This window comes from Serratia proteamaculans (assembly GCF_013337185.1).
GTDB classification, from domain to species: domain Bacteria; phylum Pseudomonadota; class Gammaproteobacteria; order Enterobacterales; family Enterobacteriaceae; genus Serratia; species Serratia proteamaculans_D.
In genome coordinates, this window is sequence record NZ_SWDE01000002.1 from 286427 (window position 1) to 344097 (window position 57671).

Genomic DNA, 57671 nt, shown 5'->3' on the forward strand with positions numbered 1-57671 from the left:
GGCCCAATACTAATATCAATTCGTTCATTACCCCCACTTAAAATACCATTCAGCCGACAGTGGAACGCTAATGTTTCAGATGACCATACACAAGAGAAAACAATCAATATTCTGCTCCCCCAAGTCGCCATCCGCATCATAGCGATATATGCCCGTCCAAATACTCCATGGTTATTCCGTAACACCATATTCTCCGCCTCATACTTTCGGCTACTAAAACCTAATAAGCCACCGAAATAGTTATATTTACGATTTCCATCGTGTTCAATTACACCAAAGATCTCCATGCAACCATCACAGGTAATCCAGCGCAAAAGTGGCGACCGCGGTAAAGTCCCCGGTCACAATCTTGTGATCCTTTATCGCCTTTGGCTCACCCTGCACGTAGTTCATCAGCGTCAGCGTGGTGGTGTCTTTGGTTAACGCCATCAGCGGCGTGGCCTTGTTGATCGGCAACGGCGTGCCGTCCGCCAGCTCCATGCCGATGGCAATGCCGCCTGCGCCGCCGGTGTCCACCGCCAGCAACCCCGGCAAGGCCACAGACTCGGTACCCTTGAAGGTCAGCGATACCGTTTTACCCAGCGACAAGTCACAGTCCAGCAGCCGGATAGTGATCGGCTTGCTGTGGGTGCGGGTGTTGAGGTACAGGTACTTGTCGATCACCGTGCCAAAATCCAGCGAGATATCGGTGGTTTTCGGATCCAGCTCGCAGGGGTCGGCCACCAGGGTGCCGTCAAAACGCAGGTTATCGATGGTGGCCGCCTGCACGCCTGTCGCTATTAACAGCGTCAGCAACAGTGCCGGCACGCGCGCTCCCCACTGCAGGTGGGTTCTGTGTTGTCGTTGCATCATTCATACTCCGCCAGCAGGGTTGCGGTGGCCGTGAACGGCTTTTCAACCAGCGTCACGTTAGGGTCCTTGACCGGCACCACCTCCAGTTTCGGCGGCGTCTTGTAAGTGATCTTCATCCGGCTGTTGAGGGTAAAGGGCTTGCCATCCTGCAATACCCGGATCCCCAGCCCATTGGCGTTGGTATTGACCGCCGCCAGATCAAACCCGGTTGCCGTCCCTTTCACCGACAGCATCAGCGCCACGCCGGCCGCCGGATCGTCACAGGTCAGGCTGTAACTCACCTTTTGCAGATAACGGCTACCATCCACCTTGTTGATGCCCACGTTGCCAAAATGCACCGCAATATCCTGATCATTGCTGATATGGCAGGGCCGCTGTTTCAGTACCCCATGAAAGGTCACGTCGATCTGGTCACCGGTCTGCGTCGCCCCGGCCTGAAAGCTCAGCGCCATCGCCAGCATCACCACCAAGAGCCGTCTGTGTTTTTTCATCTCACTGCCCTCAGTTAAAACCGACAATTAAGGTCGCTGACCCGTTGAACGCCTGGCCATTCACAAAGCTGGCGTCCTTTTGCTTCACCAACACTGCAGCGAACTTTGGGGGTGCGGCGGGATCGATATCGAACCAGGTGTTCGGCTTTATCGCGGTACTGCCTTGCTGCAGGCTGATCCCCAGGCCCTTGGCATCGGTTTTCAACAGCGTGCCGTCAAAATCGGCGGCGGTGCCCGACAGCTTCATTTGAATGGCTTTGCCGCCCGGATCCCCCTTGCACACCAGGGTGTAAGGCAGGCTTTGCTTGTAGGCGCTGTCCTTGATGTCGTTGATAATCACATCACCAAATTCAACCGCGACCGGTGCAGAGTTAGTGAAGGTGCAACTGCCGTTGGCCACCACCGTGCCACTGATTTTCACATTCACCGTGGTATCGTCCATTTTGGCCAGCGCCGCACCGGACAGCAGCAGTGACAGCAGTACCAGCGCCAACTGCCGCCCCCTGAAGGTGTTTTGCATCATCCGCACCTCAGTCATAGTTCAGCCGAAAATCGACGCTGGCGCGAAACGCCCCCGGTGCCAGCGGCGCACGGGTACGCTCCGGCACCACGTAATAGGTCAACTGGTCGTTATACGGCGTCAGAAATTGCGGGGCGCCGCGTGACCCCAGCCGCACATCGCGCTTTTGGCTGTCCAGCAGCCGCAGGCCCAAGCCCGATGCGCCCCGCGCCTTCACCAGCGCCGGGTTGTCGTCATCCATGCGGGCAACAAAAGACACCGACACCACCGGCTGAATACCGTCCCAGGTCAGGTTGCCGTTGCGGTCATCGCGCTGGCGCCCACCGACCGGCAGGCAGTCGCGCAGTTGCAGCTGCACCGCCACCGGCCCCCCCCGATCCCCTGGTCGCTGCAGGGGCGCGGTCGGCACCACCCCCATCTCCACCTGCTGAAACAGCGACGCCATATCCAGCCGGCAGGCCCCGGCAGACAGCGCACCGCTGATATGCAGTTCACCATGCGCGCCCTCAACCCCCCAGTTATCCGGGGCGGCCTGCGCCGACATCGCCGTGCTCATCAGCGCCAGCGCGGCAACCCAGGCGGGCGGGATTCGATCACTCCTTTTCATACACTTCTCCTTATTGATTGCCGCGTTCCGTGCCGTACTTAGCCGGCCTTGCTGCTGCGCACGCTGCAGGTAGCGCCGTTACAGCCAAACACCAGTTTTGGGCGGCCGCCGTAGTCGTTGATGTAGGTCAGCACCGGGGCTGCCCCCAACGCCGCCGCCGAGCCGCCCAGCATCGCGTTGCCTTTGGGGGCGATCATCACCGGGTTAACCCCTGGCAGCTCCTTGCCCCCCAGGGCCGCCGAGGCACTGGCCAGGGTGATAAAGTACGGCGTCGGGTTATTGACCTGGTACCGATCCCCAACTCGCGTCAGCGTCAGCTTCTCCTGCCAGGCTTTGGCGTCACGGGTTACCAGCGCCGCCGGGCGATAAAACAGTTTGATGCGCGTCTGCAGTGCAATTTGCAGGGTGTTCGGCTTGCTGCTCTTCGGTGGAATTTCCCGCAGGTTGAAGTAAAACAGGCTTTCCCGGTCCTGTGGCAGCATTGCCACCTCCGGTGCCGCCTGGATTTTCACCTGGCTTTTCGCCCCCGGTTCAACCCGCTGCAGCGGCGGCAACACCATCAGCGGTGAGGTGACCTTGTTGCCTGTGGCATCCTCTATCCAGCCCTGTGCCAGATAGGGCAATTCCTTGTTCTGGTTGCTGACGCTCAGGCTGATCGATTTCTGGTCACCGTTAAAAATGACGCGGGTGCGGTCCAGCGCGATGGCGGCCAGCGCCTGCTGCATACCCAGCACGCCGGTCAACAAGGCGGCGGTCACCGCGACGGAAGTCTTTAGTTTCATCTGTATTACTCACTGTTATCGGCTTTCAAGGTTCGGGTTATGATTCAACCGGCGTCAGCGCAGGGGCATCGGTGGCTTTCGCCACCTCCGGGCCTGACACCGTATGGCAAGGCAGCAACAATGCCGAGGCCGGCAGTGGGCTGGGTAAATGAACCCGGCACTGCGTCTGCCCATTCCAGCGCACGTCCATCTTTTCGCCCGGATTCAGCCCGGTCAGCCACACGCTGCCTTCGTCATTGACGATGCCGGTCTGATAGTGGTGGTCATTGACCACAATGGCGCCAAACGGCGGCGCGCTGCCGTCGGCCAGTTTGATCACCGCCATGGCTTTCTGGCCCGCCACCACGCTGAACTTGCGGTAACCGATGGCCCCTTCGGTCAGGGTGCCCTGCACCACCGACTGGTTGGCGTCGACGTTATCCGGCAGCTTGTTAACGTTCACCGAGATGCTGTTGCGGTAATAGCTGTTGATATCGCTGACTACCGCCTTGCCAAACCGGTTGGTATCCGTAGTACCGCCGTACCCCTGCACCGGCACACCACTGACGCCGGCGGTGTCCACCATCATGCGGGTACCACCCAGCGTCGTGACCCGGTGCAAGGCTGCCCCTTTCGGCGTTACCGTCGCGCCACCCTGCATCGCCAGCCCCAGCGAGCTGTACTGGCTGCCCTGGTAACTGGCATTGGCGGTCACCTCGGCGATATCGCCGTCGTGGGTAAAGTAGCCGCTGGCGGTGCCGCGCCCACCGTTGCCCACACCGCCGGTCAGGCGGTAGGTGTTGTTATCGTCAATACGGTCGTAATAACCGACGGTGTTGGTGCTGCCGGCCCGGGTGGTTTGGTTGTTGTAGCTGACCGTTCCGGTTCTGCCCCAGGGCACGCTCACCCCCAGGTAAACCCCGTCGTCATGACTGTTGTTGAACACCGTGCGGTAGGCCGACAGGCTCAGGCTGATGTTCTTGAATGACCCAATATCGAAATAGCGCGACAGCGACAGGTTATAGTTGTTGTTGGCCGGCCGATCCCAATAGGTTTGGTGGCTGGCGGTCAGGAACGCGCTCAGCCCCAGGGTACGGAACTGCTTGTTCAACGAGACGGTATACATCTGCTTGCTGTTGCTGTAATTGCCGCCGTGGTAACGCGCATCCAGGTATTGCGCCATGCTCATGTAATTGCGTTCGGAGAAGCGATAGCCGGCGAAGGTCACCTGGCTGTCATACTCGTCAAAACGCTTGGAGTAGTTCAGCCGCCAGGAGGTGCCGGACGGCGTGCCTTTGCCCGGCAGCTCGGCACGCGACTGCGTGGCGTCCAGCGACAGCGCACCAAAGGCCAGCAGGTCACGTCCGACCCCGAGTGCCAGCGCCTTATAGCCGGCGGAAAGCAGCCCACCACCGAACAGTGACCAACCGTTGCTGACCCCCCAGGAGAACTCACCACCGCTAAACACCTGGCCTTCGCTGTTATGGCGGTAATCGGAGGGTTTGCCGGCCATCACCTTGTAGCGCACCAGGCCCGGACGCGTCAGGTAAGGCACGTCTGCAGTGTCCACCTGGAAGTTGCGCACGCTGCCGTCCTGCTCCTGAATGCGCACATCCAGTTTGCCCATGGTGGCGGAGTTTAAATCCTGAATGCGGAACGGCCCCGCCGGCACCTGGGTTTCATACAACACCCGCCCCTGTTGGCTGACGGTCACCTTGGCGTTGGTTTTCGCCACCCCGGTGACTTCCGGCGCATAGCCGCGCAGGTTGGGCGGCAACATGTTGTCGTCGGACACCAGGTTGGCCCCGGTATAGCGGAAGCTGTCAAACAGGTCAGATCTGAGGTAATCCTCACCCAGCGTCAGTTTGGCGCGCAGCGCTGCAATCGCGCGGTACAGGTAGTAACGGCTCCAGTCCCAGCGTTGCTGCGAACCGCTGTTCTGCCCGGTGGTATGGTCATACTGTGCCTGCCAGTCGGCACGAAAACGCCAGGCACCGAGGTTGGCACCGGTAGTGCCATTACCGCTCAGCGACTGATTGTTTTGCCCCTGAGTTTGCCGCGTGGTTTGCGCGTTGACGTTGTAGTCAAACAGCAGGCCGGCAATGCCCTGATCCCAGCGTGAAGGCGGATCCCAGTTCTCGTCGGTATATTCCAGATAGGCCTGTGGCAGATTCAGGTACAGCGACCCGGTTCCCAGGTCAGCCCGCGTCTGCATCCCCTTGAGGGAGTCGAGCGCCAGACACTGCCCCTGATGCCACCAGGCCAGGTTGCGCTGCACCGCGGCTTTTAGCCCCAGTTGATCTACCATCGCCGGCGTCAGACAAGGCACGCTGCCCTTGGTGTCGTCCGGAGGCGCCAGAAAGGTGATCGGCTGCTCCGGCAGCTCCTGTTTATTGACCCGCAGCACCAGAGTGTACTGGCCCGGCATGATGTAACCGGCGCGGGAAAATTCGCTCAAATCAATGGCGCTGCGGTCTTTGACGTCCAGCACGTCGGTGTTGAATTCAATGCTGTCGGCCGCCAGCGCCTGTTGCCCGGAGTGGGCCAGCATCAGGCCGACCCATACCGCCAGGGGGCGCAATATCCCTATAGTCCGTGGAGGAAAAAACAACACGGCATGTTCCTTCATCAGTAATAATCCATTTTAAACCGCACCGTGGTGCGATAGGCCCCCGCGCGCAAGATCTGATGCGTGCCCACCAACCGCAGGCGGTAATCCAGCCGCGTATCCCCCGGTGCCAATGCGCCGGGCGGCATCGGCACGCCGGACTGCGCCACGTTGCCGACGGCATCGGTGATTTGTATCCCCATTCCCCCAGCATGGCCGGATACGCCAAACAGCGCGCTGTCGGTGACATCACCGGCAAAGGTCACACGGAATTGCGTCCAGTCGGCGCGACCGGGGCGCATCTGTTGTAATGAGCAGTTGACCAGTTGAATGCTGAATGGGCTTTCCGGCCCCTGACCGTCACGCATCAGTTGGCCAATCGGCAGCATGGCCAAATCGATAGACTGGTCGCGGCTGTTGACGGCAATGGCGCAGGGCACGTCGACAATCGAGCCCTGCATATTGACCACCCCCTGCCCCTGATGGGCGATGGCCGCAGACGACACCGCAAGCCCGCAGGCCATCCACAGGCAAGGCATGAAACAGGAAGACCTAAAACTCAACATGAGGCGACCTCGCTTCAGTCGGGTAGCGACAGAAAGGGACGGGCGCAAAAGCGCCCGTACGAGGCTTATTGATAGGCCAATGTGAAGTTGGCGACCGATTTGAAGTCACCTGGGACAATCGGAGCGTAGACAGCAGAGTCTGTTTTGGTGGCGGCAGTAACAGTTTCACCCTGCAGGTAGGCGGCAAACGCCAGAGTATTATTGCCTTCACCCACTTTAGTGGCGGTGGTGGCTTCGCCGAGTTTAATGTCGGTGCCGCCCTGGGTCAGCACAATGGCCGCGCCGCTGGCGGTGCCAGTCAGGCCCAGATTGTTGGCATTGATTTTAGACGGAGTGCCGGTGAAGGTGGTGGTGACAGTCTTGTCGACCAGACCGGTGATATCACAGTCCTGCAGCTTGATGTTGAAGTTTTGTGGGCTGGATTTTCCGCCGTTTGCCAGCGCCTTGTTGGCCACGCTGCCCAGATTGACGGTCTGGTCAACGGAGTCCGGCGCAATGGAGCATGGCGCGTTGATGATGGAGCCGGTAAAGGTCACGGTACCGCTGCCCTGGTTGGCCGCATTGGCGGTGGAAACCACGGAGCCCATTGCCATGGTGGCCAGCACGGCCGCAATCAGATTTTTGTTCATGTTCATGCTTTGTAATCCCTTAAAAGACGTGATTTTCAATTCCGGCTCCCAACGAGGTCGGAACAAGGTTGGTGTTCATTCCCGGCAGACGGGCATCCCTCCGCCGCCACCAAATTCACCCCGATAAACAAACGGCTCAGCCTTCCAGGCAATGTTCCATTTTGTATCAAAGTGACACATTTAGTTTTATTGTCTTTATTTTCAATATCTAACAGGATTTAATTCTTATTGAATTAATTATTTAGACTGATAACTCTAATAATATGGCGAATAAACCAACATAAGCGTTATTCAACCGGCAAGGACGTGGTGGGAAATGCGTTGGGGATCCGACAGGAGTAAAAAGAGTGCAAAAATAATCGTTATTTATCAAATGGGTACGATGATTGATTTACGAGGCTTGACAAAAGAAGGGGGCATTCTTAATATGGCGACACTTTGATACAAAATGACACATTTTTATTAAGGTAACCTACTGATTAATAATAACTTCCTGTTATTCCGCTTTCACTCTTGCCCTTAAATTTCTCGCCGCATTTCGGCTCCAAATCTCATTGAATCGCTGCGAATTGCTGGCGGTGTAGATCACCGTATGATTGATATTACGGTGGCCCAGATAATCCTGTATCAGCCGCGTATCTGCCCCCAAATCGGCCAGTGCAAACCCGCAGGCATGGCGTAGCATGTGCGGATGAGCGGTTACATCCACCCCGGCCAATCGGCCAAGACGTTTGAGCAGGCTGTACACTGCCTGCCTGCAAAGCGGCCCGCCCTTTTGCGACAAGAACAGCCAGGGGGCTGCGCGGTCGTCCAGGGTAAATCGGTGCGCCAGCCAGGCATGCAGATAGGGCAACTCCTCCGGCGTTAAAGGGTGGGTAGTGGAAAACCCGTTTTTAAGTCGCCGGACATAGACGATACCGGCCTCCAGATTAATGTCTGACAGCGTCAGACGAACCAGTTCACTGACCCGAAACCCGTGAATAAAACACATTTTTAACAGGCAGGCATCGCGTTGCGGATGTCGCCCTCGTGCTGCGGCGCGCAAGATTTTTTCAATCTCATTGCGGGTTAAATATTTACGTTGCTTCACCATAGCCTCACTTTACTAAACAGATTTATCTTCTCCTATATTGATGCCGAGCAGACAGTCTGACCGTAGGTCGCCTTCCCCCGCTCGCCGGGAGCATCCCGCGCCCACGCTATTACCATAGCCTAAGCGCCATCGGAAAATGTAATGAAAACGAAATAAAAATCTGAGGGTTATGGCAGGAAACAGTTCAATTTCGCTGCAGGATCCTTGCCGCCACAGGGCGTCAGGCTCAACCTTGCAGCTTCTGATCTACGGCGAAATTTTTAACTTTTACTCATCAGGGCGTTGATGATCGCGCTGCTAATCTGTTACAACAGCGGCTCTTATTCCCCAGTAATTACCACTCTTATGATTGTCAGACCTCAGCAACACTGGTTCAGACGGCTTTTCGTTTGGCACGGTTCGGTGCTCTCCAAAATTCTGTTTCGCCTTAGCCTTAACGTGGCGATGTCGATTGTCGCGGTGCTGTGTTTTCAGTGGTACGAACACCTGGGCGTCAAACTTACCCTGGCCCCGTTCAGCCTGCTGGGCGTGGCGATCGCTATCTTTCTCGGCTTTCGCAACAGCGTCAGCTATGCGCGTTTCACCGAGGCGCGGTTACTGTGGGGCGGGTTGTTAATTGTCCAACGTTCGCTGCTGCGGCAGATTAAAAGCCTGCTGCCGCAACAAGAGCAGGCGGCGCGTGAATTTGCCGCCCTGTTGATGGCCTTTAGCTACTGTCTGAAACACCAACTGCGCGGCAGCGATATCACCGAGGATCTGCAGCGCCTGCTGCCCAATGCCGACCTGCAGGCCATTAAAAACAGCGTCTCCCCCTGCAACCGACTGTTGTTGATGATGGGCCAATGGATCGGTGAGAAGCGGCAATCGGCTCAGTTGTCAGACGTACTTTTTCATAGCATCGATCAAAATCTCAACCGGCTATCCGAGATCCTCGGTGGCTGCGAACGCATTGCCAATACGCCGATCCCCTTTGCCTACAGCCTGATCGTTCACCGTACCGTCTATCTGTTCTGCACCCTGCTGCCTTTTGCGCTGGTGCCGGACCTGCACTATATGACGCCGCTGGTTTCGGTATTTATTTCCTACACCTTTATCTCGCTGGATTCCCTGGCTGAAGAACTGGAAGATCCGTTCGGCACCGCGGCCAACGATCTGCCGCTCAATGCCATGTGCAATGCGATTGAGATCAACCTGCGCGAAATGAATGACGAGACGGATTTACCCGTCGCCACCCGGCCGGACAGCCGTTACCAACTCAGCTAATCGAATCTGATCCGATTTATTGCACCAATGCCAGCACGCGTTTTTCCTGACTGCGGCTGGCAGCAATGGACAGCAGGATCTCCTTCACCACCAGCGCCGGGGCCGACAGAGATTGCTGGCCGGAAATGCACAGCGAAAGCGGCACGTTCAAGGAAGGGACATTGATACGCGCCATCCATGCCTTGGCCGGACCAATCATCGCGCGCGCCACCGACTCTGGCAAAATGGTGGCCCCCAAGCCACTGGCAATGGCCGCACTCAAGGTGCCAGGCGATTCAATTTCACCAATCACGTTGGCCGTTAACTTGCGTATTGCCATGGCTTCATCCACCTGGCTGCGCACCACGTCCCCCTCACGCGGCAGGAATAAATTCAGCCGTGCAACGTCCAGCAGCTCAACGCTGTTGCCAGGGTTTGGCACCGCACGCGTCGCCACCAGATAGAGATCTTCGCGCATTAACGCCGTGGCCTGTAAACCCGCGGGCATTTTAGCGCCGTAGATCACCGCCATATCCAGGTTCTGGTTGGCGACCTGGCCGGCCAGTGTCGAGCCAATGTTCTCATTCAAACTGAGCAAAATACCCGGATGTTGATCGCGTACCGCCTGCAACAGCGGCAACGCCAATTGTGATGCCAGGCTGCCCGGCGCCAGCCCGACAGAAACCTGCCCGCTTATCGCCTGCCCGGCACTATTGACCGCGCTTTGCGCCTGTTCACACTGGCGCAAAATGGTCTGGGCATGAGCATAGAGAATATTACCGGCTTCGGTAGGCTGTACCCCGCGCTTGGTGCGGATCAGCAACTGCTGTTTCAGTTCCCCTTCCAGCGTCGCCAATTGTTGGCTGAGGGCCGGTTGGGCGATATGCAGCACTTCTGCCGCCTGGGTCAGGCTGCCGATGTCGACGATTTTCACGAAATACTTAAGACGTCTGAAATTCATATTGCCTCCGTCATGCCACTTGGCTGGGTTGAGATAAACCAGAGCAAGATCCGGGCCAGACAGACGGAATAAGAGAAAGCATTCGCTAATTGACCGAAAAATAAGAAAAAATGATATTGGAGTCGGCAATAACGTCCCGCTCACCGGCGGAGAACCCCCAAAACCTGCACCAGCATAAAGCATGATGGCGAGGGTAAGTGGCAGGTCGTGAACCACTGCGCAGCAGTGCAGCAATAAAAGCCATAAAAAGCAGCAGGTTGAATAATCTTGCAGCAAACGAAACATCAAGGCGTTTTCTGACTTTACAAGCCTGAGCCACCCCGTTATTATTCGCCCCGTTCACACGATTCCTCTGTAGTTCAGTCGGTAGAACGGCGGACTGTTAATCCGTATGTCACTGGTTCGAGTCCAGTCAGAGGAGCCAACTTCTTGTTTTCATGCCGCTTTGCGAATCCCTTCGTCATTCAAATTCAATAGTACGCCATGGTCATCTTTTTCAGATTGCCGCTGCAACTGCCCCCTATTATCCGGTTCCTTAATTTCTCAGTCGATACTGGAAAAACCACAGACCATTTCCCAATGACAACGATCTGTGGTGAGACTAAGTGACAAGCACGCGGTTCATTCATTCTCGCCAGAAACAGACCTAGCTGGATGCGGGCCTTTCACTGTGCGGCTGATTGTCAGGCCGTATCCTGAACCAGATGGCATACATTGCCGGCAGAAAGACCAGCGTGATGATGGTGCCACCAAAGGTTCCGCCAATCAGGGTATAGGCCAGCGTTCCCCAGAACACCGAATGCGTCAGCGGGATAAACGCCAGAATGGCGGCCATTGCGGTGAGCAACACCGGTCTGGCTCGCTGCACCGTCGCCTCCACAACCGCATGGAATGGTGCCAACCCTTCCTGTTCGTTGTGATGGATCTGCCCTATCAGGATCAAGGTGTTACGCATCAGGATCCCCGATAACGCAATTAATCCTACCAGCGCATTGATGCCAAACGGCTGGTTGAAGAGCAGCAGCGTGGGCACTACCCCAATCAGCCCCAGTGGCGCGGTAAGGAATACCATTACCATCGCCGACATCGATCGCACCTGCAGGATAATAATCAACAGCGTCATGGCAATCATGATAGGGAACAGCGGTGCCATCGCCTGGGTCGCTTTGCCGGATTCTTCAATAGAACCCGCCTGCTCGATGCGGTATCCGGCCGGAAGCGTATCAATGACCGGCTGCAACGCCTTGATGATTGCCGTGGAGACATCCGGCGGCTGCAGATTTTCGGCAATGTCTCCCCGCACGGTAATGGTCGGGGTGCGATCGCGACGACGCAGAACAGGATCTTCCATTTGCACTTCAACCTTGCCAATCTGAGATAGCGGAATGCGCTGGCCGGAAGACCCTACCAAGGTAAAGCCGGCTATTTTTGCCGGATCAAGCCGGATATCTCCCGCCGCGCGCCCCATGACCTGCACCGAACGGATATCTTCACGCACCGAGGTGATCGGAACGCCTGAAAGCAGGAACTGAAGCTGCTGCGCGACCGCATTCGATGTCAGCCCTACCGCCTGCAGGCGGTCCTGATTGAGCGTGAAATGCAGTGCCGGCACCCGCGGCCCCCAGTCGGTGTTGACGGTCCTCATCATCGGGCTGGCCTGCATCACCCTTTCTACCTTGTCTGCAATTTCGCGCAGTTTGCTGGCATCCGGCCCCATGACACGGTAAGCCACCGGATAAGGTGAGTACGGGCCAAACACCAGTTGAGTCACGCGCACGCGCGCTTCAGGTGCCAGGCCGCTGGCTGCCGCTTCACGCAGTCTGAACTTAAGCGCCTCACGCGCTTCCTGACTGTCCGTCAGCACGACAATTTTCGCAAACGACGGATCGGGCAGCTCTGGCGCCATGGCCAGATAAAAGCGCGGCGATCCCTGCCCGATATAGGACGTAATGATTTTTGCCTCTTTCTGCTTTTTCAGCCAGGCTTCGATTTTCGCCGTGGTCGCGCTGGTCTGCTCAATGGCGGTGCCGTAAGGCATCTGGACTTCAACCAATACCTCAGGCCGATCGGAAGTGGGGAAAAACTGTTTTTTCACCAGCCCCATGCCGAGAATAGCGACAACAAAAACGGCAATCACGGTAGCGGCCACTATCCATTTTCGCGCGATAACGCGGGTCAGTACCCGGCGAAAGCGGTTGTAATGGCGGGTGTCGTAAATCGCCGCATGCCCTCCCTCCACCGTTTTGATTTTCGGTAGCATTTTCACCCCCAGATAAGGCGTAAACACCACCGCCACGACCCAGGAAGCAATCAGGGCAATCCCCACAATCCAAAACATGTTGCTGGTGTACTCGCCGGCGGTGGACTGGGCGAAACCGTTGGGCATAAAACCGACAGCGGTGACCAGCGTGCCTGCCAGCATCGGAGCGGCCGTGTGGCTCCAGGCATAGGCTGAGGCTTTGATGCGGTCGTAGCCCTCTTCCATTTTCACCACCATCATTTCGATGGCAATGATGGCATCATCAACCAGCAACCCGAGCGCCAGGATCAACGACCCCAGGGTAATGCGGTCAAAGTTTTTGCCGGAAGCCTCCATCACCACAAAAACGATAGCCAGCGTCAAGGGCACGGCGGCGGCGACCACCACGCCCACGCGCCATCCCATGCTGACAAAGCACACCACCATCACCACCAGCAGCGCGACAAAGAACTTGATCATAAACTCGTCAACGGCAGAGCTGATGTTGACTGATTGATCGGTGACCTTGGTCAGGTTCATGCCGAGCGGCATGCCCTCATTGATTTTGGCCGTTTCCGCATCCAGCGCCTTCCCCAGATCCAGGCCGTTCCAGCCGTCACGCATCACGATACCCAGCAGCAGCGCCGGTTCACTCTGGTTGCGGATCAGAAAGGTGGCTGGGTCTTCATAGCCACGCTCAACGGTTGCCACGTCAGAAAGCTGCAGGGTTCTGCCCTGGACAACAATGGGCGTTTTGCGGATTTTCTCCAGTTTGTCAAAGGCACCGTCAAGGCGGATAAAGACCTGCGGCCCTTGGGTGTCAATCGAACCTGCGGGCGTCAACACGTTCTGGCTGTTGAGGGCGGAGAAAATATCCTGAGGAGAAATGCCCAGCGTGGCCAGCCGGTCATGCGAGAACGAGACAAAGATGCGTTCGGCCTGTTCGCCGATGATATTGACCTTCTTGACCCCCGGCACATGCAAAAGACGCTGGCGCAAAGATTCTGCATCGCGCACCAGCAATCGCTGTGGCTCCCCTTTCGCCTTCAGCGCAAAGAGGGCAAAGGTCACGTCGGAGAATTCATCATTGACCATCGGCCCTATCACACCTGCCGGCAGGTTTTTAGCCTCATCACCGAGTTTCTTGCGCGCCTGATAGAATTCCTCCTGCACCTGTGCAGGCGGTGTGCTGTCCTGCAGTGACAGCATGGTAAAAGCCAGACCGGGACGCGTGTAGGTCTCGCTACGGTCATACCACTTGAGCTCCTGCATACGCTTTTCAAGCGGTTCAGCCACCTGATCCTGCATTTCCTGCGCGGTGGCACCAGGCCAGGCAGAAATAATCGTCATCTGCTTAACAGTGAAGGGGGGATCTTCGGCCCGCCCCAATTCGAAAAACGACAGAATACCCGCGACCGTAATCAGGAGAATAAGGAACAGTGTGATCGAGCGCTCACGAACGGCAAGCGCAGAAAGATTGAATCGCCCCTCGCTCATGGCCGGCTCCCGGCGATGCGGGTATCGCTCTGTTCAGCCAGACGTACGGCCTCGCCGTCATGCAGCAGATGCGCCCCCAGAGCGACTATCTGTTCTCCCGGCTTAAGGGAACCTGTCACCCTTGCAACATCGTCGCCCAATCCCAGCACCTGAACAGGCCGCCATGACACTTTGGCTGACTTACCCGAAATCTCCCAGACACCCGGCCCTTTGCCAGGATCATAGATTGCAGCCAAAGGCACCTGCATCATCTGGCCCGGTAATTGATCGTCAGTGATATGAAGCGTAACGGTGGATCCCAGAGGCGCGCTCGCCAGTGCCCCTTCCAGCACATATCTCGCCTCGAAGGTGCGAGTTACCGGATCGGCCGCATCGGAAAGGAGCCGCAGTTTCGCAGGGAGCGACTGTTTACCGTTACCGTACAACGTTGCCTCGGCCTCGCTTCCGATAGCCGGGCGTAGTGTCTCAGGCAACTGCACAATGGCCTCGCGCTGCCCTGCTCTGGCCAACCGGATAACCGGCTGCCCGGCACTGACAACCTGTCCGGGTTCAGCCAGCGTATCCATGACCACGCCGTCGGCGTCGGCCAGCAGCACGGCGTAGCCCGTCGCATTTTGTGCCACATTCGCCTGTGCCTGTGCAGCACTGAGTTCCGCTTTGGCGGTATCGGCTGCGGCCTTTATCTGATCGTAGGCCGATGCCGACACGGCCCCCGTAGCAACCAGACTGCGGTAACGCGCCTCATCAGCAGCAGTTTGTCTTGTCCGGGCCCTTGCAGCCGCGACGGCCTGTTGCTGAGCCTGTGCCTGCAGGCTCAGGTCAACCGGATCCAGACGCATCAATGGCTGGCCGCGTTTAACGGTCTGGCCGGCATCGACCAGACGTTCAAGGATTTTTCCTTGCACTCTAAAACCGAGGTCGCTTTGAGTTCGGGCGACAACCACGCCGGTAAATGCGCGGGAAGCATCGACAGCACTCACCACGGTCGCAGACCTTACCAGAGGAGGCTGAGTACGGGGATCTTCGGTGCTGGAGGAGTCACCGCAGGCCACAAGGGCAAGCGGCAACAGACAAACAGCAAGGGTGGCAGGATTAAGCCTGAGCATGGGTTACCTTAATTAATTTGGCAGGGCAGTAACCGCATTCTCAGACTAGTGACCAAAATTGTCAATAGTCACCACTCAGGGTGATAAACTTCTCAGTATCAGCGAGGACAGCAGCGCAGCCGCCGCAGATGCCGTTTCCAGATTGTATTGCAGCTGAACCGGATTGATGTAAGGCCGCATGACCAGATATATCGCATGTGCAGCCTCATCCAGCGGCGTTTTCCGTTCAAACTCCCCCGCCTGCCGCCCTTCTACAATGATTTGCTCAATCAGTTGTCGCAACCGTCCTTCATGGGCCTCTGCCGAAGGCCACTTGTCACGCGCAGCGACGGCAGCAATGTCATAAAGCTTGCGATCGTGAAAAAACAAATCACTGCCGGCTTCAGTCAGCGCTCTGAATAAACGCCGCAATTTTTCGGAGGCCGACGGTGCATCTGCAATTGCTGAATTGACAATCGCCATAATCATCGCCAACCGATTGGCACAGATCACCTCGCCGATCGCCTGCTTGGAATCGAAAAACTTATAGATATAAGATTTTGAAAATCCTATTGATTTAGCCAGTTCCGACACGGTGGTTTTCTCATAACCAAAATGCCCGAAATGCTCTGTGGCAGCTTCGACGACCTGATCGCGGACGCTGTGATCCGAGGGGCCCCTGAGGGGATGTTCATTTATATGTTTAGTCATTTTTCCAGCTTAGCTCAATGAGCCCTGATTGACAACGAGTGACCATTCGGTAATTAAGTCACCGCTCAGAATTGATCCAGAGAATATCAAAGCTCCCCCTAAACAAGACAGAATACGGGCCATATAGGGTTACAAGATACCTCAGATGACCGATATCACGGAAAGAACCAAACCATTCCGCTCACTCTCTTGTCTCGTCAGCCACCCTATTTAATTCATGATTTACTCTTAAAGATAAAAATTAAAATCAAGTATCCCTTCTACTCTCAATCAACCCCAGTCATCACCAACCCCCAACACACATCAGCAAATTAATAATTATATTAATGGCCAGCCCCATAAATAGAGCATTCCTTGAACAGTGACTTTGGACACACAAAACAACATTAAAGTTAAAATTATGTATCACTTTGTTGATTTTATGTAGCAAGCTAACTGAACTCTCACGGCAGGCTCGCCCTCCCTGAGCGAACAAACCACCGCCGCGATCACCACGAGTTAACGAGGAAACTGCATGAAATTGTTATTTCAACCGCGTTCTGCTTTGTTACTGGCCCTCGGCTTGGGCTGCAATCTGGTTATGGCCCAAACTTTTGCCGCCGATGTAACGATTAAACGAGACACTTATGGCACCCCTCATATTTACGCCAAAGAGGTTTACGGGCTGTTTTATGGCTATGGTTATGCCATCGCGCAGGACCGCCTATACCAGCTGGAAATGTCCCGGCGCAGTACTGAAGGGCGTGTCGCCGAAGTGTTGGGCAAAGACTACCTGTCGTTTGATATTGGTATCCGCCAGCAGTACTCCCCTGCCAAAATCAAAGCTCAACTGGCCGCGTTACCCCAGAGCGATCGCGATATTCTTGATGGCTATGCTCAGGGCATTAATGCATGGCTGAAGAAAATCGATGCCAATCCGCAGCAATTAATGCCAAAACAGTTTATTGACCATGATTTTAAACCGGCCCCCTGGACCGACTTCGATGTGGCCATGGTATTCATCGGATCCATGGTCAACCGATTCGGAGACTACAATACCGAGCTGGAAAACCAGCAATTGCTCGCCGGGCTGATAAAAAAGGATGGCGAGACGCAAGGCAAAGCGATATTTAACCTGCTGCTTTCTCAAGACAACCCCGGCTCACCTACCACCGTCCCCAAGGGCGAATGGCAGCCTTCGGTACGTAATGGGGCTTATGTTTCTGCCCCATCGGCGGCATCCACCCTGAACCATGCCGCTCTCCCGACAGAGGCAACGACCAATGAACAAACGCCTCGCTGGAAGCCACCGAAGGAAAAAGCCTTTAGTAACATCATCGTCCTGGGCTCCCGTAAAACCGACGGTGCCAAGAGCATTCTGCTAAACGGGCCTCAGTTCGGTTTCTATCAGCCTGCTTATACCTATTCTGTTGGGCTACATGGCGCGGGTTATGATGTGGTGGGAAACAGTCCATTTGGCTATCCGATGGTGGAGTTCGGCTACAACCGCGACATCAGTTGGGGAAGTACCTGGGGGGCCGGCGATAATGTCGACATATACCAGTTGAAATTGAACCCTAAAAACCCTGAAGAATACTTCTATCAGGGGAAATATCGCCCTCTGGAAAAACGCGTTGAGACCATCGCGGTGAAGAATGGCGAAACCCAACATTTGACGGTGTACCGAAGCGTGCAAGGTGCCGTCATCGACTACAATCCCAAGCAGGGTCTGGCCTATGCCAAACGTCGTGGCTGGGAAGGCGAGGAAGTCGCCACTTTAATGGCCTGGAATAAGGTCGGCAAAGCGAAAAACCATCAACAATGGCTCGATCAGGTCCAGCATTCCGCCATTAACGTCAACTGGTACTACGCCGATAATAAAGGCAACATCGGTTATGCCCTGGGCGGACGTTATCCAATACGCCTTAAGGGGCACGATAACCGGCTGCCTATGCCGGGTGACGGCAGCTCCGAATGGCAAGGTTTTATGCCATTTGCCACCAATCCTCAGGTCTACAATCCCAAAACGGGTTACATCGCCAACTGGAACAATCGCCCTGCGGAAGGCTTCCCCAACCCGGACGAATGGTGGTACTCCTGGAATACCGCCGACCGTATCCAGTCGTTATTCACCCGCATTGATAGTCAGCCGCGTTTTACCCCCACGCAGTTATGGGATTTGCTGATGGACGTCGCGTTTGAAGATCCTAACGCGCGCTTTTTTGTGCCCCGCCTGGTCAAGGTCGCCGGCAAAAGCGATAACCTGCAACTGCGCGAAGCTGCCGCCATCCTCGGCAAGTGGGACTATGAGGAACGGGATCTGAATAACGACGGTTATTACGATACCCCGGCGACCCCCATCTTCCGTGCCTGGCTGCAACATATGCTGACTCTGTCACTGGGCGGAATATTGCCTGCGGAACAGGCTTCGTGGTTCCTTGATCCCGGCTACATGACACCGGGAGAAAGCACCACGGGCAGCCAGAATATTTCGGTGGGTACCAAAATTCTTTATCAGGGCATGACCGCCGGCAGCAAGACCTCGGGGTTTGATATCTTCAAAGGCAGAGACGTCGATGGCCTGATGATGGAAGCGCTGCAGCTCGCCGTTAACGATCTGAATAAAGCGCAAGGCGAGAAGATGACTGCGTGGCATACCAAGGTGTCAAACACCACTTATCAAACCAAAAACTTCCTGAACGTTCCGCAAGCAGGCTCAGACGAACACATTCAGAATCGTCTTGCCATGAACCGCGGGACCGAAAATGACATGGTGGTCTTTACCCATAAAGGGGTCACCGGCGTCGAGGTCACTCCTCCTGGCCAGTCCGGTTTTATCGCTCCAGACGGGAAACGCTCAAAACACTTTGACGATCAGCTGTCATTGTTCGGTGATTTGAAAAACAAACGTACATGGCTCAGCGACAATGATGTCCAGGCCAATTCGGTCTCTCAGGAAACCATCCGTTATTAAAGCCTGATAGTGTTTGAAGCCCAGTTTATGGTTGAACTGGGCTGTCGTTGCCCCTGAGGGTGGGTATGCAGGAAGGTGCCCGTTACATAAGTCTGCGAGGCATCCCGCCTTTTCATCTTTTTCTCCAGTTATTTCCCTACATTGCTTGGCTGCCCTGCCTCTTCCCTCAGTACACTTGGCTGCGATTAAATACTTCAGACAGCTTGCATGTACGTAGATAAGCGTACAGTATAGGGAGGTAAGATGGGATTCAGGGATGTAAAGCAACTCGCCATACGCTGTCTTCAGCAAGGCGCGTATGACCATGAGGTACGTGGCAATATCGATGTGAAAAATCTGTTTGCTACCGGCCAGGTTGATGAAAACTGGGTGATTGAACTTATCAAGAAAACGGGCGGAGATGCATATCAGTGCTGCCCACATCATCAGGACGCCACTACTGATGTTCATATTCTTCGCCCCTGGAAGTCAGGTTGCTATTGGTACGTGAAATTTTATTTCATAGAACCCGACATCATCTTTATCAGCGTGCATCAATAACTCAGCAAGGAGCTCACAATGAGAATTGTTAAAGAAGGTGATACGCGCAGCGTTCTGTGCCAAAACTGCGGCCGAACAATGGCAACCTATCGTTTACGCGATGTGGATTTCAGCGATCGCCGCGGCACAGTGAGGAATATTTTAGCCGCCGTCTGCAACCAGTGTGATGCGGTGGTTAGCGTTCCTGCCCAGTCCACACCGCGCATTAAAAGCGAGTTTGAGCAGGCTAAATCAGCACTGGAAGTGCGGGTTCCGGCGCACTATCTCGATATTTTGAACGTTGCCACGCAGAAAATAGATGATTCGCTGGATGAAAATTTTCATAAAACGCTGATCCTTTACTACCTCCATGCGCTCACCACCGGCCGCTATCAGCAGCAAGAACTGAAAACACTGTTAGGCAGCGAGTTGGCGAATGCCAAATCGTCGAAGCGCCTGTCGATGAAAGTCAGTCAAAAGCAACTGGCTGAATTAAATAGCATAATGGAACAGCAGAGCCTGACACGCAGCTCGGATGTGGTGAAAGCGGTGATCCTTAAAATTTACCAGGACCTGGTGCAGGAGAAAAACCTGGGGATATTGCCGGAGCTACGCAATGTCGCCGCCGCTGTTTCCTGAAGCTGACATTGTTCCAGTGACGAAGATGGCCTGAGTTCGTCAGGCCAGAAGATGGCCAGGCCTGGTTTTACTGTTCCCGGTTATATCCGGCGCAGAAAAATTTTTCGGCCAGACGATTAACGCCGCCAGAAAAGAACTCGCTCATCACTTCCCCATTGAGACTGTATGCCCGACACAGTAACCCAGCTTCGAATGCGGCCTGGTTTTCGTCGCCCAGGCTTTGGGCCAAATGATGTGCATAGCCCAGCACGAAACCACGTTTATAGTCACAACAAAACCGGGAAAGCTCCGAGGCCGGGCCAGCGTTCTGTGCGGCCAAGCCGGCCATCAGCCCCTTGCCGAAGTGATTGTTCATGACATCCCCTCTTTTAATAATCGATATATAAAATATTATATAACGATCATTGTGCTCATGGACATACTCACAAAGTTTTACCCTCATACCTGACGTATAAAAAAGCCCACAGAGGGAAACTCTGTGGGCTGGAAACCATCAAGACAGGATGATTACAGGGTAAAGTTCAGCCCTTCCACCACCGTCTGCTCCAGCGGCAAGCGCCCTGAAGGGATCTCTTTTTGCTGCAAGAACTCCGGCAGCAGGGATTTATCACCTGCTTTGCCGATCGCCACCATGCCGTGTACCTGGTAGTTGTCCGGCAGGTTTAACGCAGCCTTGATTTTGTCGTGATGAACACCGCCCATACAGTGGGTCAGCCAACCTTTCAGATGCGCCTGCAGCGCCAGGTTGGCCCAGGCAGCTCCGGCATCAAAGGCATGGCTCGGGTTACTGACTTCCTTCTCACCGTTCAGACTGGTGGTTTTGGAGATCACCACCACCAGCGCTGAGGCGTGCTGTGCCCAACCGCGATTGAATTCAATCAGGAAATCCAGATAGCTGTCCCAGCTGGCCGAACCGTGCTTGCTGTAGGCAAAACGCCACGGCTGAATGTTATAGGCCGAAGGTGACCAGCGGGCCGCTTCAAAGAAGCTCAGCAGGGTCTCATCGTCGATAGCATCATTTGCCAGCGCGCGCGGCGACCAACGTTCAATAAACTGTGCATCAATGGGGTAATCAGAAACTCTTGGCTGGCTCATGGACATCTCTCTCATGGGAAGGGAATAACAAAGTTATCTGATATTCCCATGTCTCACGCCAGAAAAACTTTTATTTTGTGCGGTGGCTCAGCGCAAGATCTCCAGTTGCAACCAGTCCAGAAACGCCCGTACCGGCGGGTGTCGCTCGCGACCAGGTACGCACTGCGCAGTATAAGCCGCACCCGGCACGCAAATTTCCGGCCGATAGGGTGCCAGCAACCCGTTACGTACCAGATCCGACACCATCACCGAACTGGCCAGCACCAGCCCCTGCCCGGCCACCGCCGCCTGCAAAGCATAATGCTCTTCATCATAAGCCCGCAACGCGCTACGCCGCTGCCACCAGTCGACTCCCGCAGCCTGACACCACTCGCGCCAACCGGTTTCATAAAGCGTGGAGTCATGCCAGTGAACGGTGATCAGCGTGGGCACTTGTTGCTCCGCGGCACACAAATCCGGGGCGCCATAGACGCCAAAACGCTCTTCCAGCCGCGCTGCCTGATGCAACTGCGGGTAGTCAGCGCTGCTGTAGCGAATGGCAATGTCCACGCTGGCGTCCTGCTGCAGGTCAATCACTTCACCACAGGCCTCCAGGCGTACCAGATAGTGCGGGTAGGCCTGATAAAAACGCCCCAGGCGCGGAACCAGCCACAACGCAGCAAAAGAATGAGTGACGGAAACACACAAGGAACCGGCACTGGGCACCGGTCGCAGAGCATCCAACGTGGTTGCCACATCGAGCAACGCAGCGTGCACTCCAGCGAACAAACGCTCGCCCTTGTGGGTTAGCCGCACGCCGCGCGGAACCCGATCGAACAAGGCAAAGCCCAGCTGCTGCTCAAGCGCCTTGATCTGATGCGATACCGCCGTCGGAGTGACCGCCAGCTCCAGTGCGGCCTGTTTAAAACTGCGCAGGCGGGCGGCGGATTCAAAGGTGCGCAATGCGGTAACCGGAAGCGTGGCAAACATGTACAAGTTCCATACGGATGAATTTAACTCATCCTGAAAGAATAGCCGTCATTTGTCACTTACGCTTTGAGCGCCGTAAATTGGCGATCGTATTCCCATGATCAGCAAACGGAGAGTGACATGAATTCATCTCAGCAACCCAAAAGCCTTATTGTCCTGGTGGGCAGCCCACGGCGTGACGGCAACAGTGCAGCATTGGCGCAGGCCGTGATGTCAGGGGCCGCCGAGGCGGGTACCGAAGCCAGCCTGCATTTTTTGGATGATTACATTAGCGGTTTTCTGGTGGACGGACGCCATGCCGAGCCCCCTGCCGACCGCTATGGCGAACTGTTTCTGGAGCACTTCTTGCCGGCGGATGGGGTGGTATTTTGCACCCCGTTATACTGGTACGGCATGTCGGCGCAAACCAAAGCCTTTTTCGATCGCTCTTTCAGCTATTACTCCAACGCCTACCCTGATGCCGAACAGGTACATCAGCGAATGAGTGGCAAACGCATCGGGCTGACGGTGGCCTCGGAGGAAACCTACCCCGGCGGAGCTATGGGGATCGTGCATCAAATTCAGGAATTCAGCCGTTACTCGCATTGCGAGTTCGTCGGGATGGTTCAGGGGGCAGGCAACAATCGGGGTGAAGTCAGCCGTGATCCCCGTAACCCGCTACAGGCCGCCCGCGATCTGGGCCGTGAAATTTTCACACGTCATTATTCTGATTACCGGATGGACACACCGCGCAGCACTCAGGTTTGGCAAGATTGACTCAGCAAATGGGGGGGCTCGCTGCCCCTTTATCAAGGTTGCGCAAGCATATGTAGCAAACTATTGCCGACCATTGGCCCGCCAGGACAAACATCATATGATGCAGATGCCAGACCGGCGCGCCAATTAACTCAAAGCGAAACAAGATGTCGAAACAGTGGAAAATAACAGCGGCCAACGCCTGCCTTCAGATGTACACCCGGTTGGGCGGCAACTTCCAGCAGAAAGCCAGTTTTAAGCCGGAGCTGGCCTTTGAACGCATCGTTATTTTTTCCACCACTGCCCTTGGCGATCTGATGTTTAATACGCCGGCCATTCGCGCGGTGCGCGAACGCTACCCCACGGCAAGTATCACCCTGATTTCCAGTCATAAAAATAAACAGCTGGTCGCGAACAGCCGTTACTTTAGTGATGTTATTTATTGGGATCATAAAGCCAAGGACATGCTCAGCATTATTCGCCAGCTGCGTAAACATAAGCCGCAACTGGCGATCATCCTGCACTCCAAATCCCCTTACGACGTGATTGTCGCCATTACTGCCGGTTGCCAATATGTGTTCAAGGATGCCTACGGCAACAAAGCCACCGGCATGGAGCCCTGGTTGAGCGGCGTGAGCCAAAGTACCGGCGGCCATTTAATTCAGCGCAAGCTGGATTTAGTGGCGCAGTTGGGCTGCAAGACCGACAACAGCGAAATGTTTATTCCCGTTGAGTTTGCGCCGATTAGCAAAACCGCGGATAAAATCCCGATCGGTTTTCAAATGGGCGCTTCTGAAACGCTGCGTTGCTGGCCCGTCGGTCAGTTTATTCGCCTGGCAAAACTGTTGCTGGCGCAGTCGCCACATCACCAAATCGAATTAATCGGCTCGCCAAAAGAGCTGTCTATAGAGCGAGAATTTATCGCGGGGCTGACAGACGCCGAACGGCAACGCGTGGTCAGCCATATCGGCAAAACCACCCTGCCACAACTGCTGGCAGTGATGTCAAACCTGCAGGTATTGGTCACTGGCGACACCGGCCCATTGCATCTGGCCATTGCCCTGAAAACTCCGACCATCAGCCTGTTTGTCACCGCCAATCCGCAGCACACCGGCCCTTATCAAAATCGCGACCTGCATCAGGTAATGAACGTGTCGGTTGATGCACTAACACTCACTACGGCTCAGCGCCGCCAACCCCTCAGCATCATCACTGAAAATCAGGTGTTTGAAAAAGTGACGAGCGCGTTGGCACTAACGCGCCATTGAAGTGGGTTGGGCGAACACCATCGCCAATGGGAACCAGAACAGGTACCAAAATTCGGCCGGGTTAGCGATGACAAACATGCCCTGCGAGCAGTAGAAGATCAGCATAAACAGGTATAACGCCGCCTCCAGTCGTCGCCCGGCCTTAAGGTGAACCACGGCAAGCCGCGCGCCAAACGCCAGCAGCGCGATGAACAGGCAAAAACCCACCAGCCCGCCTTTGAGCAACGCGCCCAGATACAGGCTGTGAGTAGTATGAATAAACTCGCCGGTATAGTTGGTAAAAGTCAGCTCTCTATCAAATCCATAGCCAAAAAACGGCGCCTGTTCTATCAACGAGAAACTGTGTCGCCAAATGCTCATCCGCACAAAGCTCTGCTGATACAGCTGGGTAAAACGCGTTATCAGCATTTCACCAATGGACGACCATAGCACTACGCCTGCGGTAAATATCATCACGGCCACAATGAGCATTGCCGACTTTTTATTGAGCGCCCGGTAAGATGTGGTTAACGCCAGCGCCGCCAATACGGCAATTAGCGGCCCGCGGCTTTGTGTCAGTACCATAAAGGCAAAAAGCAGCGGGATCGCCAGCAGGACCTTTTTCTGTTGAGTATCCCGATAAACCATCAGGCTTAAAATAATGCCCAGCGCGGCATAACCGGCAAGATCAATGACATTGCGCGGGCCGGGGTTAATGTCCGAAGTCTCTCTGAGGGTATAAATTTGGTGATAATCACCCCATGCCAGATACAGACATAGCAAGGTGATACCGGCAATTACGGCGCAAAGTAACAGATTGCGGCGAGGGCTATCCAACACCGAGACCAACAGGCCGAGATAAATCAGAATATAAGCACTGTGCGTCAGGGCAGACAGCGCATCCTCCGGCGTCCCCCCCCAGAAATTACTGGCCGAGTAGTACGCCAGAAAATACGCCGCCAACGCGATTCCGATGAGTGCAGCACGCCTGCCAAACCAGGCCTGACGAAACGCAGGTCGGGTGGCCAGCGTCAGCAGGAAAAAAACCGCCGAGATATGGAATAGATTGTTCACCCTGGTATAGCCGCAAAAAATGGCGCTAAAAAAGGAGAAGCTCAGGAAGGCGTACAGATAAATCAGTGCAGTGATATCAGCTTTCTTTGAAAAGAACATGACAGTCAACCTTTTCAAAAATGCTGGTATCTATGGCGCTGGCTAATGAAAAATTCTTTATAGCGATATTGTTGATTTTCATTCTCTCACTCGCATGGCTAAAAGCCGGAATGATCATATCTTCGACCTTTTCGGGTAAATATGTCGGCAATTGGTTCTCTGGCGTTTCATAAAAGCGCGGCAAATCGAAGTTGTTCATATCCAGCCCGGCAATAAAGAGCTGTTTAAACCCCAGGAAGGACAGTATCTGAAAGGCCCAATAGACCACCGTGCCGGCGTCGAAGATGCCATGCCGAATATCATGACTAAAGGCGATGGATTTGCAGACAGGGGAAAAATGGACATCACAGTCGTGGCGGTAATGATCCCAGAGTGCCAGAGGGTTTATTTTGGGGCTATAAATCTTGAAAGCTGCATCTTCGATTACGGCGAACTGGCACTTCACACCGGCCAGCGTGAAGCGATCGATTATTTTCGCCACGCCGTGGACCGTAGTGAACAGGATTAAATCCGCCGCCAGAATGATCTCTTCTATAATGTCAGGGCGTTGATCGATAAATCCCATATCGACAATAACATAAAAGCGAAAACTCACCTTGGAGCTTAAATAATAAGCACCATTGACACCAAGAGCCGGCATTTCAGGAATATCGTCAAAGCAAATGGAATTCACCGACGGCCCAGTGGCCGTCAACAGTATTGGGCCCTGACAACTGTCTTTCAGTGCGGACAGCCCGACTATAGGAACACTCTTATATTTATAATGAAGTACGCTAATCTCTCCACTGGCTGCGCGTTCTATTTTCACATAGGGCCAGAGGTTTTCATTATGCCTGTAAGGGCGAGAATGAGAATAACGATATATCTGCTTAAAAAAACTTCCCATCGAGCCCATTTCCCATCAAAAATGCATCCACGTCAGCAAAGATTTATCTGATATAAATTAAATTCATTGATGGGCTGAGTATCGGAGCATTCTTGGCAGCGGGCAATTTATGCAATTTGAGTTCTTTGACATAATTACGACAAGAGTTATTTCAGTTTGTTAATAACGTTAAAAACATGACTAAAAAAGTAATTATTATCTTAAATTGCTTAGGGGCGAAAACTTTCGCCCCGGTTTACGCGGGAATTATTGGCGGAAGGCTTACTGATCGTCGAAAGGTTCGCCCAGGGTCAGCATCAGCCGATTTGCCCAGGCAAAGAACGCCGTCGATTGCACCAGATCCAGCAGCGCCAACTCGTCGAGGCCCTGCTCACGCAGCGCTACCAGATGATCGGCATTAGCCTGCGGCGGCGTGGCGGATAATGCTGCGGCAAAATCTATCTGTATCCGCCAGGGTTCCCCTTGGCCCTCACTCAACGTCCCTCCCGGAGTCACGTCCAGCAGACGCTGCACCTCGTCCACCTGTTTGGACAACTGGGCCGCCTTGCGTGCATGTACCGAAGCACAATAGATACAGCCATTCACCTTGCTGGCCACCGTAGCCGCCAGTTCGCGATCCTTACGCTCCAGCCCGCCCGAAGTATAAAAAATGGCCCGATCCGCCAGCGTTCTCTGCTCCAGCACCGGATGATTACGTGCCAACAGGCGAAAATAGTCCGAGTCGCTATGCCCGAAACGCGTTAATAACGCCTGGCCAGATTCGTCAAACTCTTCCAGCGGTTTGGCAGCAATCCACGGCTCCCAACCCAACTCCTGGCGGGTGAACTTTTGCGGCGCATGGCGGCCGCTCAGGGTAGCGGACCCGGTACGCCAACTGCCGGCTCTGACAGGTGAAACACTGCCACTCTCGACCGGCCTGCCCCCCAGCAGCCGATAACCCGTCAGCAAACGGCTTTGGAAGCTGACAAAAGCGATCAGTTGCGACAGGGTGACAATATCATCCAGTGACCAACCGGCCTGCTGCAATGCCTGCAAATGCTGCGCGTCGGCACTGGCGGGTTTGAACGCCAATCGTTCGGCATGATCCAGCGCCGCCTGCAAACGCGGGCTATCCTCTACAGCGCCCTGCTGTTGCAGCAACGCCGCATAATGGGCCGCCAGAGGTTTGTCCGCATGCCATTCGCTGATGCGCTGCGCTGTCTGCAGCCGCTGCGCTACCGGAAAGTCGCCGGCATCGGCGGGAGCGAATAACGCCAGATAGTTGGCCTGAATCGCGTCTGTCGCCGCCTGTCGCGTCGCCCTGGCCAGCGCCAATTCAGAATCGGGCGCGACCTCTGCCAGCACGGCCAGCAGGTCGTCATTATTCAATGTTGCAGTCATACCTTTTCCTCAGCGTGATGTTCGTAGGAGTTCGAAACGGGAGTACGACGTTGCCAGCCCAGTTCTGGGGCAACGTGGCGGGCGAGTAACTCGATAGAGCGCAAAATGTGGGCATGTGGCGGATCGATGGAATGCACCTGGAAGGCCAAATCGGTCACGCGTGCCAACGCGCTGTCTTTCTGCAACGAAGCAATCACCTGATCCGGAGTGCCAAGATGCACGTCAAAGGCGCGGATCAGCCCATCGAGCGATTCGTCAGACGGGCGGTGGCCGCTGGCACGCAGACGTTCAAGCCCACGGCCCAGCCCCTGAGCGGCAAAGTCCCGCGCCTGTTGGCTATTGTCGGTCACTAATGCAGTACGTGAGCCCATAATGCGCGGCGCGATACCGGGCGGCAGCGCCGCCAGATAGGCGTCAATAATCGGGTTCTGCAATTCGTCCAGCGGCAGATCTGGCGCATCCGCCGGGCGCGGTTGCGTGCGCGACAGCATTAAGCCGTCACCGGCCCGCCCCGCGCGCTCGCCCCCCTCGACAGAAAAGGTCGCCTGCCACACCCGCTCTGCCAACTGTGGCGCTGCCGGGTACAACCGGTTATCTTCGCCCCCCAATGCCTCACCGCGCCAGGCGCGCAGCAAGGTACTGAAGTTGTCGGCAAACACCGCGTGGCGCTGCTGAGCGTCAAAACCGAAGGCGCTGAACGAAGACGGCGTGCCGCCGGCGGCAATCCCCACCTCCAGCCTGCCGTCGGACAGCAGATCCAGCACCGCAGTATCTTCCGCCACACGAATGGCCGACTCCATCGGCAGCGTGATCACCCCGGTGCCCAGCCGGATATGACGAGTACGTGCCGCCACCTGCGCCAGGAACACCAGTGGTGAAGGCAAACCACCTTCATCTTCATGAAAATGGTGTTGCGCCACCCAGGCACTATCAAACCCGGCGCGTTCGGCATGCAGGATTTGCTCTGTCGCCAAGCGGTAGCGCTGTTGCGCACTGCCCTGATCCAACAGGCGGGTAAAAAATCCCAGTCTTTTAGTGCTCATAAATAGCGTCCTTAATCTTCGGCGGTTCGGCATCAAACTGACGGCCGGGAATGGCCTCAATCAACTGGCGGGTGTAATCGCTGCCCGGCATAGCGAACAGCTCGCCGGTCGCGCCGCTGTCCACCAGTATCCCCCGGTGCAATACCGAAACGCTGTGTGAAATCTGCCGTACGGTGGCCAGATCGTGTGAGATAAACAAATAGCTCAGCCCCAGTTCCTGCTGCAAATCCTGCAATAACCGCAGGATCTGCGCCTGCACCGTGACATCCAGGGCCGATGTCGCTTCGTCCAGCACCAGTACCCGGGGTTGCAACACCAGCGCCCGGGCAATTGCCACCCGTTGGCGCTGGCCGCCAGACAGTTCGCGGGGCTTGCGGCTCAGCAGCTCGTCCGGCAGCGCCACCCGTTCAAACAGCTCACGTACCCGGCGATTGCGATCGGCTTTGCCCAGCGGCTCAAAGTTCAGCAACGGTTCTTCAATCACCTGATACAGCGTCTGGGACGGATCGAGCGAGCCGAACGGGTTCTGGTACACCAACTGAATGCGGCGACGGAACTGCCGCAGGGCTTCGCCCTTCAGTTGGGTGAAATCGACGCCGTCGATAATGATTTGCCCGGCGTCCGGCCGTTGAAAACCGAGCAGGCAACGCGCCAGCGTGGTCTTGCCGGAGCCAGACTCCCCCACCAGCGCATGGGTGGTGCCACGCGGCACGCTGAACGACACCTGATCCAGCGCACGGTAAGTTTTGCCACCGACACCGCCCAGGCGGAAATCTTTCACCAGCCCATTGACCTGGATTGCCAGCTCTGGCGAACGGTGGCTGGGTGGCACCGCCGCCGTACGGGTCAGCGATGGCACGTCGGCAAACAGTCGGCGGGTATAGTCGCTGGCGGGCGCACGCAGCACTTCTGCGGTTACGCCCTGTTCCTGCACCCGGCCATGGCGAAACACCAGTAGCCGGTCGGCACGCTCTGCCGCCACCGCCAGGTCGTGGGTCACCAGCAGCACCGCGGTACCAAATTCCTGCCTCAACTCGTCGATCAGATCGAGAATGCGTTTTTGTACCGTGACATCCAGTGCGCTGGTCGGCTCATCGGCGATAATCAGCGCCGGTTGCAACGCGATAGCAATGGCGATCAATACCCGTTGTTTCATACCGCCGGAAAGCTCATGTGGATACTGACGAGCCCGCAGCTCCGGGTGCGTCAGACCCACGCGGGTCAACAGGGCCACCACCCGCTGTTGCACCTGCTTACGCGGTACTCGGCGGTGAATATTGAGGATTTCCGCCACCTGTTCGCCAATGGTTTTCACCGGATTGAGCGAGTTGGACGGATCTTGCGGGATCAAACTGATTTGCGCGCCGCGCACCGCGTCCAGTCGTCGGGACGACCAGTGGCTAATATCGGTACCGTTGAGACGTATGGCGCCTTGCTCCAGACGGCCGTTTTCCGTCAGCAGGCCAATGATCGCCTGCGCGGTAGTGGTTTTCCCCGAACCGGACTCCCCCACCAGCGCCACCACTTCCCCCGGCCCAATGGCGAACGACACCTGATGCACCACCCGTTGGCTGCCGGTTGCTCCCTGATAGGCAATCGACACCTGCTCCAGTTCCAGCACCGGCGTAGCCGTCGCCTGTTGTAATACCGCCCTGCTACTCATGATTGCGTTCTCCCCAATGCACGGCTGATGCGATTGGCCGCCAGCACCACCGCCACTACCGCCAACCCCGGGAAGGTGGTCAGCCACCAGGCAGTGGAAATAAAATTGCGCCCTTCGGCGATCAGCAGTCCCCACTCCGGCGTTGGCGGCGGAGTGCCATAGCCCAGAAAACTCAGGGTAGCGATCGCCAAAATAGCGCTGCCAAACTGCAGCGCCGAGAAGGCGATCACCGATGTCAGCGAGTTCGGCAGAATATGCCGCCACAGCACCGCCCAGAAGGTACCGCCGCTGCCATAGGCCGCCTCGACGTAATCACTGTGGCGCACCCGCACCACCTCGGCACGCGCCAGGCGGGCAAAGTTGGCGACCGAAGTTATACCGACGGCGATGGCGGCATTAACCGTGCCAAACCCCAGCAAAATAATGATGCTCAGCGACAGTAGCAGGCCGGGGATCGACAGCAACACGTCGACAAAACGCATCACCACCTCGTCCGTAATGCCCCCCACCGCACCGGCAATCAGCCCCAGCGCAGTGCCCAGCAGCAGCCCCAGTGCCACCGCCACCAGTGCGGCGGACAGCGTCTGCGAGGCACCATAGACAATGCGTGCGTACAGGTCGCGGCCCAGTTGATCGGTCCCCAGCCAGTGCGCCCCACCCGGCGCCAGGCGCTGCGCCCCGGCAATACCCTCAGTGCCGCTGTAAGCGGTGAATAACTGGGGGGCCAGCGCCCATAGCACCGCAATGGCGATCACCGCCCAGGCCAGCAGCAACGTCAGCGGTACCCGACGACGGCGCGGACGGCTGGTGGATAAGGTTCCTTCGCTTTCCAGACCGCCCAAATCACGCTCGGGCACGACAGCTTTTTCAAAGGAAATACTGCTCATACGGCGGCTCCTGTATGGGTTTTCAGTCGCGGGTCCAACAGTGGGAATAGCAGATCAACCAGCAGGTTAAGAGTGACGAAAGCGGCGGCGGAAATGACCACGATCGCCTGCAGCACCGCCACATCCTGGTTCAGTACTGCCTGTAAGGTGAGTTGTCCCAACCCGCTACGGCCAAATACGGTTTCGGTAATCAATGCCCCGGCTATCAACTCACCCAGCAGAATGCCGGCGATGGTCAGCGCAGGCAGCATGGCGTTACGCGCCACATGTCGCCACAGCACCCCGCTACGGCTGGCACCTTTGGCCCGAGCTACGGCGACAAACGGCTGAGTCTGCACCTGATCAATGCTGCGGATCAGGATCTGCGCCAGGGGGGCGGAGATCGGTACTGCCAACGTCACAATCGGCAGGATCAATCCCTGCCACTCCCCCGGGTTGATCACCGGGATCAGTTTGAGTTGGAACGAAAACACCTGGATCAGTACAATCCCCAGCCAAAAGGTCGGCACCGAGACAAACAACGACGGCAACGACTGCAGCGCCGCTCTCAACCAGCCAAAGCCGGTCAGGTTGGAGATAAAAGCAATTGCCAGTGCCAGCAGCAGCGCCAGCGTGAAACCCAGCACCGCCAGTTGCAGCGTGGCGGGCAGGTTGGTGGCCAACAGTTCGGTTACCGGCACCCCAGCCTGAATGGAATACCCCAGGTCTCCACGCAGCACGTTGCCCAGCGCATGCAGATACTGCTGCCACAGCGACACATCGGCACCATAGGCGGCACGCATATCGGCGATCTGCGTCGGACTTAACCCCATATCCGGATTTTGAAATTTAATCAGGATGGCATCGCCGGGCAGCACCTGCAGCAGGAGAAACGACAGGCTAAAGGTCGCCCACAGCACCAGCAGCGCCTGCCCAATGCGCCGCGCCAAATATCGGCTCATCATCGCCCCCTTAGTGTTTCTCTAACCAGGCGCCGTAGAAACTCGGGCGACCGACCGCTTCGAAACTCACCCCCTTCAGATAGGGCGCACCGGCAAACACCTGCGGCTCCTCGAAGAACGGGATCACGTACGCCTGATCGAGCAGATAGTTTTGCGCCTCACCGGCAATCTGCAGGCGTTTTTGCGCGTCGACTTCCGAGGCAATGCCCAGCAGTAGCGCGTTCAGTTTGTCATCGCTGAAATGGCTGTTTTTGCCGGAGCCCCCTTGCTGCAACAACGCATCGCGGTTGGTCGGGTAGAACTGGCTTTTAATCACGTCCGGATCGGCCCGTCCCACTTCCACCACCGCCGCCGGGGTTTTCTGCGGGTCGAGGTTATCCGCCACCCGGCTGCCGGCATCACCTGCCAGAATGTTCAGGCGCGCACCGACCTTGCCCCACTGCTGCGAAACCAGTTGCAGCACCGCCTTGTTCTGCGGTTGCGGCAGCGATTCGTAGATATTCAGCAGCAGCTTTTTGCCGTCCTTCTCGCGCAGGCCGTCACTGCCCTTTTTCCATCCGGCCTCATCCAGCAGGCGGTTGGCCAGTTGGGGATCGAACTTCAGCTTGGCGGACAAGTCGACAAAACCGGCGGCGGAAGAGGCAATCACCGATTTGGCCTGCGGATAGTTAACCGAGAACAGAGTATCGACAATCTGCTTGCTGTCGGTGGCGTGCAGCAGTGCCTGACGTACGCGCAGGTCGCTTACCAGTGGATTGTCCGGCCGGAAGGCGACGCTATCGTTGACACCACGAGTGGGGGCCGCGTAAATCGTGAAGCCCTGTTCCTGCGTCTGCTTCTCGTCGTAGGCCTGGATCTGGCGAATAAAGTCCGCCTGCCCAGCCTGCAATGCGCCGATACGCACACTGTCTTCCCCGGTGACAATCACCTTGATAGCGTCCAGATTGGCGCGCCCTTGCTGAGCCAGTTTGGTCGGCCCCCAGTGATAGTATTTGCGAACGCTCAGGCTGACCTCACGCCCCAGCGTCTCGCCGCTGACCACAAACGGGCCGGAGCCGATGATATGGCGTGCGTCGCCCAACTCGTCATAACTGCGGTTCAAAGTGCCAAGCGAAACCAGGCCAGAACCGATAGTAGCGGTGCCCTGCAGGAAACCCGGTGACGAGTGCTTGAAGTAAAATTTGACGGTTAGCGGGTCGATCACTTCACTGTGGTCGTAGTTATTGATGACCTCGGATACCGGCAGGCGTTTCTCTTTATTGCCCAGGCCATAGGTATCGAAGTTTTTCGCCACTGCATTGGCATCCAGCGGGGTGCCGTCGGAGAAAGTCACGCCCGGCCGCAGCTTGAAGGTGTATTCGGTTTTGTCGGCGTTGCTGCTCCAGGACTCGGCAATCCACGGCTCAATCTCCAGCGTTTGCGGGTTCTGGTAGGTCAGCTTGTCGGTGATTTGATTAAGGATACCGCCATTAGGGTAAAAGCCGCCGGACGGGGGATAAAGATTGGTGTGCGCCTGCTGTTCCAGGTAGACAAGCGTGCCGCCCTGCACCGATGCCAGCGCAGGACTCATCACCGCCGCCAATCCCAATGCCACTGTTATCCCACTGGTTAATCGATTGAAAGAGAAATTAAACATAGAGTGCCACGCCTTCTTTATTTCGGAATGTTATGGGTTAGATAACAAACCAAATTGGCGGGGAGTTGAACGAACTAATTTCGCTAACCAATGGCGGAAAATGCACAAGGCATCGGTGATTGGCAGAATGGGTGTTTTGTTATAACGTATCAAAAAACAAATCAGGAAGACGAAAATGAAAACTCAGCTCTCGCTGCTGTTCCTTGGCCTGTTGGCCGGACAGGCCGCCGCGTTTCAGTCCAAAGTGCCAGAGACGCAGCCGGAACAGGCACATACAGCGGAAAATAACATTGAAAATCAGTTTTACGGCTTCCATGCGCTGGACGCGCAAGCGGTCAATATCGGTAGCTGTGCGGCCCTGCCGCAGGCCGGATGCCAATGTGCTTTCTGCACCATGCTGCGACAGGCCGGGCCGACGAAATAACCGATCCGAATCAAACTTCAGCCCAGTTCGTACTGCACAATCAACTGCCCTTTTTTCATCTTTAACCCAGTAATCTTTACCGATCCCAGCTCGGCCAGTGAAGGGACATGGGTACCCCCGCAGCCATAGGCAGGCAATTCACCAAAACCTACCTGGCGCAGGCCGTCAACCGCCAGTTGCTTGCGCGGGAAATCCGCCGCGATCAGTCGCGCCAACTCCGCATGCAGGAAATCCTGATCCAGGGTTTGGGGTTCTGCGCCCGGCACGAAGGTAATGCGTCCTTCCTCCGGCCAGTGGTGCGCCTTGACCGGCTGCCAGCCGCGCGTTTCACCCAACCAGCCAATCAGATGCCCGGCGGAATGCCAACGGGTGTGCAAGCGGCGCAGTTCGCCATCCACCTGCACGCTCACCGGCCCTTCTGGCAGCGGTTCGGCGGTAAAGTGCAGCACTTTTTCGCCCTGCTGCGCCACACGCAGCACCGGGATAGAACCAAGCAGGCCGCCGTCGGCCGGTTGCCCGCCGCCTTGCGGGTGAAACAGCGTGGCGTTCAGCTCTATCGCGTATCCCCCTTCTTCAACCGGGGTACAGGCCAGCACCTGGGCTTCGCCCTGTAAGTCATCACTATAATAATAAAGCCGTTCGGTCATGATTTTTCTCCTGGTTAGTGGCTCCATTATATTCATGCCATAATCAAAGCATAATCCATCAAAGATACAATGGACCTTTGCGCTGTGAGCACAAATCTCTCTCATTCGCTGTTGGCCGAAATGGCCGTTTTTGTTCAGGTCGTGGAGAGCGGCAGTTTTTCCGCCGCAGCCCGTAGTCTGGGCACTTCCCCTTCGGCCGCCAGCCGTAGCGTGGCCAAACTCGAACAGGCGTTGGCACTGCAACTGCTGCACCGCACCACGCGTAAGCTGCGCCTGAGTGAACAAGGTGAAGAAGTGTTTCAGCGCTGTCGCAGCATGTTGGACGCGGCGAACTCGGTCATGGCGTTCAGCGGCCGCGGGGCGGTGGAACCTGAAGGACTGGTCAGCGTCAGCGTCCCCAAGGCGGTGGGCCGCTTTGTGTTGCATCCGCACATACCGGAGTTTTTACGCCGTTACCCCAAGGTAGACGTTCGCCTGCGGCTGGAAGATCGTTATATGGACCTGATCGACGATCGGGTCGACCTGGCGCTGCGTATTACCGAGCGCCCTTCCCCCGGCTTGATTGGCCGCCAATTGATGACTATCGAACACCTGCTGTGCGCCACCCCCGGGTATCTGGCGCAACACGGCACGCCGCAGCACCCGCAGGATTTGGCGCAGCACAGCTGTATCTATTTGGGGGAAACGCCCAACGACGCCCGCTGGAAATTCCGGCGAGACGGTAAATCGGTGACGGTAAACGTGCACGGGCGCTATGCCGCCAATCATACCGGCGTGCGGCTGGATGCGGTGAAACAACACATTGGCATTGGCAGCCTGCCGTACTTTACTGCCAGGCAAGCACTGGACAGCGGTGAAGTGGTACAAGTGTTGCCAGAATGGGACTTTCTCAGTAGCTACCACGGCGGCCTGTGGTTGCTGTATGGCCCCAACCAGCACTTGCCGCCCAAGCTGCGGGTGTTTATCGACTATCTGGTTGCCTGTTTGGCAAAAGAGCCGCAGTTAAAGCGCCTTACGTAGCGTGATGTTAATGCGGTGTGGCCCCACCAGCGAATGATAGCCCTCGTTGACCGGCATAATACCGTGAAAACACAGCCGTGACGGGCCGCCCCAAACCACCACGTCACCGTGTGCCAAGGGGATGCGCTGGGCGCGATCGCTGCGCTGCATACCGCCAAACTGGAACACCGCCGGCAACCCCAGCGAGACGGAAACGATCGGCGAGCCGAAATCATGCTCGTCCTTATCCTGATGCAGCGATAGCTTGCTACCCGGATCGTAGCGGTTCATCAGGCAGGAATCCGGCACGAAGGGAGCAAAACCCGCCTGCTGCGCCGCCTCATCCGCCAGCGCCATCAGGATAGCCGGGATCGGTGGCCAGCGTTTGCCACTGCGCGAGTCGCGTTCGGAGTAACGGTAACCCCGGCGGTCACTGGTCCAGCCATTGCCGCACCAGCTCATCGCCACCGACATCACGTGGCCACCCGGCGTGGTCATATGCCGCCACGGCACCTGGGCGATCACCCCATTCACTGCCGCCAGCAACTCGGGGCCGTGATCGCGCACAAAGCCGTGCATCACCACCGCGCCAGGGGCGATCTGCTCCCGCCACGGCGGCGGCACAGAGTCTTCAAAAAGATCGAGGGTCATTGCAAAATACCTGTATTAATACACAGTATTTATTCTAACCCGCCGCTGACGATTGTCCAGTGTGATACGCGGCATTGTTGTCAGCACCAAACTTCACTAGAGTGGGCGGCAATAAAATCAATAACTTTTCAGGGCAGTCTGTGATTAAAGGAATAGCGCTTTCCGTTATCGCCTCGATATTGTTCGGCGTGATGTATTACTACACCTCCACTCTGACACCGCTCGACGGTGAGCAGGTGTTTGGCTGGCGCACCTTGCTGACGGTGCCGTTTTTGACGCTGTTTATGGTGATTTCCGCCGACTGGCGCAAAGTCAGCGAGACGTTAAGCTGGATAAAACAACGGCCGCTACGCCTGCTATTTCTGCCGCTGAGTTCAGCGCTGCTGGGGGTTCAGCTGTGGTTGTTCCTGTGGGCGCCACTGCACGGCAAAGCGTTGGAGGTGTCGCTGGGCTATTTCCTGCTGCCGCTGACCATGGTGCTGGCAGGGCGTTTGATCTTCCGCGACAGGCTTTCACTGCTGCAAAAACTGGCGGTCAGCTGCGCGATTATCGGCGTTGGCAATGAACTGTATCAGGTGGGCGGCGTCTCCTGGACCACGCTGGTGGTGGCGCTGGGCTATCCGGTTTACTTTATTTTGCGCCGCCGTTTTGGCACCGATAACCTCGGTGGGCTGTGGTGTGAATTGACATTGATGTTACCGGTGGCCGCCTGGTTCGCCTTCGGTGGCGACGGGCCGCTGGCGGCGCTGAGCATCAGCCCGGCACTCTATTGGCAAGTTCCGCTGCTGGGGATCATCAGCGCCGCCGCGCTGGTGTGCTATATCCTGGCCAGTCGCCTGCTGCCATTTAGCCTGTTCGGCCTGTTGAGCTATGTGGAACCGGTGCTGTTGGTGATAGTGGCGCTGTTACTCGGCGAGAGCATCGGCCGGGATGAATGGCTGACCTATATTCCGATCTGGCTGGCGGTGCTGTTGCTGGTGTCGGAAGGTGCCGGCCACCTAATTCGGCGGCAGCGGGTTAAATCAACCACGTGACAGTGCAACTTTTTCAATTGATTGATTATAAACAAATAAAAGTTGTGACATCGTCACCTTGTTGCCAATAGCGACCGTTAAAACGGCGGCCAGCGTGGCAATGTGGCGTGAGCTGTTTTAGCAGTTCCAATGCGAAGGTTTGTTGCTGTGTATCAACTGCCACCAGGCGTGCATCAAGAAAATCAAAATAGCAACGCACCTGCGGATACAAGGCTTTGAACAGGCTTTCTTTGGCAGAAAATACTAGCGTCAGCAGCCGGTTGAATGCGTGCGGTTGAGCGCGCAGGTATTCATATTCCGTCTCGCTGACGATAGCCCCCCACAGCTCCTGCGCCCGTAGGGTGGGCATTAGCGTTTCAACGTCCAACCCCACGCCACCCAGCCCGCTCTCCCGGTGTACGGCGCAAAGCGCGGTATCCGCATTATGGCTGATTGCCCCTGCAATACCCTGCGGCCATTGCGGCGCACGGTCTTCCCCGCGTAACAACGTGAAATCTGCAAACCCCAGCGGCGCCAGCAACTCCCGCGCCAGGTAACGCCCGGCCAGATACTCCGCCCGCCGCTTTGGCACGGCACGGGCCAGATGATCAGGTATTGTCATGCCGATTTCGTCGAAACAGCGGTCCTGATAATCGACCAACGAAAAGCGACAACGGGCAACCTGCCCTGGGTAGTCATCCAGGTTCAGCCATTCAATAGTGGGGATAAAGGAAGAGAACACTTGTCATCCATGTTGGGTGTGTAAGCGGTAATTTTAGACGCCGAACCCATAGGCAACAATGATTATTCCTCTCCCCCGCAGTCGGGGAAGAGGAACGGCTAGATTACAGAATACCTTTCATAGTTTTTTCGAAGTCGCTCCAGGCGCAGTAGCCCTGTTTATCCACCGGGCAGCCTTTCAGCGCCAGCGTCACGCGCTGCGGCGGCGTTTTCAGCGTCAACGGGCTTGCATTACGCAACTGGTCAGTGGATTGATAGACGTACTCAATCTTCAGCAGGTCGCGATCGTTTTTCTTGTCGTGCCAGCGTTGGAACACCAGCTTGCCGCCAATCGGTGTTTTCTCATATTGATGCGGCAGTTGGTATGGCTGGAACTCCATCGCCGACAGCAGCGAAGCGATGTTGGAGTCGTGTCCCACCAGCACCGTCACTTTGGGTGAGTCCGGCTTGCGCTCGCCAATCAGTACGCCGTTGATGTAGGTCAGCAGCGGCTTGGCCACGTTCTGCGCCACTACCGGCGAGGTAAACAGCGAGTCCTGATAGCCGTCTTTCAACTGCGCCAACTGTTTCCACTGCTGCGGCGTAGTGATTTTGCCCCAGGCCACGTCCTTCATCGGGAAACCTTCGTAATATTGCAGCATAAAGGCGTCCACCAGCGAGTTGCCCACCCGCAGCGGGCCGGCGACACCCGGCTCTTTGCCCGGTACCGCGCTCATTTTGCTGGCTTCTTTGGTCAAATCGCAGTGCTTGTCGGTTTTACAGCTGCTGGAATCTTTATAGTCGATGATTTTCGCCAGCTGTTTATAGGCTGCATCCAGCTTCAGCGAGGCCAGTTCTTTGTTCATTGCCCCCAACGCTTGCTGATTAAAGGCGTCGCTGTTGTCGGTGATAATCGGGTTGAAGGTCGGATCCATCTCCCCCATTTTGTCCTGATGATGCACGCTGATATCACAGCCGGGGAAAGCGCCGTTGGTAAAGAACTGCGCGGTGGCCACCGTGCGCTGCAGGCTGTTGGCATAAACATAAACGCTGCCGGCCGTCGGGCAGCCTTCCTGTGGAAGAACCCCGGTCTGTTTTAGCCAGGCGTTAAAATAGTGGCCCATATACACTTCCAGCACCCCACCCTTGGTGGTCAGCAGGCCACCCGGCGTGTCCCAGGCCGGCCAGGCTTTGGGGGTGGACTGTGCCAGCACGCTGCCGTTATTGGCCAGCGGCGCACGCAGGTTATGGCGACTCATCACCAATACCTGATCCAATTGATAGTCGTTGGTTTCCGCCAGGGCAGTCCCGGTGATTAATAACGGCAAACACAGCAATAAGGCTTTTCTTTTCATCCGCAGAGGCTCCAGGAATATGATTATTTTTAATGTGTTAGCTTTGGCGTGGTTATGATGGCGAGGTTAACGAGGAAAGTGTGTGATGGGTATCACAAGGAGAGGTCTGCCCAGCGACCATCCGCAGATGGCCGCCGTTAACTCAAGAACTTACAGCCACAAACGCATGATTGGCCAGCCGATCAACAGCAGCGCGGCGATATATACCACGCCGAGAATACCGCCCATGCGCCAGTAGTCTTTCGACTTCACGTAGCCGCAGCCGTAGATGATCACCCCTGGGCCGGTGGCGTACGGCGTCAGCACGCCCATGATGCCGATCGACAGTACCAGCAGCATCGACAACTCCTCCATCGGCACCCCCGGCAGCCCTTTACCCACCGCCAGGATCACTGGCAGCATGGTAGCGGTGTGCGCCGACAGGCTGGCGAACAGGTAATGAGCAAAGTAGAACACCAACACCAGCGCCACCACCGTCATATTCGGCGAGAAACCGTCCAAATGGGTGCTCATGGTCTGGGCGAACCAGTCGATAAAGCCTGAGCGGGTCAGGCCATTGGCCATCACCACCAGCGTCGCCAGGTTAACCAGCGTGTTCCAGGCGCTGGAATACTTGGTGATCTCCTTCCATGACACCACGTGCAGCGCCAGCATCAGGGAGACCGCAAGCAGGCAGACCGTGGTGGCATCCAGTAGCTTGCCGCCAAACACCCACAGGCACAGGCTGAGCAGCACCAGGCCAATCAGCGTGTATTCCTTGCGTGTCAGCTTGCCCATCTCGCCCAACGCGGTATTGGCCCAGGTCGCCACCTCACTGCTGTGGGTCACGCCCGGCTTGTACAGGTAATAGGAGATCAACGGCGCGATAATCAACAACAGCAACCCGACCGGCAGGAAAGCCAGGAACCATTGCATCCAACTGATATGCACCCCGGCTATCTTGCTGACGAATTCGATGCCCAGCACGTTGGGCGCGGCCCCGGTGACGAACATCGAGGAGCTGATGCTGGTGCCGACCACCATCATCCACATCAGGTAGCCGCCGATCCGGCGCGAAGAGGGATCATTGGGGAACGAGTCAAACAGCGGCGGCAGGTTTTTCACCACCGGGAACACGGTACCGCCGGTACGCGCGGTATTGGACGGGGTAAACGGCGCCAGCAGGATATCGATGATCACCACCGCATAGCCCAGCGTCAGGGTACGCTTGCCCATAAACTTCACCAGGAACAGCGCGATACGCCGACCCAGCCCGGTAGCTTCATAGCCCAGCGCGAAGATAAAGGCACCGAACACCAGCCATACGGTGGTGCTGGAGAACCCCGCCAGCCCCCACTTCAACGCTTCTTTACCGGCCTTAAAGCCCGGCTCTGCCAGTTCCTGTGCGCCGAACAGTACCCAATTGGCACTCAGCACGCTGAGGGTCACGGCGATAAAGCTGATCGCCGTCGCCGGGATCGGCTCCAGGATCATGCCGACAATCATCGCCACAAAGATGGCAAAGTAACGCCAGGCCTGGGGCGGCATGCCGTCGGGCGTGGGTATCCAGAGCAGGATCGCCAACACCAGCAGCGGCGTCAGCGCTTTCCAGATTTTTTCCTTGGTTTCGGACATAAAATTCTCCTGAAGACGGGTTATTGTTTTTAGTTCGCTAACTGCGCCAGCAGCCAGGTGACGATTAACAGGTCGGCGCTGCCGCCAGGGCTGAGATTGCGCGTGATGCATTCGGCGTCGAACTGTCGCAGGCGATCCATACCCCGCTCGCCCTGCGCCCCGCCCTGAGCCAACAACTCTGCGGCGCGTTGCTGCAACCAGCGCAACCCTTCGATGCCGCCGCGCGAAGCGACGTTGGTGTCGTCGTTATGCGCCATCAGCCACAGCAGGCTGTCCATCAACGCCGTCTGCTCATCACAACCGGCCTTCCGCCGTTGTCGATACAGCGGTAGCGCGCCGTTAATCACTAATGCGAAACCGGACTCGGCCTCACCGCGAGCGCCGCTCAGGCCATATTCGGCAAACAGTCGCTGCCCGGCAGTCTGCAACGCGTTGTGCTGCTGTAGCTCACGCGCCACCAGCCCGTGGCACATGCTTGCCACCTCGGCGCACAAGGCTTTGGCGTCAACGGGTTGTTGTTGCTGGTAACGACGGCCGAAGGCGGCACACAGCAGGCCGAGAGAGAACACGCTGCCTTTATGGGTGTTGATGCCACCGGTGGCCTGGAACATGTGGTTTTCACAGGCCAGCCCCAGCGGTCGCAACCGCAATAGCTGTTCGGCTGCCGGACGGAAGGCATCGTCGCGGCCCTGGCGGACAAAACGCGGCAGCCAGATGCCGATGGCGCGAGCGCTACGGTAAAAATGACCGAGGTTCATATCCCGATGAGCCCCGTTGTTGTGGCGATCCACCAGCCCCGGTTTGGGGGTCAGATTCACTTCCACCAGCAGCGCGCGGTAGGCAGCATGGGCGAAGTCACCAACCTCTGTTTGCGGGGCAAACTTGACGGGTTCAGCGGGGAGCGAGTGCATCATTGAGCATCCTTTCCATTTCCTGCAGTAGCTGTTCACTGCTGTGCTGCCGTTGACGGGCGCAGAGTTTGGCCGGTTGGCTGCACAGCAGACAGCGACGCTCCGCCAACCCCAGATCGCGGCGCGACAAAATGCGCCCCTGTGAGTCCAGCACGTCGATATCCCACAGTCGGCCAATCGGCTGCTGCACTTCCAACTCGATGGCGCAGTCTTTCACCCGTTGGGCGTCAGCCTGCAGCGCCACAAAACCCTCGCAGCCGGTCGACAACGCCAGCGTTTCGGCCTGCAGGCAGGGCCAACCCTGCTCGCCCCACATTTGCTGCAGCGCCTGCCAGCCCAGGTTGAAGATATTGCGCGTCAGCGTGCTGTCTTTTACCGCGCCGGGCACCACCAGCGTCAGCACCAGCAAGGTGGACTGATGCTGCGCCAGCCATGCCTGCTGGCGTGCCTGACGGCATTCACGGCTGGTGAGCAATTCCGGCAAGCTGACTGCGCGGTTGGCGGCCAGTTCGGGAAGGACGCTAGCCATAGGATTACTCCGCCACCTGATGCACCACGTCGATCACCGACCCGTCGCGATAGCGCACTACCGCCACCACCTTGTCGGTAAAGACGATCGGCTCCGGTTCACCGGTCAGCAGCAGCGCTCGCTGGCGCAGCCAGTCGATGCTGACCACCGGCAAACCGGCCTCTTGCAGCCGCTGCGCCAGTTCCGGCCGCGCCGGATTAACGGCAATACCATGATCGGTAACCAGAATATCGATGCTGGAGCCAGGCGTGACACAGGTGGTGACCTGTTCGACCAGCGTTGGGATGCGCCCGCGCACCAGCGGTGCCACGATGATTGCCAACCGCGCCGCCGCTGCAGTGTCGCAGTGGCCACCGGAAGCGCCACGCAGCACGCCGTCGGAGCCGGTCAGCACGTTAACGTTAAAACCGGTATCGATTTCCAACGCGCTCAACACCACCACGTCAAGCCTGTCGACCGAGGCGCCCTTCGAGCTGAAGTTGGCATACTGATTGGCGCTGATTTCTATATGATTGGGGTTACGCGCCAGCGACATCGCCGCCGCACGGTCAAAACTTTGCACGTCCAGCAGGCGGGCGATCAGCCCTTTTTCATGCAAATCCACCATAGTCGAAGTGATGCCGCCTAATGCGAAACCGGCGCGAATGCCGCGCGCGCGCATTTTGTCTTCCAGAAAACGCGTCACCGCCAGCGAAGCGCCACCGGTTCCGGTTTGCAGCGAGAAACCTTCGGTAAAGTAGCCGGAACCGGCGATCACTTCGGCGGCCCGGCGGGCAATCAGCAGTTCACGCGGGTTGGAGGTCATGCGCGTGGCATCGGCGCCAATCTTGTCGGCATCGCCCACTCGCTCAAGTTGAACAATCAGATCCACCCGATCCTGTGCCAGACTGGCCGGATGATGCGGATAAGGCACAATCGCTTCGGTCAACAGCACCACGGTGCCCGCCGCATCGGCATCCACTTTGGCGTAACCCAGCGAGCCGCAGCAGGCTTCGCCACTGTAGCCATTGGCATTACCGAACTCATCGCAGGCCGGTACCCCGAGGAAGGCAACGTCGATACTCAACTCGCCGGACTCGATCAGGTTGACCCGCCCCCCGTGGGAGTGGATTTGTACCGGTTCGGCCAACAGCCCGCGTGAGATGGCGTCTGCCAGCGGGCCGCGCACGCCGGAGGTATAAATGCGGCTCACCACCCCGTGGCGGATATGGCCGACCAGCGGCGCATGGCATTCGCTGAGCGAGCTGGAAGCCAGCGTCAGGTTGCGGAACCCCATCGCCGCCAGCGTTTCCATCACCTGATTTAGCGCCAGATCGCCACCGCGAAACGCATGGTGGAAAGAAATGGTCATGCCGTCCTGCAACCCGCTGCGGCGCACCGCCTGTTCCAGCGTGTCACAGCGTTTGATATCACGGGGTTTGCTCGCCTGCTGGTTAGCCTTGGAGGACGCCTGATAGCAGCGCAAATCAGCCAGGTTATTCAGGGTCATCAGTCGTTGTTGGCGTTTCATTATGCTTCCTCTCCATGCTGAACCGAGGCTTCGCGGATGCCGGAAAGCGCTGCACGCTGCAGCACCAGCCGTGCGCGTTCAATCACCGGGCTGTCGACCATCTTGCCGTTGAGCGACACCACACCGCGCCCCTCCTGCTCCGCCGCCGCCGCGGCATCCACCACCCGCTGGGCATGAGCCACCTCTTTGGCGGTGGGCGCATACAGGTTGTGCAACAGTTCAATCTGTCGGGGATTAATCAGGGATTTGCCGTCGAAGCCAAGCTGTTTGATCAGCGCCGCTTCCTGCAGGAAACCGGCTTCGTTATTGGCGTCGGAATAGACCGTGTCGAACGCCTGAATGCCTGCCGCCCGCGCCGCCTGCAGCAACGAACAACGTGCAAACAACAGTTCGATGCCTTCCGGGGAACGCTCGGTACGCAGGTTGCGCACGTAGTCTTCCGCTCCCAGCGCAATACCGATCAGCCGTGGTGAGGCATGGGCAATCGCCACCGCCTGGGTAATACCCGCCGCCGACTCAATCGCCGCCAGCAGGCCGGTGCTACCGACCGGGCGCCCGCAGTCGGCTTCGATGATGGCAATCTCGCGGGCCATATCCACCACGTCCTGCGCGCTGTCGGTTTTCGGCAGGCGCACAATGTCCGCCCCACCGCGTACCACCGCCTGCAGATCTGCCAGGCCGTAGGCGGAATCCAGTGCGTTGACCCGCACAATGGTTTCCACTTCCTGATACAGCGGATGTTGCAGCGCGTGGTAAACCAGCCGCCGCGCCGCGTCTTTCTCACGCAGGATCACCGAGTCTTCCAGATCGAACATCAGCGCATCGGCCTGATAAATAAAGGCATTGCTCACCATCGCCGCATTGGCTCCGGGCACGAACAGCATGCTGCGACGCAGGCGGTGTTTATTCAGCGTTTTCATTCGGTGCTCCCCACGGCAGTTGGCCATTGTCGCTGGCACGCACCAGCGCGGTTTCCAGCCGGGCCCGCAGTACGCAGTCGAGCGCCCCTTTGTCGTCTACCATCACCTGCACCGGCTCCACCTGGTAGTGCACCAGCACCTGCAACAGCGTCTGGCGGATGGCTTCGCCAAACTGTTTCTCCACGCTGCTGGCGATCAGCAGATCGTGTTCCGGCCCCTCGGCGGGGGCGATGCGCACCATGACGTCGCTGGATTCCAGCGTGCCGGCCATTGCTTCTCGGATAATTTTCATCTTTCACCTGATTGTGCGGATTCAAAGGGAGTGGCTGCCGGTTTGCTCCGGCGCTGCGTTTGCAAATCTTGCAGGTAATACAGGGTGTCCGGTGGCACCAGCGGCGCGGCGGCGTGAAAATCACCCGCGGCCAACAGCTTACGCACCCAGGAGGCGGAGATTGCCGTGCCCTGATATTGCAAACGCTCAATTTCTACCAGCGCGATTGGCGGGCTGGATAACGCCGGGGTTTCCAGCCAATAACGCATATCGCGGTTGTACTTCGCGGTGACCGCGCAGAACGGCTCGTTGCCGACAAAACGGTGGGTGATGCCCAGCGCAGGGGCCAGATACTGACGAAAGATCTTCAGATCGATTTCGGTGTAGCAGTCGTCGGCAATACCCTGATCTTTAATGAAGTAACAAGGGAAAGTGGCGCGGGAAATGACGTATTGCGAGCCTTCATGCACCGTCAGGTTGGCAATGTCTGCCGTGCCTGCCAGCACCAGCCGCCGCCGGTCTTCATAGCTGAAACGCGAGGTGTTTTCCTTGACCAAAAACAGGTGCAACCAGTCGCACTTTTCGGCCGCCTGGCGCACCAGATATTGGTGACCACGGGTAAAGGGATTGGCATTCATCACAATGCTGCCAATGCGCTTGCCCGGCTGCCGCTGACTCGCCAACTGGGCGGCATAGCGCTTCAGGCGGCACGGGCTGTTTTCCATCAGCACCACGATGCCCGGCACCTGGGCTATCGGATAAAAACCACACTGGCGGAACAGCGGTTCATTTTGGATTTTGGTGTAGATAAATAGCTGGGTGTGGTGGCGTTCATAAGCCAGATTCACCAGTTCGGTCGCCAGTTGCAGTGCCAGGCCTTCGCCACGCATTTGTGGGCTGATGGCAACGCATTTGATAATATTGTCCGCAATACCGCCGCAGGCGACCAATTTATCGTTCTGTGTAACGGTAATAAATATTTCAACCGTAGTATCAATATTCAGATCGTTACTCCGCAGGAAGACATTAATCTGCGCAATCCTTTTATGATCTGATCTTCTCACTCGGTCAAATATGGCATCGCCCAACATATCACGCTCTCTGGGTTAACTAATAAATAACAAACAAAACAGAAAACAAACATCAATTAACACTTATGTGGAATTAAAACCTTAAAAACCATAAAGATGAAAACGAAAGGCCATGGCTAAAACTTAATGAAACAATAGTAATAAGAAAAAAATAGCCAATTATTGACCTATTTCACAAACACCTTTCGGTTAATAAGTTATTTAATGTTGTTTATTTACTTAATTATTTTTATGGTGTTTATTACTAAGATATTCTTTATTCGATAGTGCAATTCACTTACATTTATTTAGCATATTCATTGCAACGGGAAGCGGTCCTATGGAATGGTTGAACATACTGATCGTCGAAGATGAAATGCCGCTGGCGGAGATGCATGCGGAATTTATCCGGCAGAACGGCGGTTGCCGGCAAATCTGGCTGGCCGGCACCCTGGCACAGGCGCGCATGATGACCGACCGCTTCAAACCGGATCTGATCCTGCTGGATAACTTCCTGCCCGACGGCCAGGGCATTGAACTGCTGCGTGAGCTGACCCTGAGCGGTTATGCCGGCGGCATCGTGTTTATCACCGCCGCCAGCGATATGGACACCGTGGCCGAAGCGCTGCGTTACGGGGTGTTCGACTACCTGATCAAACCGCTGGCTTATGATCGTCTGGCCCACACGCTGCTGCGTTTTAGCCAGCGGCGTCAGGCGCTGAAAGACAAAGCGCGACTTAGCCAGCAGCGCATCGATCAGATGTTCAATACCTATGCACGCGGTGAACAGCAGGCGGCATTACCGGCGGGTATCGATGAACTGACGCTGGTCAAAGTCCGCGCCTTGTTCGAACTCCCCTCCGCCAGTCATACCGCTGAAAGCGTTGCGCAAAAGATAGGGTTAAGCCGGACCACCGCACGCCGTTATCTGGAGTTTTGCACCGCCGCCCAGCAGCTGCGTGCGGAAATCATTTACGGCAAAGTGGGCCGTCCGCAGCGGATTTATCGCCCCAGCCTGCCAGAATAAGCGGTTATTTGATCGGCCCTGCAAGGTTGAATGTAACCGCTTTACTTTTTGAGGACTCATCAGCATCTTATTCGGCATGACGCCCCTATAATCTGCCGACAGGACGATCGCCGATGAGTAGCCTGCCCCCTCCTTCTTTGAAAGACCTCCTCGCCCGCCGGGACTGGCAAAATCCGGCCTGTACCCATTATCAACGGCTGGCGGCACATCCGCCTTTCTCGAGCTGGCGCAGCCTGAATGCCGCACGTGATGATGAGAGCAGCGAGAGTCGGCAAATATTGAACGGCGACTGGCAGTTCAGCTATTTCGACAAGCCGCAGGCGGTGCCCGACAGTTGGTTGCAACAGGACCTGGCCGACGCCGATACCCTTGCTGTGCCGTCCAACTGGCAACTTGCCGGTTATGACGCGCCAATCTACACCAACGTCCGCTACCCGATCCCGGTCGATCCACCGCGGGTGCCGGAACATAACCCGACCGGCTGCTATTCGCGGCAGTTTACCGTCGACCCTGGCTGGCTGGCTGAAGGCCAGACGCACATTATTTTTGACGGCGTCAACTCGGCGTTTTATCTGTGGTGCAACGGCCACTGGGTCGGTTATTCACAGGACAGCCGCCTGCCCGCCGAGTTTGATCTCAGCCCCTGGTTGCAGCCCGGTGAAAACCGACTGGCGGTGATGGTGCTGCGCTGGTGCGATGGCAGCTATCTGGAAGATCAGGATATGTGGCGCATGAGCGGTATTTTCCGCGACGTCAGCCTGCTGCATAAACCCGCCGCACACCTGAGCGATATCCGCATCACCACTCCGCTGTATGACAGTTTCCGCCGTGGCGAGCTGGTCGCAGAAGTGCACGTCAACCAGCCAACGCAGCATCGGGTACAGTTGCAGCTATGGCGCGATGGCCAACTGGTTGGGGAAAAAACCCAGGCGTTTGGCAGCGAGATTATCGATGAACGCGGTGCCTATGAGGATCGCACTACCCTGCGCCTGCCGGTGGAACAACCATTGCTGTGGAGCGCGGAAACGCCCACGCTGTACCGCGCAACGGTCACCCTGCTGTCGTCGGAAGGGAAAATTATTGAGGTGGAGGCCTATGACGTCGGCTTCCGTCAGGTGGAAATCAGCAATGGGCTGCTAAAACTTAACGGCCAGCCGTTGTTGATCCGCGGTACCAACCGTCACGAACATCATCCGCAGCACGGTCAGGTGATGGACGAGGCCACCATGCGCCATGACATCCTGCTGATGAAGCAACACAACTTCAACGCGGTGCGCTGCTCACATTACCCGAACCATCCATTGTGGTACCGGTTATGCGATCGCTACGGGCTGTATGTGGTGGATGAAGCCAATATTGAAACCCACGGCATGCAGCCGATGAACCGGTTGTCTGACGATCCGCTGTGGTTGCCGGCCATGAGCGAGCGCGTAACCCGCATGGTGCAGCGTGACCGCAACCACCCCTGCATTATTATCTGGTCGTTGGGCAACGAATCCGGTCACGGCTGCAACCACGACGCGCTGTATCGCTGGGTGAAAAGTCAGGATCCTACCCGCCCGGTTCAGTACGAAGGCGGGGGTGCCAACAGCGCCGCCACCGATATTATCTGCCCGATGTATGCGCGGGTGGATCAGGATCAGCCGTTCCCCGCCGTGCCCAAGTGGTCAATCAAAAAGTGGATCGGCCTGCCGGATGAGCATCGCCCGCTGATCCTGTGCGAATACGCTCATGCGATGGGCAACAGCTTCGGGGGTTTTGACCGCTACTGGCAGGCCTTCCGTCAGTACCCACGCCTGCAGGGTGGCTTCGTCTGGGACTGGGTCGATCAGGCACTGACCCGCAGCGATGAAAACGGCAACCCGTACTGGGCTTACGGTGGCGACTTTGGCGACACGCCGAACGATCGACAATTCTGCCTTAACGGTCTGGTATTCCCCGACCGCACTCCCCACCCTGCGCTGTTTGAAGCACAACGCGCTCAGCAATTTTTCCAGTTTTCCTTCGACGCCGAGACGCTGACACTGACCGTCAACAGCGAGTATCTGTTCCGCCAAACCGACAATGAACGGCTGAACTGGCGGCTGGAACTCGATGGCACGGAACGCGCCAGCGGCAGCTTCGATCTCAGCCTGCCGCCGCAGGGCTGCGCCAGCTACCCACTGCTCGAGCGTTTGCCGATGCTCCATCAACCCGGCGAACTGTGGCTGAATGTCGAAGTGGTGCAACCGCAGGCCACCGACTGGTCCGAGACCAACCATCGCTGCGCCTGGGACCAATGGTTGGTGCCCCGCACGCTGCATTTTGCATTACCAGCAGCGGCCGGTTCAGCGCCACAGCTGAGCCAAAATGAGCAAACGATCGACATCATCCATGGCCACCAACGCTGGCAGTTTACGCGCCACGACGGCTGCCTGAGCCAATGGTGGCAACATGAGCGCCCTCAACTGCTGACGCCACTGCGCGATAACTTTATCCGTGCGCCGCTGGATAACGACATCGGCATCAGCGAAGTCGAGCGCATCGATCCCAACGCCTGGGTAGAACGCTGGAAGCTGGCGGGCATGTACCGGCTGGAGGAGCGCTGCACGCTGTTGCAGGCCGACCAGCTTGGCGATGGCGTGCGGGTGGTGAGTGAACACCTGTTCGGAGCCGATGGGCAAACGCTGTTGCGCAGCCGCAAACAGTGGCTGTTCGACAGCCAGGGCGCAGTCAGCATCAGCGTCGACGTCGATCTCGCCGCCAGTCTGCCGCCACCGGCACGTATTGGCCTGAGTTGCCAACTGAAAGAAATTCATCCACAGGCGCAATGGTTGGGGCTGGGCCCGCATGAGAACTACCCGGACCGCCGCCTCGCTGCACAATTCGGGCGCTGGCAACTGCCGCTGGAAGAGTTGCATACGCCGTATATCTTCCCCGGCGAGAACGGGCTGCGCTGCGAGACCCGCAACCTGCAGTACGGTGACTGGCGCATCGACGGACGGTTCCACTTCTCGCTCAGCCGCTACGGCCTGCGCCAGCTGATGGAGTGCAGCCACCAGCACCTGCTGCAACCGGAAGCCGGCACCTGGCTCAGCCTGGACGGCTTCCATATGGGGGTGGGCGGTGACGATTCCTGGAGCCCGAGCGTTAATCAGGACTACCTGCTCAGCGGCAGCCATTACCATTATCAACTGCGTCTAAAATGCGCAGAACAGAGCTAAATCTGCCAAAAGCTCAACGGGTTGCGCATTCTGTAAGCAAACAGTCACAGAATGCGTAATCCGCCTTTGACATGCTGCCAACACCCCGTTATGATTCCGGCCGTTCAAACGATTCCTCTGTAGTTCAGTCGGTAGAACGGCGGACTGTTAATCCGTATGTCACTGGTTCGAGTCCAGTCAGAGGAGCCATATTAGAGAAGCCCGCTCAGGGAAACCTGAGCGGGCTTTTTGCTTTTTGCTTTTGGTTTTTGGTTTTTGGTTTTTGGTGGATGGCTGCGAGGAGCAGAAGTTCGCAACACCAACAACTACATGACTAACATTGAGATGTCTTAATCAACGGAGAGCAGGTCATAGTCACTTTAGTTGCTTCAATGGATAAGAGTTAGTGGTACTGGAACCGTCGCTGTAAAGCTCGGTAATAATGATTTTTTTACCATCAATAGCATATTTGACCGTACTATCTGCAGGATCATCCCGCCAGCGACCGGTGCTGTCAGGATTGTCAGATGCCCACATAACTTGATCACCTATAAGTTTGCACTTGATTGCCCAACGGGTGCCATCGTTTTGTCGGATATAATGTACGTAGGCAATACCTGATTCGACTTTATCCAACTGCATGATCTTATGGTCACGGCCAAACATCGCAGCAGAAGCAGCCTTGCAAACCTGACCTACTGTGACTTCAGAGGCCTGTACCGGCGCAGTAAACACCAGCGGAACAAGAAGTAAGAGTTTCTTCATACGGATCAATCCATTTTGTTTATTTTCAGGAATAACTCTAAATGTATATTTCGGCAACCTAAAGCGTTTCTTGACTATAATTTAGTGTTGCGATGACAGGACTGATTAACTTAGTCCCTCGCGTAATCTAAAATCTGCCTGACTGTCAGCTTTGCTCCTGCTGTGCACCCTCAGCGTGGTAAGCAAACAAAATATCCGGCATGAGGCCAGTTTTCTCTATGGTTGTCAGCACAGACTGAGTAGATACTTCAGCGATAATCTTCATTGCCTCATCACGGATTTCAACATACGCAGGGTTATCCCGGGGCAAAAATAGCTCAAGGAGGTGGGCAATCGCTTTACCGTTAACAGAAAGGCTGAATGTGCCAGCGGCACGATCCACATTCCAGATATAAATGAGAGGACCGAGCCCAATATCCTCGCAATCATCTTCGTTACGGATCCCCGGAAGATAGACGGGCATAGACAGCTTTTCATCACTCAGCGTCAGCGCAATAAACTGTTTTGCCGTGATTGAGGAAGCTTGCCCGGGCTCAGTTTCAGGTCTTTTCTTTCTAAAGAATCCGAACATCCCATTTCCTTGTTAGTGGTGAATCAGAAAGATAATTAGCAATCCTACAGTACTAAATGATCAGGTCAATGGAATGACCCGTTCCCCGTTGAACAACACAGATTGTTGTTAGCCACTTTCGCTCCTGGCACAGGGCTGCTGTAGTAGCCCTGACAAATTCAGACTTCTATCGACTCAGAGATCTCCAACGCATAATCGACTTCAATGCCCAGATAACGAACCGTGCTTTCCAGTTTCTTGTGGCCCAGCAGGAGTTGGATCACACGAAGATTCTTAGTTTTCTTGTAGATCAGGTAAGGTTTTGTTCTTCTCATAGAATGTGTGCTGTAAAGCGAATCTTCGAGACCAAGCTTTGTAATTATTAACTGGATATTAAGGTGGCCGATTTCACGGACACCTTAATTTAAAATAAACGTTAATAGAATTAATGATATTTTAGTTTGCGGTTATTGAATGCTGGCATTGTTCCTTCAAGAACATCAACAATTTTTCTATTTACTTCACTGCACTCAATAGAACCAGATGTATAAGATATCTTGTGTCCATTTCGTCTATCAAAACCACAATGAATGATTTGCTCAGCATCACATACAACAGCCAAATTAGGGTTGTGAGTTACCATTATTATTTGCCTTTTATGTTTAGCCTCAGTGAGCACTGGAACTAAAAGACTAACAATGGTTTCATTGTCAAGATTCTCCTCAGGTTGATCGAGAATGATTGGCATATCGCCTTTATCAACCAACAGATAGAATATCAGCAGTAAGGCACCTCTTTGGCCGGGAGATAGTTGTTCTATTTGAGCATCTTGAAACTTCAATGTATATCTCGGTTCAATATATTCTAGGCCAAAGATAAAATCATAAACTTCATGTGAGTCACGATCCTTTCGCAGCATAGAGCTTATGCCAACTTGGTTTTTTGATGCCAGTTCAATTTTATCCAATAGTTCTTTAAGAAACGACAGTACTGAATCCTTATAACTAAAATTATGTGAATCAATTAAGTCCTTAATCGCAGAAATACTTTCTGATTCACCTCGAAAGTCACCAGATGCTTGCTTGATCATTGAGAACAACTTAGAAGAAACTAATTCGGTTGTAGTGTTTAACTCCGCACTGAATTGCAGTTTATAGTCATCACGTATCAATTCATTACTTTGGATAAGATCTTGAACCGGATTAAATAAATCCTCTCGTTTTTTTCTTTTATCTTCTAAAATATCAAAAATCTCACCAGAAAAAATTTCTCTTTTCACGATTAATTCTTCCCTTCGGGAGGGGAGATTATCTAATTGTTCCTTTCTATATATCAACCCCATTAGAGTATCGGGCGATTCTTTATTACCCTCAATCTCTAGTTTTTTCTCTTCCCAGATTCTAAACTGCTCTAAAAACTCTTGATACGCTTGTTGTGGTTCATTGAGCTTAGAACTTAAAGGTCCTTTCCTTAAATTTAATGATTCCTTACTTTTAGCAATCTCATCGTTTCTTATTTTTATCTCATTACCTCGTAAAGTAATAGCATCCTCGATATCAATAATTGTCTTATGATTAATGTCAACTTTAATGATGTCACTAAAATTCAGGCCTAATAAAGATGCATCACCGGCGAAGTCTTTTTCAAATTGCTGTAGTGTTCGCCTGACAACATCCAATCCTTCCTCAATGTTCTTGCAAGCCTTTGTCTTGGCTGAAATATTTGTGAGTTCTTGTTGGTTATCATCACTATTTTTTTTCAAAACCTCCAAACTATCTGCAATTATAGAAAGTTCTTCAGCTGCTATTTGTTGATCAGGTGACAACACACCGGTAGGTTTTTGTATCTCAATCGGTTTTATTTTTAAGTGCTCATCAAGTAATCTTTGTTTTTGATTAACTTGTTCATCAATAGATTTTCGCACCTCATCAGCCATTTGATTTTCTACAGACTCTATTTCCCAGTTTACTTTATGCAATTCACCCCTAACGTTTTCTAGGTTTCCTCTCAAAGAACGCTCTTGCTGTTCAATAAGTTGATTGAAATCATGAGCTCCAAGACGGATTGAGTCATTTGCATGTGAGAAAATAACAGTTCTCAATTCATTTTCGAAAGCATCGGATTGTCCCGTGACATGGGCATTGCATAATTCTTCAAAATGACCTTGTGGTATGTATTTTACAAGCTCAACGTTCTCAATTGCTGGATTTTCGTTTAGATTATTTATGAGAAACTCTTCATCAGACCAAGTAAGTTTTGCAGTGAAATGCTTAGCAGGTTCACCTGTTTTACCTCTAAAACGGTTGGCCTTTAAGAAAGAAAAATGATGACTTAACTTAGAATTACCTAATAATGCTGTTATATCAGCAAGGGCACTTTTGCCACTGCCTTTATTTCCGATAATTGCAACTAGATCGTAGTTTAAATCAATAGATGTACCATCGAGCCAGTTATCAGAAAATGAAGAACCTTCAATTTTATTAACGTGAATGCTATCTATGAAAAGACTTTTATTTTCTTTCACTACTTTACATTTAGGAGGCATAGAACCTATAAATGAACGTTTGGAAGGTTCTTTAATTGCTTGTTTTAATCCTGCATATGTAGGGTCAGCTTTAATCCAAGTCGCCTTTCCAGATGGGTAATCACCATAACCGCGGCGGTCATTATTGCCATCCTTCCCAACAAAGCAATGCGCATCACTTCCTGATATAGCTAGGCGAGGGATATTGTTAAGTGCATGTTGAAAATCTTGAAACCAATTGCCATTACGCACTGTTTTATTTCCAGAAAAAGCCTCTGCCAAAGCAATATTTCTAGTTTCGAAAATAGGAGATGTCTTGAACAATCCGAGAACATAAGAAAAATGTTCATTCCTGTCAATTTCAGTTAATCCATCGTTAGTATCAAATGGCATGAATCCGATCGCATTCCCATTTTTAACTTTAGCGACAGCTTTTTTATAACTATCACAATTAAGTTCGGCCATTATTGAACCAGCTTTCAAAGCATAAGCATTGTCTTCTTGTATTTTATCATGCTCTAATGAGTGATGGCGAAGTTTATCTTTAGGAACAAATCTTGCAAATTCAATAAGGGCGGCGTTGGATAAATTCCTAGGTTCCTGCCCAGGAAATTCCACTTTTAAATTGGATTTAAAATCTAAAAGTTCCTGATCCTCAATCAAATCTGAAAATAACACGTGAGCATTAAGACGACCTTTCATAGGAGCCATCAAACGTAGTTCAATACCCGGAAAAACGGTTTTCTCCAACTTAGGGGCATCAGGTTGTGATAGCCGATGTTTTAAAGCGAACCATCCATCGAAAGTCCAATAATCCATAATTGCAAATACAGCAGGTTCTGCGGCATTGAGCGCATGGATCATTTCATCTATAAGTGGAGTATTTTCACTGGAGCGGTAATCAAGGTTAAATTTTTCACCATTCCAATGGAAAGATGCAGGAGTATGAATATGAAGATCCCATTTTCTCCACTCAGAACCTCTTTGGTATTTTATATTCGTCATATTTTTTATCCTTTTGAGTATCAATACTGAAATACATTCAAATCACGTTGCCTAGGAACATATCCTCTAAGCGGTTTACTGAGCCGATTTCTCGATCATTGAACTTATCATGAAGCCCACAGCGGTCGCAGATTTTTGCTGGAACAGATAAAAATTCAACTTTTGAAAATTCTCGCATGTTAAGCCTTAGACCGGTTTGAGAAGATAATTTAGGATTGTATCCTTGATTAAAATTTAGCACATCGCCGATTTCATCACTGCTTAGCAACCGCTAAACATAGCGTACATTTTTGAACACCTCGCCCAGCTTCTGCTGCGATCACAGGTTTTATCGGTCTGGTCACCTTACGAAGGTCAAAACAGATAATCACATATGATCTATTCCCAGTAGATAAGTACATTCAAATGTTAACAACGTCCGCTCCTGGCACAGAGCAGACTGTTAAAGCTCTTTGGACACAGTCTCGCTTTGAACCGACTTTTTGATGCTCGTCCTGGCTCCCCTTCCTTTGCAGAGAACATCGTAGAGCGATTAATACATGAAGCGAAGTGTTTAAACCCGCTTGCTTTTCCAGATATCGCACATCCCAGGTAAAAACATGCTCATCTCCTGGCTTTAAGCAATTTTTCCCCACTATTCTCAACACATCCCAAAGCAACGACTCTGTGAGGCTCTCCTGTGGGCTACCAGAGGCTATCAAGTGCCATATCGCTGCGACATGAAATCAGCTTGCTGTTTGCCGCACTCCTGAGTTATCTGTTTCTCGGTGAAATACACACGTTGAGCAAAATACTGGCGAGCACGGTGAGTGCTACCGGCACGCTGTTGATGGATTGACGATCACAAGAGGACTTGAAATGCCTGACTCCCCTACTATTGCTCTGATTGGTCCCGGTGCGATTGGTACCACTATCGCTGCTGCACTGCACGAAGTTGGCCGCACGCCACTGCTTTGCGGACTCACCGCGCACCCACAATTAATTCTGCGTCACGATGAAGGTGAAGTGGTGGTTCCTGGTCCGGTATTGAGCAAGCCACCGACCAATACCCAACCCTTCGATCTGGTCTTTGTGGCGGTGAAAACGACCCAGGTGGCTGAGAGCGCCAATTGGCTTGCCGCGTTATGCGATGAAAACACTGTCGTGTGTGCGCTGCAAAACGGTGTCGAACAGAAAACTCTGTTGGAACCCTATGTTAACGGAGCAACGGTACTGCCTTCGGTCGTATGGTTCCCGGCACAGCGCGAACCAGATTCCTCTGTCCGCCTGCGGGCTAAACCGCGTTTGACACTCCTGGATGTGCCACAGGTAAAACGGATCGTTGATGCGCTCAGCGGTACCCGCTGCAGCGTTGAACTGTCATCCGATTTCCTCTCGATCGCCTGGCGCAAACTATTGCAGAATGCGGTCGCGGGCCTGATGGTTCTTGCAAACCGCCGTGCGGGAATGTTCTCACGCGGGGATATCACGAAACTGGCACTGGCTTATCTGCATGAATGTCTGGCTGTCGCACGTGCCGAAGGTGCGGTACTTAGCGATAACGTTCCCCAGGAGATCCTTGACGGTTTTCATCGTGCGCCTGCCGACTTGGGCACCTCCATTCTCGCCGATCGCCAGGCCAATCGCCCGCTGGAATGGGAAATACGTAATGGCGTCGTGCAGCGTTATGGCCATTCACAGGGTATTCCTACCCCTATTAGCGACATCCTGGTTCCTTTGTTGGCGGCAGGAAGCGAGGGGCCGGGTTGACGCGGTAAACACCAAGAGCATTTGCAGGGGGCTCTTCTCACTTCTTGACCAGTCAAGGCCCCCACTGTCGGTACTTCCCCCCTCCGCACCCAGATCATGAATATGCCTCATGTGGTAATGAAATTAAGTCGCTTTCACTCATTCCGTGGCTCTGGCATAAAAGATGCAATGTTAACTTACTGACAACATGAAGACTGATGGATGAGAAACCCAGTAGTTTCTGGAAAATCAAAAATTTAGATTCAGTTTTCATACCAGAACTCAGGGTGCAAGATCACGATGAACAAAGATTTTACATTTACCATCAAGAGCAGTAGTTTCGACGAAAACTATAACCCGTCCGAAAATACGCGCATCACGACCAACTTTGCCAATTTGGCCAGAGGCAAGAATCGTCAGGAAAACCTGCGCAATACTCTGGTGATGATTAACAATCGTTTCAATACCCTGGCGCATTGGGATAACCCCAAAGGCGATCGCTATTCTGTCGAACTTGAAATTATTTCTGTTGAGATGAATATTAAAGGCAATGGCAATAGCTTCCCCGTCATTGAGATATTAAAAACCAACATTATTGATAAAAAAGCCAACAAGCGTACGGAAGGTA

Annotated in this window: 53 protein-coding genes, 2 tRNA genes and 1 pseudogene (2 of these 56 running past the window's edge); 15 read left to right on the forward strand and 41 right to left on the reverse strand. The window is 55.0% G+C overall.

Annotated features, from left to right (window positions below; all coding sequences use genetic code 11):
* The 10 genes from FCL49_RS11605 to FCL49_RS11650 all read right to left on the reverse strand — a co-directional run.
* A protein-coding gene (locus tag FCL49_RS11605) for a fimbrial protein (protein ID WP_174353718.1) crosses the window boundary here: on the reverse strand, positions 1–287 show its 5' portion. 805 nt of this gene lie to the left of the window's left edge; the window shows 287 of its 1092 coding nt (coding positions 1–287); the start codon lies at positions 285–287; its stop codon lies off the left edge, out of view.
* A 7-nt stretch (positions 288–294) separates the two neighbouring features.
* The gene (locus FCL49_RS11610) at positions 295–852 is read right to left on the reverse strand and encodes a fimbrial protein (protein WP_254611067.1); all 558 of its coding nucleotides are present in this window, start codon (positions 850–852) and stop codon (positions 295–297) included.
* Positions 849–1343 carry a fimbrial protein gene (locus FCL49_RS11615; protein WP_174353719.1) on the reverse strand — a complete coding sequence of 165 codons (495 nt, stop codon included), beginning with the start codon at positions 1341–1343 and terminating at the stop codon, positions 849–851. Before FCL49_RS11615 ends, FCL49_RS11610 begins: the two co-directional genes overlap by 4 nt.
* Positions 1344–1353: 10 nt before the next feature.
* Positions 1354–1866, reverse strand: a complete 513-nt coding sequence (locus FCL49_RS11620) for a fimbrial protein (RefSeq protein ID WP_174353720.1) — start codon at positions 1864–1866, stop codon at positions 1354–1356.
* A gap of 7 nt (positions 1867–1873) precedes the next feature.
* Positions 1874–2470, reverse strand: a complete 597-nt coding sequence (locus FCL49_RS11625; RefSeq protein ID WP_254611068.1) for a fimbrial protein — start codon at positions 2468–2470, stop codon at positions 1874–1876.
* Positions 2471–2508: 38 nt separating this feature from the next.
* Positions 2509–3252, reverse strand: a complete 744-nt coding sequence (locus tag FCL49_RS11630; RefSeq protein WP_174353721.1) for a fimbria/pilus periplasmic chaperone — start codon at positions 3250–3252, stop codon at positions 2509–2511.
* A gap of 37 nt (positions 3253–3289) precedes the next feature.
* On the reverse strand, positions 3290–5845 hold the full coding sequence (locus tag FCL49_RS11635) for an outer membrane usher protein (protein WP_438827230.1): 2556 nt from the start codon (positions 5843–5845) through the stop codon (positions 3290–3292).
* Positions 5846–5859: 14 nt separating this feature from the next.
* On the reverse strand, positions 5860–6405 hold the full coding sequence (locus tag FCL49_RS11640) for a fimbrial protein (RefSeq protein ID WP_174353723.1): 546 nt from the start codon (positions 6403–6405) through the stop codon (positions 5860–5862).
* 65 nt (positions 6406–6470) lie between these two features.
* Positions 6471–7040, reverse strand: a complete 570-nt coding sequence (locus FCL49_RS11645) for a fimbrial protein (protein WP_174353724.1) — start codon at positions 7038–7040, stop codon at positions 6471–6473.
* A gap of 490 nt (positions 7041–7530) precedes the next feature.
* Positions 7531–8124 (reverse strand): tyrosine-type DNA invertase, encoded by a 594-nt coding sequence (locus FCL49_RS11650; RefSeq protein WP_174353995.1) that lies wholly within the window; start codon positions 8122–8124, stop codon positions 7531–7533.
* A gap of 348 nt (positions 8125–8472) precedes the next feature.
* On the opposite strand from FCL49_RS11650, the gene FCL49_RS11655 reads away from it, so the two are divergent.
* The gene (locus tag FCL49_RS11655) at positions 8473–9390 is read left to right on the forward strand and encodes a bestrophin family protein (protein WP_174353725.1); all 918 of its coding nucleotides are present in this window, start codon (positions 8473–8475) and stop codon (positions 9388–9390) included.
* Positions 9391–9406: 16 nt separating this feature from the next.
* Here FCL49_RS11655 and nac read toward each other — a convergent pair whose 3' ends face one another.
* Together nac and FCL49_RS11665 are read right to left on the reverse strand one after the other, a co-directional pair.
* On the reverse strand, positions 9407–10330 hold the full coding sequence (gene nac, locus FCL49_RS11660; RefSeq protein WP_174353726.1) for a nitrogen assimilation transcriptional regulator NAC: 924 nt from the start codon (positions 10328–10330) through the stop codon (positions 9407–9409).
* Between the two features lie 85 nt (positions 10331–10415).
* Positions 10416–10673: a hypothetical protein gene (locus FCL49_RS11665; RefSeq protein ID WP_174353727.1), complete on the reverse strand. Its 258-nt coding sequence runs from the start codon at positions 10671–10673 to the stop codon at positions 10416–10418.
* Positions 10674–10678: 5 nt separating this feature from the next.
* On the opposite strand from FCL49_RS11665, the gene FCL49_RS11670 reads away from it, so the two are divergent.
* Positions 10679–10754, forward strand: a tRNA-Asn gene (locus tag FCL49_RS11670).
* 222 nt (positions 10755–10976) lie between these two features.
* On the opposite strand, the gene FCL49_RS11675 is transcribed toward FCL49_RS11670, so the two are convergent.
* The 3 genes from FCL49_RS11675 to FCL49_RS11685 all read right to left on the reverse strand — a co-directional run bounded on the left by FCL49_RS11675 (position 10977) and on the right by FCL49_RS11685 (position 15862).
* Entirely contained in the window at positions 10977–14066 is a 3090-nt protein-coding gene (locus FCL49_RS11675) for an efflux RND transporter permease subunit (RefSeq protein WP_174353728.1), read from the reverse strand.
* A complete protein-coding gene (locus FCL49_RS11680) occupies positions 14063–15172 on the reverse strand; it encodes an efflux RND transporter periplasmic adaptor subunit (RefSeq protein WP_174353729.1) in 1110 nt (369 codons plus the stop codon). Before FCL49_RS11680 ends, FCL49_RS11675 begins: the two co-directional genes overlap by 4 nt.
* Before the next feature lie 75 nt (positions 15173–15247).
* Positions 15248–15862, reverse strand: coding sequence for a TetR/AcrR family transcriptional regulator (locus FCL49_RS11685; protein WP_174353730.1), 615 nt, complete (start codon positions 15860–15862; stop codon positions 15248–15250).
* Between the two features lie 514 nt (positions 15863–16376).
* Between FCL49_RS11685 and FCL49_RS11690 the strand changes: the two genes are divergently transcribed.
* The 3 genes from FCL49_RS11690 (at position 16377) to FCL49_RS11700 (ending at position 19973) form a co-directional block, all read left to right on the forward strand.
* Positions 16377–18815 carry a penicillin acylase family protein gene (locus FCL49_RS11690; RefSeq protein ID WP_174353731.1) on the forward strand — a complete coding sequence of 813 codons (2439 nt, stop codon included), beginning with the start codon at positions 16377–16379 and terminating at the stop codon, positions 18813–18815.
* Between the two features lie 243 nt (positions 18816–19058).
* Positions 19059–19355 (forward strand): hypothetical protein, encoded by a 297-nt coding sequence (locus tag FCL49_RS11695; RefSeq protein WP_135317190.1) that lies wholly within the window; start codon positions 19059–19061, stop codon positions 19353–19355.
* Positions 19356–19373: 18 nt separating this feature from the next.
* On the forward strand, positions 19374–19973 hold the full coding sequence (locus FCL49_RS11700; protein WP_174353732.1) for a hypothetical protein: 600 nt from the start codon (positions 19374–19376) through the stop codon (positions 19971–19973).
* A gap of 67 nt (positions 19974–20040) precedes the next feature.
* On the opposite strand, the gene FCL49_RS11705 is transcribed toward FCL49_RS11700, so the two are convergent.
* The 3 genes from FCL49_RS11705 to FCL49_RS11715 all read right to left on the reverse strand — a co-directional run bounded on the left by FCL49_RS11705 (position 20041) and on the right by FCL49_RS11715 (position 22037).
* Complete coding sequence (locus tag FCL49_RS11705; protein ID WP_174353733.1) at positions 20041–20328, reverse strand: DUF2623 family protein; 288 nt, start codon at positions 20326–20328, stop codon at positions 20041–20043.
* Between the two features lie 152 nt (positions 20329–20480).
* Complete coding sequence (locus FCL49_RS11710) at positions 20481–21068, reverse strand: nitroreductase family protein (RefSeq protein WP_085117532.1); 588 nt, start codon at positions 21066–21068, stop codon at positions 20481–20483.
* 87 nt (positions 21069–21155) lie between these two features.
* Positions 21156–22037: a LysR substrate-binding domain-containing protein gene (locus FCL49_RS11715; protein ID WP_174353734.1), complete on the reverse strand. Its 882-nt coding sequence runs from the start codon at positions 22035–22037 to the stop codon at positions 21156–21158.
* A 120-nt stretch (positions 22038–22157) separates the two neighbouring features.
* On the opposite strand from FCL49_RS11715, the gene FCL49_RS11720 reads away from it, so the two are divergent.
* Both FCL49_RS11720 and FCL49_RS11725 read left to right on the forward strand, forming a co-directional pair.
* Positions 22158–22793, forward strand: coding sequence for a flavodoxin family protein (locus FCL49_RS11720; RefSeq protein ID WP_174353735.1), 636 nt, complete (start codon positions 22158–22160; stop codon positions 22791–22793).
* A 146-nt stretch (positions 22794–22939) separates the two neighbouring features.
* Positions 22940–24040, forward strand: coding sequence for a glycosyltransferase family 9 protein (locus FCL49_RS11725; RefSeq protein WP_174353736.1), 1101 nt, complete (start codon positions 22940–22942; stop codon positions 24038–24040).
* Here the strand turns inward: FCL49_RS11725 and FCL49_RS11730 are convergent.
* The 8 genes from FCL49_RS11730 to FCL49_RS11765 all read right to left on the reverse strand — a co-directional run bounded on the left by FCL49_RS11730 (position 24026) and on the right by FCL49_RS11765 (position 33628).
* A complete protein-coding gene (locus FCL49_RS11730) occupies positions 24026–25192 on the reverse strand; it encodes an O-antigen ligase family protein (protein WP_174353737.1) in 1167 nt (388 codons plus the stop codon). The genes FCL49_RS11725 and FCL49_RS11730 overlap by 15 nt on opposite strands.
* Positions 25170–26078, reverse strand: coding sequence for a sugar glycosyltransferase (locus tag FCL49_RS11735; protein WP_174353738.1), 909 nt, complete (start codon positions 26076–26078; stop codon positions 25170–25172). The genes FCL49_RS11730 and FCL49_RS11735 overlap by 23 nt, the downstream gene beginning before the upstream one ends.
* Positions 26079–26339: 261 nt before the next feature.
* Positions 26340–27458 carry an alkylhydroperoxidase domain protein gene (locus tag FCL49_RS11740; protein WP_174353739.1) on the reverse strand — a complete coding sequence of 373 codons (1119 nt, stop codon included), beginning with the start codon at positions 27456–27458 and terminating at the stop codon, positions 26340–26342.
* Positions 27455–28501, reverse strand: a complete 1047-nt coding sequence (locus tag FCL49_RS11745; RefSeq protein ID WP_174353740.1) for a putative FMN-dependent luciferase-like monooxygenase — start codon at positions 28499–28501, stop codon at positions 27455–27457. Before FCL49_RS11745 ends, FCL49_RS11740 begins: the two co-directional genes overlap by 4 nt.
* Entirely contained in the window at positions 28491–30164 is a 1674-nt protein-coding gene (locus FCL49_RS11750) for a dipeptide ABC transporter ATP-binding protein (protein WP_174353741.1), read from the reverse strand. The genes FCL49_RS11745 and FCL49_RS11750 overlap by 11 nt, the downstream gene beginning before the upstream one ends.
* Positions 30161–31051 (reverse strand): ABC transporter permease, encoded by an 891-nt coding sequence (locus tag FCL49_RS11755; protein ID WP_174353742.1) that lies wholly within the window; start codon positions 31049–31051, stop codon positions 30161–30163. The genes FCL49_RS11750 and FCL49_RS11755 overlap by 4 nt, the downstream gene beginning before the upstream one ends.
* On the reverse strand, positions 31048–31992 hold the full coding sequence (locus FCL49_RS11760; RefSeq protein ID WP_174353996.1) for an ABC transporter permease: 945 nt from the start codon (positions 31990–31992) through the stop codon (positions 31048–31050). The genes FCL49_RS11755 and FCL49_RS11760 overlap by 4 nt, the downstream gene beginning before the upstream one ends.
* Positions 31993–32002: 10 nt before the next feature.
* Entirely contained in the window at positions 32003–33628 is a 1626-nt protein-coding gene (locus tag FCL49_RS11765) for a TIGR04028 family ABC transporter substrate-binding protein (protein ID WP_174353743.1), read from the reverse strand.
* A gap of 175 nt (positions 33629–33803) precedes the next feature.
* On the opposite strand from FCL49_RS11765, the gene FCL49_RS11770 reads away from it, so the two are divergent.
* Complete coding sequence (locus FCL49_RS11770; protein WP_174353744.1) at positions 33804–34052, forward strand: hypothetical protein; 249 nt, start codon at positions 33804–33806, stop codon at positions 34050–34052.
* Between the two features lie 17 nt (positions 34053–34069).
* On the opposite strand, the gene FCL49_RS11775 is transcribed toward FCL49_RS11770, so the two are convergent.
* The gene (locus tag FCL49_RS11775; RefSeq protein ID WP_174353745.1) at positions 34070–34699 is read right to left on the reverse strand and encodes an alanyl-tRNA editing protein; all 630 of its coding nucleotides are present in this window, start codon (positions 34697–34699) and stop codon (positions 34070–34072) included.
* 84 nt (positions 34700–34783) lie between these two features.
* On the opposite strand from FCL49_RS11775, the gene FCL49_RS11780 reads away from it, so the two are divergent.
* Positions 34784–35719, forward strand: a complete 936-nt coding sequence (locus FCL49_RS11780; RefSeq protein ID WP_368040112.1) for a LysR family transcriptional regulator — start codon at positions 34784–34786, stop codon at positions 35717–35719.
* On the opposite strand, the gene alkB is transcribed toward FCL49_RS11780, so the two are convergent.
* Complete coding sequence (alkB, locus tag FCL49_RS11785) at positions 35702–36349, reverse strand: DNA oxidative demethylase AlkB (protein ID WP_174353747.1); 648 nt, start codon at positions 36347–36349, stop codon at positions 35702–35704. The genes FCL49_RS11780 and alkB overlap by 18 nt on opposite strands.
* A gap of 140 nt (positions 36350–36489) precedes the next feature.
* Here alkB and rarD point away from each other — a divergent pair, with 140 nt between their 5' ends.
* Positions 36490–37383: an EamA family transporter RarD gene (gene rarD / locus FCL49_RS11790; protein WP_174353748.1), complete on the forward strand. Its 894-nt coding sequence runs from the start codon at positions 36490–36492 to the stop codon at positions 37381–37383.
* A gap of 25 nt (positions 37384–37408) precedes the next feature.
* Here the strand turns inward: rarD and FCL49_RS11795 are convergent, their stop codons facing one another.
* From FCL49_RS11795 to citC, 9 genes are all read right to left on the reverse strand, one after another.
* Positions 37409–38104 (reverse strand): 4'-phosphopantetheinyl transferase family protein, encoded by a 696-nt coding sequence (locus FCL49_RS11795; protein ID WP_174353749.1) that lies wholly within the window; start codon positions 38102–38104, stop codon positions 37409–37411.
* A gap of 103 nt (positions 38105–38207) precedes the next feature.
* Positions 38208–39437, reverse strand: coding sequence for a bifunctional glucose-1-phosphatase/inositol phosphatase (agp, locus tag FCL49_RS11800; RefSeq protein WP_174353750.1), 1230 nt, complete (start codon positions 39435–39437; stop codon positions 38208–38210).
* A gap of 150 nt (positions 39438–39587) precedes the next feature.
* On the reverse strand, positions 39588–41051 hold the full coding sequence (locus FCL49_RS11805; protein ID WP_135317205.1) for an anion permease: 1464 nt from the start codon (positions 41049–41051) through the stop codon (positions 39588–39590).
* A gap of 29 nt (positions 41052–41080) precedes the next feature.
* A complete protein-coding gene (gene citG / locus FCL49_RS11810) occupies positions 41081–41965 on the reverse strand; it encodes a triphosphoribosyl-dephospho-CoA synthase CitG (protein WP_174353751.1) in 885 nt (294 codons plus the stop codon).
* A complete protein-coding gene (gene citX, locus FCL49_RS11815) occupies positions 41943–42491 on the reverse strand; it encodes a citrate lyase holo-[acyl-carrier protein] synthase (protein ID WP_174353752.1) in 549 nt (182 codons plus the stop codon). Before citX ends, citG begins: the two co-directional genes overlap by 23 nt.
* Before the next feature lie 4 nt (positions 42492–42495).
* Complete coding sequence (gene citF / locus FCL49_RS11820) at positions 42496–44001, reverse strand: citrate lyase subunit alpha (protein ID WP_174353753.1); 1506 nt, start codon at positions 43999–44001, stop codon at positions 42496–42498.
* Positions 44001–44921 (reverse strand): aldolase/citrate lyase family protein, encoded by a 921-nt coding sequence (locus tag FCL49_RS11825; RefSeq protein ID WP_174353754.1) that lies wholly within the window; start codon positions 44919–44921, stop codon positions 44001–44003. The genes citF and FCL49_RS11825 overlap by 1 nt, the downstream gene beginning before the upstream one ends.
* A complete protein-coding gene (gene citD, locus FCL49_RS11830) occupies positions 44905–45213 on the reverse strand; it encodes a citrate lyase acyl carrier protein (protein WP_174353755.1) in 309 nt (102 codons plus the stop codon). Before citD ends, FCL49_RS11825 begins: the two co-directional genes overlap by 17 nt.
* Positions 45210–46283 (reverse strand): [citrate (pro-3S)-lyase] ligase, encoded by a 1074-nt coding sequence (gene citC / locus FCL49_RS11835; protein WP_174353756.1) that lies wholly within the window; start codon positions 46281–46283, stop codon positions 45210–45212. Before citC ends, citD begins: the two co-directional genes overlap by 4 nt.
* Before the next feature lie 319 nt (positions 46284–46602).
* On the opposite strand from citC, the gene dpiA reads away from it, so the two are divergent.
* The 3 genes from dpiA to FCL49_RS11850 all read left to right on the forward strand — a co-directional run bounded on the left by dpiA (position 46603) and on the right by FCL49_RS11850 (position 50681).
* Complete coding sequence (gene dpiA / locus FCL49_RS11840) at positions 46603–47289, forward strand: two-component response regulator DpiA (protein WP_174353757.1); 687 nt, start codon at positions 46603–46605, stop codon at positions 47287–47289.
* A 113-nt stretch (positions 47290–47402) separates the two neighbouring features.
* Positions 47403–50492, forward strand: coding sequence for a beta-galactosidase (locus tag FCL49_RS11845; protein ID WP_174353758.1), 3090 nt, complete (start codon positions 47403–47405; stop codon positions 50490–50492).
* Between the two features lie 113 nt (positions 50493–50605).
* Positions 50606–50681: transfer RNA gene (locus tag FCL49_RS11850), tRNA-Asn, on the forward strand.
* Between the two features lie 165 nt (positions 50682–50846).
* Here FCL49_RS11850 and FCL49_RS11855 read toward each other — a convergent pair.
* The 4 genes and pseudogenes from FCL49_RS11855 to FCL49_RS11870 all read right to left on the reverse strand — a co-directional run bounded on the left by FCL49_RS11855 (position 50847) and on the right by FCL49_RS11870 (position 55315).
* Complete coding sequence (locus FCL49_RS11855) at positions 50847–51236, reverse strand: hypothetical protein (RefSeq protein ID WP_099063773.1); 390 nt, start codon at positions 51234–51236, stop codon at positions 50847–50849.
* Between the two features lie 145 nt (positions 51237–51381).
* Positions 51382–51807, reverse strand: a complete 426-nt coding sequence (locus tag FCL49_RS11860) for a hypothetical protein (protein ID WP_174353759.1) — start codon at positions 51805–51807, stop codon at positions 51382–51384.
* Between the two features lie 158 nt (positions 51808–51965).
* A pseudogene (locus tag FCL49_RS11865) lies at positions 51966–52166 on the reverse strand (integrase); the annotation flags it as partial.
* A 65-nt stretch (positions 52167–52231) separates the two neighbouring features.
* A complete protein-coding gene (locus tag FCL49_RS11870) occupies positions 52232–55315 on the reverse strand; it encodes a TrlF family AAA-like ATPase (protein WP_174353760.1) in 3084 nt (1027 codons plus the stop codon).
* Positions 55316–56173: 858 nt separating this feature from the next.
* Here FCL49_RS11870 and FCL49_RS11875 point away from each other — a divergent pair.
* On the forward strand, positions 56174–57064 hold the full coding sequence (locus tag FCL49_RS11875; RefSeq protein WP_174353761.1) for an oxidoreductase: 891 nt from the start codon (positions 56174–56176) through the stop codon (positions 57062–57064).
* A gap of 279 nt (positions 57065–57343) precedes the next feature.
* Positions 57344–57671, forward strand: the 5' end (the start) of a protein-coding gene (locus FCL49_RS11880) for a DUF1852 domain-containing protein (protein ID WP_174353762.1). 650 nt of this gene lie beyond the right edge of the window; only the first 328 of its 978 coding nucleotides appear in the window; it begins with the start codon at positions 57344–57346; its stop codon lies off the right edge, out of view.

Coding starts and splice junctions, on each gene's coding strand:
- FCL49_RS11760 (WP_174353996.1), bottom strand. CDS start 31,992: ATGAGCCGATATTTGGCGCGGCGCATTGGGCAGGCGCTGCTGGTGCTG.
- FCL49_RS11610 (WP_254611067.1), bottom strand. CDS start 852: ATGATGCAACGACAACACAGAACCCACCTGCAGTGGGGAGCGCGCGTG.
- alkB (WP_174353747.1), bottom strand. CDS start 36,349: ATGACCCTCGATCTTTTTGAAGACTCTGTGCCGCCGCCGTGGCGGGAG.
- FCL49_RS11640 (WP_174353723.1), bottom strand. CDS start 6,405: ATGTTGAGTTTTAGGTCTTCCTGTTTCATGCCTTGCCTGTGGATGGCC.
- FCL49_RS11695 (WP_135317190.1), top strand. CDS start 19,059: ATGGGATTCAGGGATGTAAAGCAACTCGCCATACGCTGTCTTCAGCAA.
- citF (WP_174353753.1), bottom strand. CDS start 44,001: ATGAAACGCCAACAACGACTGATGACCCTGAATAACCTGGCTGATTTG.
- FCL49_RS11765 (WP_174353743.1), bottom strand. CDS start 33,628: ATGTTTAATTTCTCTTTCAATCGATTAACCAGTGGGATAACAGTGGCA.
- FCL49_RS11725 (WP_174353736.1), top strand. CDS start 22,940: ATGTCGAAACAGTGGAAAATAACAGCGGCCAACGCCTGCCTTCAGATG.
- FCL49_RS11615 (WP_174353719.1), bottom strand. CDS start 1,343: ATGAAAAAACACAGACGGCTCTTGGTGGTGATGCTGGCGATGGCGCTG.
- FCL49_RS11715 (WP_174353734.1), bottom strand. CDS start 22,037: ATGTTTGCCACGCTTCCGGTTACCGCATTGCGCACCTTTGAATCCGCC.
- FCL49_RS11805 (WP_135317205.1), bottom strand. CDS start 41,051: ATGTCCGAAACCAAGGAAAAAATCTGGAAAGCGCTGACGCCGCTGCTG.
- FCL49_RS11825 (WP_174353754.1), bottom strand. CDS start 44,921: ATGAAAACGCTGAATAAACACCGCCTGCGTCGCAGCATGCTGTTCGTG.
- FCL49_RS11735 (WP_174353738.1), bottom strand. CDS start 26,078: ATGGGAAGTTTTTTTAAGCAGATATATCGTTATTCTCATTCTCGCCCT.
- FCL49_RS11630 (WP_174353721.1), bottom strand. CDS start 3,252: ATGAAACTAAAGACTTCCGTCGCGGTGACCGCCGCCTTGTTGACCGGC.
- nac (WP_174353726.1), bottom strand. CDS start 10,330: ATGAATTTCAGACGTCTTAAGTATTTCGTGAAAATCGTCGACATCGGC.
- FCL49_RS11740 (WP_174353739.1), bottom strand. CDS start 27,458: ATGACTGCAACATTGAATAATGACGACCTGCTGGCCGTGCTGGCAGAG.
- FCL49_RS11645 (WP_174353724.1), bottom strand. CDS start 7,040: ATGAACATGAACAAAAATCTGATTGCGGCCGTGCTGGCCACCATGGCA.
- FCL49_RS11875 (WP_174353761.1), top strand. CDS start 56,174: ATGCCTGACTCCCCTACTATTGCTCTGATTGGTCCCGGTGCGATTGGT.
- FCL49_RS11655 (WP_174353725.1), top strand. CDS start 8,473: ATGATTGTCAGACCTCAGCAACACTGGTTCAGACGGCTTTTCGTTTGG.
- FCL49_RS11855 (WP_099063773.1), bottom strand. CDS start 51,236: ATGAAGAAACTCTTACTTCTTGTTCCGCTGGTGTTTACTGCGCCGGTA.
- FCL49_RS11680 (WP_174353729.1), bottom strand. CDS start 15,172: ATGCTCAGGCTTAATCCTGCCACCCTTGCTGTTTGTCTGTTGCCGCTT.
- citX (WP_174353752.1), bottom strand. CDS start 42,491: ATGGCTAGCGTCCTTCCCGAACTGGCCGCCAACCGCGCAGTCAGCTTG.
- FCL49_RS11860 (WP_174353759.1), bottom strand. CDS start 51,807: ATGTTCGGATTCTTTAGAAAGAAAAGACCTGAAACTGAGCCCGGGCAA.
- citC (WP_174353756.1), bottom strand. CDS start 46,283: ATGTTGGGCGATGCCATATTTGACCGAGTGAGAAGATCAGATCATAAA.
- citD (WP_174353755.1), bottom strand. CDS start 45,213: ATGAAAATTATCCGAGAAGCAATGGCCGGCACGCTGGAATCCAGCGAC.
- agp (WP_174353750.1), bottom strand. CDS start 39,437: ATGAAAAGAAAAGCCTTATTGCTGTGTTTGCCGTTATTAATCACCGGG.
- dpiA (WP_174353757.1), top strand. CDS start 46,603: ATGGAATGGTTGAACATACTGATCGTCGAAGATGAAATGCCGCTGGCG.
- FCL49_RS11750 (WP_174353741.1), bottom strand. CDS start 30,164: ATGAGTAGCAGGGCGGTATTACAACAGGCGACGGCTACGCCGGTGCTG.
- FCL49_RS11775 (WP_174353745.1), bottom strand. CDS start 34,699: ATGACCGAACGGCTTTATTATTATAGTGATGACTTACAGGGCGAAGCC.
- FCL49_RS11745 (WP_174353740.1), bottom strand. CDS start 28,501: ATGAGCACTAAAAGACTGGGATTTTTTACCCGCCTGTTGGATCAGGGC.
- FCL49_RS11845 (WP_174353758.1), top strand. CDS start 47,403: ATGAGTAGCCTGCCCCCTCCTTCTTTGAAAGACCTCCTCGCCCGCCGG.
- FCL49_RS11625 (WP_254611068.1), bottom strand. CDS start 2,470: ATGAAAAGGAGTGATCGAATCCCGCCCGCCTGGGTTGCCGCGCTGGCG.
- FCL49_RS11720 (WP_174353735.1), top strand. CDS start 22,158: ATGAATTCATCTCAGCAACCCAAAAGCCTTATTGTCCTGGTGGGCAGC.
- FCL49_RS11690 (WP_174353731.1), top strand. CDS start 16,377: ATGAAATTGTTATTTCAACCGCGTTCTGCTTTGTTACTGGCCCTCGGC.
- FCL49_RS11700 (WP_174353732.1), top strand. CDS start 19,374: ATGAGAATTGTTAAAGAAGGTGATACGCGCAGCGTTCTGTGCCAAAAC.
- FCL49_RS11705 (WP_174353733.1), bottom strand. CDS start 20,328: ATGAACAATCACTTCGGCAAGGGGCTGATGGCCGGCTTGGCCGCACAG.
- FCL49_RS11870 (WP_174353760.1), bottom strand. CDS start 55,315: ATGACGAATATAAAATACCAAAGAGGTTCTGAGTGGAGAAAATGGGAT.
- FCL49_RS11685 (WP_174353730.1), bottom strand. CDS start 15,862: ATGACTAAACATATAAATGAACATCCCCTCAGGGGCCCCTCGGATCAC.
- citG (WP_174353751.1), bottom strand. CDS start 41,965: ATGATGCACTCGCTCCCCGCTGAACCCGTCAAGTTTGCCCCGCAAACA.
- FCL49_RS11755 (WP_174353742.1), bottom strand. CDS start 31,051: ATGAGCAGTATTTCCTTTGAAAAAGCTGTCGTGCCCGAGCGTGATTTG.
- FCL49_RS11620 (WP_174353720.1), bottom strand. CDS start 1,866: ATGATGCAAAACACCTTCAGGGGGCGGCAGTTGGCGCTGGTACTGCTG.
- FCL49_RS11675 (WP_174353728.1), bottom strand. CDS start 14,066: ATGAGCGAGGGGCGATTCAATCTTTCTGCGCTTGCCGTTCGTGAGCGC.
- FCL49_RS11730 (WP_174353737.1), bottom strand. CDS start 25,192: ATGTTCTTTTCAAAGAAAGCTGATATCACTGCACTGATTTATCTGTAC.
- FCL49_RS11710 (WP_085117532.1), bottom strand. CDS start 21,068: ATGAGCCAGCCAAGAGTTTCTGATTACCCCATTGATGCACAGTTTATT.
- FCL49_RS11770 (WP_174353744.1), top strand. CDS start 33,804: ATGAAAACTCAGCTCTCGCTGCTGTTCCTTGGCCTGTTGGCCGGACAG.